Below are 55,511 nucleotides of genomic sequence, written 5' to 3' on the forward strand. Positions count from 1 at the left end.
AGGGCGTCCGCGTCATCGATGCCGCCGCCGGCGGCCTCGGCGGCTGCCCGTTCGCGCCGGGCGCCACCGGCAACGTCGCGACCGAGGACGTCGTCTACATGCTCGAAGGCATGGGTATCAGGACCGGCGTCGACATGACCAAGCTGCTGGCGGCCACCAACGAGATCAGCCGTCTGCTCGGCCGTCCGCCGGTCAGCCGCGTCGCGGCTGCCTTGAATGCAAAGAGAGCGAATAGCGAGTAGCGAATGGCGAGTAGGGAAGGTCATCGTCAATCCCTATTCGCTACTCCCTATTCGCCATTCGCGACCATCACCGGCTCTGATCCGGCCCCATCACGAGATCGGGCAGGGCCGTCGAGATCTGCGGCACGAAGCAGAGCAGCAGAACTGCGACCATCATCAAGAGCACGAAGGGCAGGGTGCCCCAGATCACCTCGCGCAACGGAATGTCCGGCGCGACGTTGCGGATGACGAAGATGTTGAGACCTACCGGCGGGTGGATCAGGCCCATCTCCATGACGATGGTCATGACCACGCCGAACCAGATGATGTCGAAATTCGCCGCCCGCAGCGGCGGCAGGATGATCGGCGCAGTCATCAGGATGATCGACACCGGCGGCAGGAAGAAGCCGAGTACGACCACCATCAGCAGGATGGCGGCAAGCAACTCCCAGCGCGGCAGATGCATCGCCACGATGGACTCCGCGACCGACTGCGAGATGTGCAGGTAGCTCATCACGTAGGAGTACAGCAGCGACATGCCGATGATGAGCATCAGCATGGTCGATTCCCGCAAGGTCGCCTTCATGATCGGCGCAAGATCGGCCGGACGCCAGACGCCGTAGATCATCGCGATGAGCGCGAGCGCGAGGATGCCGCCGAGGCCTGCAGTCTCCGACGGCGTCGCCAACCCGCCATAGAGCGCGACCATGACGCCGGTCAGCAGCAGCACGAACGGGATCACGCGGGGCAGCACGGAAAAGCGCTGCGCCATCGTGTATTCGTCCTTGGTCAGGATGTCCGACCAGGTGCCCGATTTCTCATAGACCGTTTTCGCGCGCGCATATTCCTGGCGGAAGCGCACGACGGCATAGACGCCGAACAGGGTGACCAGCAGCAGTCCCGGGCCGATGCCGGCCAGGAACAGCCGTCCCAGCGATTTCTCGGCTGCGATCGCGAACAGGATCATCGTGATCGAGGGCGGCAGCAGAATGCCGAGCGTGCCGCCGGCGGCGATGATGCCGGCCGCGAAGCCGCCGGAGTAGCCGCGCTTGCGCATCTCCGGGATGCCGGCCGAGCCGATCGCCGAGCAGGTGGCGGGCGATGATCCCGCCATGGCGGCAAACAGCGCGCAGGCGAACACGTTGGCGACGCCCAAGCCGCCGGGCACGCGATGCAGCCAGGCATGCAGTGCCGAGTAGAGATCCTGGCCGGCGCGGGAGCGGCCGATCGCGGCGCCCTTGAGGATGAACAGCGGGATCGACAGCAGCGTGATCGACGCCATTTCCTCGTAGACGTTCTGCGTCACCGTATCGAGCGACGCGGCCGGCATGTAGATCGCCATGAACACCACGGCGACGGCGCCGAGCGCGAACGCGATCGGCATGCCCGCGAACATCGCAAACAGCGTCGCCAGCCCATAGGAGAGCCCGATTCCGAACACGCTCATCGACGCGCTCCACTCAGCGGCGCCGCCACGATCTGCAGCAGCAGTTGGATGCAGAGCAGGGTCATGCCGGCGGCCATCAATCCGTAGGGAATGGCGAGCGGCGGTGACCACATCGAATTGGAGACCTGTCCGTCCTCCCAGGCTTCGTGCGTCAGCGTCCAGGATTTCCAGGTGAAGAAGGCACAGAACAGGAAGCTCGCGACATCGACCAGCCAGAGTCTGATCCTGTTGGCGAGAGGCGACATCAGGCCGACGAAGGCCTCGATGCTGACATGGCCGCGATGCTCCTGGACGTAGGCAGCAGTCATGAAGGTGGCGCCGACCAGCAGGAACACGGCAGCCTCGTCCTGCCAGTAGTTCGCCGCCTTGAACAGCGCGCGGCCGGCCACGCTGTAGCTCAGGATGATGCAGGCCGCGATGAGAGCGATCGCGGCCAGAACGACGATGATGCTGTTGAGGACGGAGATCACACGCTGAAGCGGCGCCAGCGGTCCGCTGGCGCCGCTGCTCGGCGTGGCCTCGCTATCGGAGACGGGCGCGTGCATCAATCAGGCCGCGACGTCGGAGGCGAGCTTGAGGAGCTTGGCGCAGTTCGCGGACTTGCCGCCATAGTCCTTCCAGGCGGTGTCGCGGGCGATGTCGCGCCATTTGCTGACGGTCTCGACGTCGAGCTCGGCAACCTTGGCGCCGGCCTTCTCATAGACCTTGGCGACTTCGATATCGTCCTCCTGCGCGCCCTTGCGCCCGAACGCCTCCATCTCCGCGCCGATCGCCAACAGGATGTCCTGCTGGTTCTTCGGCAGCTTGTCGAAAGCGGCCTTCGACATCATCAGCGGCTCGAGCATGAACCAGTACGAGGCCTTGGCGCCGGAGGTGAGGGCTTTGGCGACCTCCTCGAGCCGGAACGAGATCAGGCTGGTCGAGGAGGTGATGCCGGCATCGCAGGCTCCGGTCTGCATCGCGGTGTAGATCTCGTTCGATGGGACCGAGAGCACGGAGGCACCGGCGGTCTGCAGCACCATGTCCATCTCGCGCGAGCCGCCGCGCACCTTCAGGCCCTTGGCATCGTCGGGGCCGACCAGCGGACGCGACCGGCTGGCGACGCCGCCGGCCTGCCAGACCCAGGTCAGCAGGATGATGCCCTTGTCGGCGAGGAAGTCGCTCAACGCCTTGCCGACCGGTTCGTTCTTCCAGCGCATGCCCTGTTCGTAGGTGGTGACGAGACCCGGCATCAGCCCGATGTTGGTCTCGGGCACCTCGCCACCGGCATAGGGCATCGGGTAGAGGCTGATGTCGAGCGCCCCCTTCCGCATGGCGGAGAACTGCGCGACCGTCTTGATGAGCGACGAGTTGGGGTAGATTTCCGTGGCGATCTCGCCGCCGGAGCGCTTGGCGACCTCTTCGGAGAACACCCGGCAGAGCCGGTCGCGGAAGTCGCCCTTGTCGATGGTTCCACCCGGGAATTGATGAGAAATCTTCAGCGTCGTTGCTGCGTGGGCCGTGCCCGTTCCGAAGTGCAGGACGGCCGGCGCGGCGAGCGCGGAGGCGATGACGTGACGGCGTGAGAGCATGAGACTTCCCCTGGACAACTTCTGGTTGGGTTCCCGACCCCGGTTCGTTGGCATGCCGTGTGCGAGCCAAACTGCCGGATTTACCTCTAACCGAACTATTCAGTTCGTCGAGGTCAAATGCAGGGGAAGCGACATATTGCTGCGGCGCAAATGTCGGCCTCTGAGTCCCATGCAGCGGTTGCACTAACGTCGGCTTGCCGGGCAAAATTGTGTCGAGGTTACAAACACCGCAGAACTCGAATTAAAATTGATCGATGGAAATAATTCCGGCGGGCCGTAACAAGCGCCCTGCGCGCAACGTCGATATCGAGGAGCGGCGCATCGATCGCCGTCCAACCCCGCACCTCGAAGGAGCGATCATCATGACTTCTCGCAACCGCCTCATCCTCGCTTTGTCCGTCGCCGCTGTCGCGATCAGCGTCGCCGCTGCGCCGGCCGCCTTTGCGGAGGACAAGATGGGCAAGGACGATGCAATGAAGAAAGGCGCGATGTCTCACGACGGCATGAAGAAGGACACGATGGCCAAGGACGGCATGAAGAAGGACGATGCGATGTCCAAGGACGGGATGAAGAAGGACGACGGCATGATGAAGAAGAACTGAGCCGGGTCGTCGCGATCACATCCGAGTTTGGGCCGGTCGTCTCGCGACCGACCGAAGGCGCCATGGCGACGGCTCGCTTCGAACTCGTCGCCCTGGCGCCTCTGGTCTTACTTCTTCGGTCTTACTTCTTCTTTCCACGCGCCTTGCGCGCGGCGTAGCGCGCATCGCGCTTGGCCTTCTGCTCGGCCTCGATCTCGGCCTGTCGGGCGGCAAACTCTTCCGCCTCGCGGGCGAGGCGGATGGCCTCGGCGGCCTTCGCCTCTTCCTCGAGCCGCTTCTGCTCGGCCTTGGCGGCCTCGCGCTCGAGGCGCTGCTGCTCGCGTCGGGCGGCAGCGGCTTCACGCTCCTGCCGGCGCTTCACGACTTCGGGATCGTTCGGTCCCGGCTGCGATTTGAACTTCTGAACGATGCTCTGGCGGGCCTGCTGCGCGGCCTTCTGCCGATCGGCAAATCCAGGTTCCTTGAATCCTCTCATGGAGACGTCGTCACTTCGCTACTTGTGTGGTCGATCAGGGTGCGGGCGGTCAGAGTGTGGTCCGTCAGGGTGTAGCCCGTCGGGGTGTGGTCGTAGGGGGCTGCGTGCGCCGCCTGGCAGGTCGTCCACGATACCGTGAACAGGAGCGAGGGGATGACGCGAGGCAGTGTGTATAGGATCGCATACGTCGATGACAAATGCTTTATCGCCACTCCCCCACATCGGGCATGCTTGGTGCTTGCATGGCGCTCGCTCGGCGCTATGTAAGCAGCCCCCGCCACGCCGACCAAGGTCGGCCGGATGTGAATTGCCTCACACCTCGCGGGCACTGGCGCACCATTCGGGTGCGACGTCCAACGGAGTTTAACGGTATGACCTCTCTGTTTCGGGGGCGCGGGCGCATGACGCTCGTCCTCGCGCTGGTTGGTCTCGTGGTCAGCGTCTGCGTAGTGACCGCGGTCCTCGCCCGTCCTGCCCCGGTTCCGACCGGTGTGCTGGGGGCGGAATGGGAATGCGGACAGCTGTTCTGGGTGACGAGCTGTACGCGGGTCGCGCCGATCACGCCAGCGTCGCGCCACCACCAGGAGCCGCATGGCGCAGCGGCAGACCAGCGCCCCGTCTAGAGGCGCGAGACCGCATGAGCAGGCAGGACGACGAGGGCGGAAGCCGAGGCGGCGCGATCGCAGCGCTGGCCTTCGCGGCGATCATGGTCGGATTCGGCCTCTGGCTGGCCCACAGCCTGACGTCGGCGAGCAAGATGCAGGATTGCCTGATGTCCGGCCGGACCAACTGCAACGTCATTGCGCCCGAGCGCTGATGCCGGCGGTGGCGGCTGCTGGATGCCCCTGCGTCGGTTCGTAGCGGCGAATCAGCACCGTTTTCGCGTATCCTCAGTGCCGAGAATCGGCCCGGTCGCAAAATTGTCGCGTTTCTACCGGTTTGTCGCGCAGAGTGTGCAGCCGAGAGCGCCGCACGGTGTCCAGCCGATGACGGCGAGCCATGCCCTGGCCTGGACGGCAAGTTGACAGATGGCGGGGCGAGCAGGGGTAGGCAGGCATGACGTTGTTCGACCAGACCAGATCGTGGCTGCCGGCCTTGGCTCTCCTGACGGCCGTCGCATGGCCGGCGCCAGGACACGCTCAGGGACCCGGCCCGGACCACCAGGCGGGTCCGGGCCATCCGGTGCCTGGTCGCCCGCCGGCCGTCGTTCGTCAGGGGCCGGGTGGGCAACAGCCCGCAGCCCAGGCGCAACCGGCGCCGCGCCAACAGGGCCCCATTGCAGCACAGCCGGGCGGACCGCCGCCGCGGGCCGCAATGCCACCTCAGGGCCGTCCTCCGGTGCCGGTGGCGCAGCAGCAGGGACGTCCGCCGGGAGCAGGCTATGACCGCGGGCCCGGATCCGGACATGGGCCCGGTCATGGACCTGGACCCGCCGCAATGGGCCGGGGACCGGATGCGCGCTATGCCCGCGGTGCGATCGGTGTGCGCGACTATGGCGGGCAGCCCTATCGCGGCCGGCTCGGCTGGGAAGGCGGTCGCTGGCACCATGCGGTCCATCACGGCCGGCAGGGCTGGTGGTGGGACGTCGGCGGCGTCTGGTATTATTATCCTGAGCCGATGCAGGGGCCGCCGACCTATGTCTCGGACGACTATGCCGACGATATCATCTACGCGCCTGCCGCCGCCTATGAGGCCGCGCCGCCGCCGGTCGCGTATGAACCGGCACCGCCTCCGGCAGATCCGGATCCCGGCGCAAGCGCGCTGGGCGGGGCCATCATCGGCGGCGTCCTCGGCGGTATTCTGACCGGCAAGGCGGGCGGAGCGGCCGCGGGCGCCGTGCTTGGCGGGGCCACGGGGGCGATCGCCGGCGCGACCGCCGCAGCGCGGCCTGGCTATTACCTGTCGCAAGGCAATTGCTATTATCGGTACCCGTCGGGAGAGTATGTCGCGGTCGATCCGCGCTCCTGCTACTGAATCCAATCGGATCGCCGCGGCTCCGCAAGCCGGCGCGTGCGGCGGTGTGCGCCATATTTCGAATCACGACCGAAGCTCCGCAAAGGTGCGGAGCGGGACTTGGAACGAATCCTGATACGCTCCGCTTCATTGCACGTCTGAGGTGAAAGTTTCCGGAGCCATGACGAAGGCCTCCAAGCTGGTTGCCGCCAAGGGCGGAAAGGTCCTTTTGGTCCGGCGCCGTGTCGACGGACGCTGGATGTTCCCGGGCGGCCGCAAGCGGGCGCGGGAAACCGCGAAGGACTGCCTCAAGCGCGAGATCAAGGAGGAGCTTCCGAAGCTGAAGCTCGGCCGGCTGCGGCTGTGGAAGGAAGTCACCGCCAAGAACAAGCGGTCGGGGCGCAAGATGAGCGATGCCATCTTCATCGCCAAATATGCCAAGGGACGGCTCGAGATCGGCGACAAGAAGGAGATCGACCGGGCGGTATGGCAGAAGCCTTACGGCCTCAGCCTGACGCCCACGTCGCGCTACATCCGCGACCGTCTGTTTCCGCGCAAAGCCGAATAGATCAATGACCGCTGCCCGGGAACGTTTCCGGGGGCGGGGCGTTATGTTTCCATGACTTACGAAAGCACAGCCAGACCGCCACGCGTCCTCACGCCTGAAGAGCGTCGGGCGCGCGACGCCGTGCGCAGGGCCGATGCCGAGCAGGCCATGCGCGACCACGAGGAGGCCCAGCGGGCCTTCTATAAAAATCGTGAGCGCCTACGGGCCGAGCGATTGGCGCGCGAATCCACCGAGAAGAACGACTGAACCGCAGGTTCAGCCCACAGGTCTCGTCCGGAACGCGTTCGCCATGCGCAGGAACGCTCGATCGAGCAGGTCGTACATGTCGCCGGTGATGTCGCAATCGAACATCGCGCGGCGCATGCACGTCATCCATTCGTCGCGCTCGGCTTCGCCGATCGGATAGGGCCGGTGCGCAGACATGATGCAGCGATGCTCGGTCCGCTGGAAATAGAGCGGCGGACCGCCCAGCCACCCACTGAGAAATTCGAACAGCAATTGCTTGATCGGTCCGAGGTCGGCATCGTGCATGGCCCGGATACGGCTGGCATCCGGCTCCTCGTCCATGATCGTATAGAAGCGCTCAGCGAGGCGCCGGACGCCTGCTTCCCCACCGATGAGCTCGTAAGGCGTGGCCTCGACCACGGCTGCGTCGCTGGCTGAATTGGCTGCCGTCATTCCATCTCGTTTCCGTTCGCCCCTGCGCAGCCAATAGGCGGCGGGCGTCCGGCGCCTTGATTTGAATCAAGGGCCGAATGCCGATGGGCGCCGGCGAACCGGCCGCGGGCACGGCCGAACGATGGCTGCTTGCGCTAGCGGATGCTGGCCTTGACGATCCGTTGCCGATCGGTGTCGGCAGCGATCTGGCGCAGGGTCTGACGCAGCAGCGCGAGATCGACGGGCTTGGAAAACGGCGGGTAGACGTTGAGGCCGAGGATCTTGCCGGCACGGACCGTGACATCGCGGGTCTGGTCGTCAGAGCCGCTGATGATCAGGACGGGCGTACGCGACTTGATATCCGCCAGCAGCTGCAGCACCTCCGTGCCGGAACGCTCGCCGAGGTTCAGGTCGAGCGTGATGCACTCGAAGTTGCGCCGGCGCAGCACGTTCATGGCGCCTTCCACCGAGTTCACGCCGGTCGTCGCAAAGCCCGCCTGCACGGCGATCTTGCGCAGGATCGACAGATGGACGTCGGCATCTTCGATCACGAGAAGTTCGTTCAGCATGGTCCCCGCGCAGCTATGTGTCGGCTTCTGATGGACGGCCGGAGATTAAGAGTCGGTTTCTGAGTTCGGCGTAAATTTTCGCTTCCGTAGAATTACGGCAGTATCTGCACATCGGCGTGCACGCCTGTGGACAAACGGTGACGTGGAGCGCGCCTCGAGCGGCGTTGACAGCTTGCCAGTCCTCCCCCTACGGTAATGCCGACGGTTCCTTTAGGGGATTAAACGGGAACGTGGTGAGGGGAGACCCGAAGCCACGGCTGCCCCCGCAACTGTAAGCGGTGAGCCTTCGCCATCAGCCACTGGATCTCGGTCCGGGAAGGCGGCGACAAGGCGGTGACCCGTGAGCCAGGAGACCTGCCGTTAGTCGTGGTCACACGTGAGCACATCGGGCGGGGTGTCCTGGTGGAAGCATTCGACCGCTGTGCAGCGGGAGGAGTCTTTTGCTTGCGGTGACGTGCCACGTTATCGCGAGTCGTCCTGATGAGCTCCGCCGTCTTCCCTGCATCGAAGCGATGCAGCCTCGTGTTGTCGTCCCTCGTCCCGTTCTGCCTGTCGCTGCCGTCGGAGGCCTGGTCGCAAAGCGCCCGGCCTGCCTGGACGTTGGATCCCGTGGTGGTCCAACCGCCGCTCACCTCGCCCCGCGGACGGCGGGCCGCGCAGAGCGAGTCCGGGCGCGCGGCCCGAACGAACCCACAGCGTGATACGCAGCCGCGGACCGGCGCCGCTGTCGCGGCACGGGCCGGGACGGGATTCGCCGCCCCCACGCTGAACCTCCGCGGGACGACATCCACGGGAAGCCGCCTCGGCCTCACACGTCTGCAAACGCCCGCGAGCGTCGACGTGATCTCGGCCGAGACCATCGCCGAGCGCGGCCAGCAGAACGTGATCGATGCGGTGACCCAGAACGCGGCCGGCTTCACGGCGAGTCCGGCGCCCGGCAATGGCGGACTGTCCTTCAACACCCGCGGCTTCACTGGAAACGGGTCGGTGATGACGCTCTATGACGGCACGCGTCTTTACGTCGGCTCGGGCACGCTGACCTTTCCCTATGACACCTGGTCGGCCGAGCGCATCGAGGTGCTGCGCGGCCCGGCGTCGGTGATGTATGGCGAGGGCGCGATCGGCGGCGCCGTCAACGTCGTCTCGAAGCTGCCGCTATGGGTTCAGCGCAACCAGGCCGAGGTGTCGCTCGACAGCAACATGACGCGACGGATCGCCGTCGACAGCGGCGGCCCGGTCAGCAAGGACGTGGCCTATCGCATCACCGCCACCGGCAACCTGTCGGACGGCTGGGTCGATCGCGACAGGACCTCGAACGTCGCGCTGCATGCGGCGGTTCAGGTCAAGCAGAACGAGGACGTGACCTGGACGATTTCCACGGACTATGGCGACCGCAGCCCCTCGCGCTATTTCGGCACGCCGCTGGTCGACGGCCGGATCCTGGAGGCGCTGCGCTTCAAGAACTACAATGTCGGCGACAGCAGCATCCGCTATCAGGACAGCTGGAATCAGGTGAAGACGGAGTGGCAGGTCGCCGACGGCATCGTCGTTCGCAACACGCTCTATTACCTGAACAGCCGGCGGCACTGGAAGGACGTGGAGAGCTACGCCTACAATGCCAAAACGGGACGCATCGACCGCAGCAGCTACATCGAGATCTTCCACGACCAGCAGCAGGTCGGCGACCGCTTCGATGCGATCTTCCGCGGCCATGTCTTCGGCATGGCCAACGAATTCGTGGCCGGCTTCGACGTCAACAACATCAGCTTCACCCACACCAACAACTCGCCCTATGGCGGCACGTCGTCGGTCGCGCCGTACGACGTCGATCCCGACGTGTTCTCGAGCCCCAATCGCACCGTCCCTGGCTTCGGCAGCACGACCAACCAATACGGCCTGTTCGCCGAGAACCGCCTGTCGGTGACCGACCAGCTGTCGCTGATCGGCGGCATCCGGCAGGACGAGCCGACGATCGCGCGCACCGACTATGTCACGCCGGGCAACGGTTATGAGAAATCCTACCATGCCACCAGTTGGCGCGCCGGCGCCGTCTATACGCCGATCAAGGATCTGGCCTTCTACGGCCAGTATTCGGTCGCGGTCGACCCAGTGGGCAACCTGATCACGATGTCGGCAGCCAACCGGGATTTTGCGCTGTCGAGCGGCAGGCAGGTCGAACTCGGCGTCAAGCAGTCGTTCTGGGACGGCCGGGGCGAATGGACGCTCGCCGCCTACGAGATCGTCAAGAACAATTTGCTCGCGCGCGATCCCAACAACCCGGCCGTCACGGTTCAGGTCGGCCAGCAATCCTCGCGCGGCGTCGAAGCCTCGATCGGCCTTGCGCTCGACCATGGCTGGCGGATCGACGCCAACACCGCGTTGCTGCACGCGAAATATGACGACTTCGTTCAGTCGGTCGGCGGCGCCGCCGTCAACTATGCCGGCAATGTCCCGGTCAACGTGCCGCAGACGGTCTCCAACGTCTGGGCGACCTGGGCGTTTGCGCCGAACTGGTCGGCCAATGCCGGCGTCCAGATCGTCGGCAGAACCTACGCCGACAACGCCAACACGCTGGCGCGGCCGGCCTACACGGTCGTCAATGCCGGCGTGCAATGGAAGCCCGATCGCAACACCACGGTCTCGTTGCGCGTCTATAATCTGTTCGACGAGATCTATGCGACGTCGGGCGGGACGACGCAGTGGCTGCTCGGCCAGCCGCGGACGGCCCAGCTCGCCGTCAATTTGAAGTTCTGAGCGTGCGCCGCCGGTTCGTTCGAACGGCGCGGCGGTGGCTGTATCTCGGCCACCGCTGGGTCGGCATCGTCACCTGCCTGTTGTTCGCGATGTGGTTCGCCTCGGGCGTGGTGATGATGTATGTCGGCTTTCCCGGCCTCTCCGAGAAGGAGCGGCTGGCGGCGTTGCCCGACCTGCAATGGAGTGCGGTCGCGCTGACGCCCGATGCGGCGCTGCGCAGGGCAGGGGCGACGTCGTTTCCGCGCGATCTGCGGCTGTCGATGCTCGGCGACGAGCCGGTGTATCGGCTGGTCGGCTGGGATGGCAGCCGGCGCACGCTGTCTGCCGTCGATGGCCGCATGATCACGGATATTTCGGAGCAGCAGGCGCTCGCTGTGGCGCGCCGTCACGCGGCGAGCCGGGCTCTCCAGCTCGGTGGGATGGTCGAGCGCGACCAATGGAGCGTCACCGCCCGCTACGATCCGCTACGGCCGTTTTATCTCATCAAACTTGGCGATGACGCTGATACGGAGCTCTACGTCTCCTCGCGCACCGGCGAGATCGCGCTCGACACCAACCGCTCCGAGCGCCTCTGGAACTGGCTTGGTGCGATCCCGCATTGGATCTATCCGACCGTGATGCGCAAGGACGGGGCCTTATGGCGCAGCGTGGTGCTGTGGATCTCCGGCATCTGTCTCATCGTCGGCATCAGCGGAATCTGGATCGGCCTTCTGCGCGTGCGCCTGAGGAGCCGCTACGCGAGCGGTCGGGTCACGCCGTATCGCGGCTGGATGGCATGGCATCACGTCACCGGCCTGATCGCCGGATCGTTGGTGCTGACGTGGACGTTCTCGGGCTGGCTGTCGCTCAATCCCGGTGAGTCCTTTCCCAATCGCGGCACCGCGCGCGAGGCGATGCTGCGCTATGCCGGCCATGAGGCGCCCGACATTGCAGCGAGGCTGCCGGCCGGGACGCCGCGCGACGCCGTCGAGGCGCGCTTCACCTGGCTCGATGGAACGACGCTGATGATCGTCACCTCGCGCGACGGCGTGCAGACACCCGTCGATCCGGCAACGGGCGAGGTGGTCCGGCTCGAGCCGGAGCGGCTGCTGGTTGCTGCCCGGAAGCTCATGCCGAGCGCGCAGCTGGCAACCACGCAGATGCTCTCACAGTACGATTCCTACTGGTACGCGCATCATCAGCCGCGCGAGCTGCCGGTGCTACGCGCCGTGTTCGACGACGAGGCGGGGACATGGTTTCACATCAGCCCGGTCACCGGTGATGTGCTCGGCCGCACCGATGGCAGCCGGCGGACCTATCGCTGGCTGTTCAACGCGCTGCACAGTCTGGATTTCCGACTGCTACTGGCGCATCGGCCGGCCTGGGACGTCGTCGTCATCGTGCTGTCGCTGCTCGGCGGGATCGTCTCGGTCAGCGGCGTCGTGGCCGGCTGGCGCGTCCTGCGCCGCTGACCCGGCCGTCGGTCAGAACGGATGCCGGCTCGGCATGGCATTGGAGGAGGCCGGCAGCTCCGTGATCGAGGCCGCGTCGGAGGGGCGCGCGCGGCCGCCCGGGCGGCGCCAATGCTGGATGTGCATCAGGATCCCAGCCACCAGCAGCGGCGCGACGGCGGCCACCGCCAGCAACGGCGACAGCGGCTTGGGCGTGATCATCTCGAGCATCATTTCGCAGACCATCCAGATCGCCGCGGACACCAGTACGAAGTCGCGGGAGGGGATGCGCAGCCAGTACAGGAATCCGGTAATGATCACGGCCGGCGCGATGATCGGTCCGATCATGTAGAAGTTCAGCTCGGGCGGTGTCAGGGCGTCAAGGATCATGGATGCCAGCAGCCATAGGCTGAGGAACATCACAGTGCCGTCGACGTGTCTCATGATGGGATCACCTCCACCGCGACATTTTGGCGCAATGTTTGGCCGGTTTATGGCTGGTTCGTCAAGGGTGACGCTCGAGACGGCCGGTTTAGAGGTGTTTTACAGGTCGGCCGCCCGGTCGGGCCTCCGCGCCGGGGCCGGACCAGCGACAGGGCATGCCGCCATTGACCGCCACCATGGCTGGCAGGCGGGAGGCCCCTGTCGTGGTGGCCGGTGGTCGGCAGCGGCGTGCGCTTGGCCATGAGGAATTGGCCATGAGGAAATCGTCGAACGAGGGTGACGCGGCTTCATGCGCGCGCGGGACCGCAACTCAACTGATGGGCCGCGTTGGCGTTGGCCGTGGTGCTGCAACAGACGCGTCGAACACGCTCAGCCGGCTGTCGTCGAGCGCTCGTCGCCGGCAGCATCGGGCTGCGTCACGCCCGCTTTCAATGCTCGCTGCAGCCCGAGATCCAGATCGTGCCGCCGATCGCCAGATGGGGATGATCGGCACAATGCGACGGCCACGCGAAAATGACGACGAGGTTGCCGATCACGAGAACGGCGAGCATCGCAAGGGTGGCGCGGGTCCGTCTGGGCGTTGACTGCATAGGTAGACCTCATGATCGAAGCCGGTGACGCCGACGCAGGACGTGCGGCAACGCCGGCGAGGACACGCCGTGGATGGGGCGCTTTTGCGAAGCTTTGATTTCAGGATGTGAGATGTTGTTGCGATGGGTGAGCGCCGATGCCCAAGGAGTTATCGCATGCGATCATGGAACGTCGCGCGCGTGGCATGCGTTCGAACCTGCAGAAGCCGGCTCGCGCCGGACGCCCCCCTGGGAGAGATGCATGGAACGCACGATCATCGGTCATTTCGCCACGCGCCGTGCGGCCGAGCTCGCCGTCGAGCATCTGGGTACAGGACCATGGTATCGCCCGCACCGACGTCTTCGTTCATGCGTCCGGCACTGCCAACAGCGCGGGCTCGCAAGCCGCCGGCGCCGACGTCGAGAGCGGCCATCCTGGCGTCGACAAGCAGGGCGCGCCCGAGCTCGAGGGCGAGATCGAGGTGTCCGTCGATTGTCATGGCGAGCAATCGGCCGGCGTCGAAGGGATCATGAAGGAGGCGGGCGCGCGACGGGTCACCTCGCAATAAAGCGGATCAATGTCTGCACCGAGGGCTCTTGCAGCGCGCCGCAGGAGTCTTTGGCGCTTTGCACAGGCTCAAAGACTTCCGCTCGCTGCAGCACAGAGCGACAGGAGAAGCAGTCGAACAGCGGGCTTTTTAAGTTCGTCGTTGCGGTGTTGATCTGCAACAACGCACTGGTGTGGTGCATGCGTATCGTGATCCCAGGCAATATCACGGCAAATCGCGAGCGCGTTTCCATGAACCGACGGCAATTCCTGTTCGCAGGTGGCACGCTTGGGGGCGCCGTGTTGGGCGCCGGCGCATGGCGCACGGCCACGGGGACGATGTCCGCGTATGACGACTACACCGCACGGCTGCGCGCGCCGTTGTCGCCTGACATCGCCGATGTGATCCGTTACGCGACGCTCGCGGCCAACGGCCACAACACCCAGCCCTGGCGCTTTCGCCTCACCGGCGGCGCGATCGAGATCCTCCCCGATCTGTCGCGACGGACGCCGGTGGTCGATCCCGATGACCATCATCTGTTCGTCAGCCTCGGCTGCGCCGCCGCCAACCTCGCAATCGCGGCCGCTGCGAGCGGCCGTCCCGGCGAGGTGACGACCGACGGGCAGACGGTGCGATACAGCTTCAGCAGCGGACCATCGCATGATGATCCGCTGCTCAAGGCGATCGTGCGCAGGCAATCGACGCGGGCCGAGTACGACGGACGGCCCGTATCATCCGGCGACCTCGCGGCCCTGCGATCGGCAGCGGTCGTGCCCGGCGTCGATCTCGCTCTCGTCACGGAGCCTGCTGGCATTGCCGCGATCCGCGATCTCGTCATCGCCGGCAACGATGCTCAGATGCATGATGCAGCCTTCATGCGCGAGCTGAAGGACTGGATCCGGTTCAATCCGCGCAGCGCGATGGAGACGGGGGATGGCCTGCTTGCCGCCGCGAGCGGCAATCCATCCTTGCCGACGGCCATCGGCGGCATCGCGTTCGATCGCCTGTTCGATGCATCCGCCGAGAACGACAAATATGCCCGCCAGATCGTATCCTCGGCAGGGATTGCCGTGTTCGCGGCCGAGCAGGCCAATCCCGCGCATTGGATCAAGGCCGGGCAGGCGTGTCAGCGCTTTGCACTGGAAGCGACGCGGCTGGGGCTCAAGCTCGCCTTCATCAATCAGCCGGTCGAAGTGGCTGCCTTGCGTCCCGAGCTTGCGCGCTTGATTGGGACGAAGCGCCGGCCGGATCTCGTGCTACGCTTCGGCTATGGCCCTGCACTGCCCCATGCGCCACGGCGGCCGGTCGGTGCCGTGCTGAGTTCATGAGTCGTTCCTGTCAATCTTGACGGAATCCCGACTCGATGCATTGCTCATGACATGTTCGAGAACACCCGATTGGCACGCATGAGCGACGGGCATTATTGCCTGGTGCGCGACCTTGGCCTGGTCAAGGGCGGCAAAGGCATGCGTCATCATGAGGTGGTCGTCGACTTCAGCGCGCGCGGCATCAAGGTGTTCGCGAAGCAGGGCGCATCGGCGCTGATGAAACGTGTCGTCGCGAAGCTCGTGCAACATCAGGCCACGGCGAAACTGCCGGCTCTCCTGCGCGTGCGCCTGCGCGAGCCGCAGTAGCGTCAGCGCTTCCGCACGGGTCGGCTCCGGCGCCGTGTCGTGACCGTTCGTATCGGCTCATAGGGGCTGTCCGGATTGACGTCGTATTCGACCTCCGCGACGCAATATTGGGGCCGGCGATGGTGTCGTCCCGCATGCCAGCGACCCTCACGCAATTCGACCTCGCTCATTGCGGCAATGTCCAAGCACTTCCATTGCCCGCCCGGTGGCAGGCCGCTGCTTGCGCCGCCAGCGAACTGGAACGCCAGCACGCGCTCGCGATCCGCGGTATGACCGAGGATGATCGGACAGAACGCCCGGGCGAAGCCGCCATAGACGCAAAGGACCTGCCGGCGCGCGATCATCGCCTGCAGGACCAGCTGGTAGGTTGCGCTCGGCATGCAGGCTTTCTGCACGTGACGACCAGATAAGACCGGTTTGTCCGCCCGGTTCCTCATACACCTTGCGGCGCTGCCATCAGGCCTTAGATTGGATCGATCAACGCCAGCGCGAGCAGCCCAGGATGTCCGATCTTTCCGCCTTTCCCATCACCGCGCGCTGGCCGGCGCAGCATCCCGACCGGATCCAGCTTTATTCGTTGCCGACGCCGAACGGCGTCAAGGTTTCGATCATGCTGGAGGAGACGGGGCTCGCTTACGAGCCGCACGCGATCGACTTCGGCAAGGACGACCAGAAGACGCCGGAATTTCTCTCGCTCAATCCGAACGGCAAGATCCCGGCGATCGTCGATCCCGACGGTCCCGGCGGCAAGCCGCTCGGCCTGTTTGAATCGGGGGCGATCCTGCACTATCTCGCCGAGAAGACCGGACAATTCCTCCCCGCAGATCCGGCGCGGCGCTGGCAGACGCTGCAATGGCTGCATTTCCAGATGGGCGGCATCGGCCCGATGTTCGGGCAGCTCGGCTTCTTCCACAAATTCGCCGGCCGTGAGTACGAGGACAAGCGGCCGCTGCAGCGCTATGTCGTTGAGAGCAAGCGCTTGCTTGGCGTGCTCGACAGCAGGCTCGATGGCCGGCAGTGGATCATGGATGGCGACTACACCATCGCCGACATCGCCACGCTCGGTTGGATGCGCAACCTGATCGGCTTCTATGGCGCGCGTGAGCTGGTCGATTTCGATACGCTGAAGCACGTGCCGGCGTGGCTCGAACGTGGCCTGGCGCGGCCGGCGGTGCAGCGCGGGCTGGAGATCCCGAAGCGGCCGTGATCGTCGGCGAGGCCGATGTCGAGCGTTGTTTGGCGGAGGTGCTGTCGGCGCCTGCCGTGCCGGGCGACGGCGTGCTCAGCCCGGACAGCGTGATGTGGCGGGTGCATCGCGAGGCCGCGCTGTTTCTCGGCGCCGGACGCGCGCTGCTGCTGCAACTCGCCCATCCCTGGGTCGCGGCCGGCATTGCCGGACAGTCGAAGGTGTTCGCCGATCCGCTCGGCCGTTTCCATCGCACCTTCGGCATCGTCTATACCATGGTGTTCGGCACGCGCGCGCAAGCCGTCGCTGTGGCGCGCCGGCTGTACCGGCGCCATGCCGCCGTCGACGGCGTGATGCCCGAGACGGCCGGACCGTTCGCTGCTGGCTCGCGTTTCCTCGCCAACGACGTGGAAGCGCTGCGCTGGGTCCATGCCACGCTGGTCGAGACCGCGATGATGTCCTACGGCCTGTTGTGTCCGCCGCTGACAGCGGAGCAGCGCGAGCAATATTGGCGCGAGGCGATGCGCTTCGCACGCCTGTTCGGAATTCCGCACGAGGTGCTGCCGCCTGACTGGGAGTCGTTCAAGGCCTATACGGCCGCGATGATGGACTCCGAGACGCTGACGGTCAGCGCTTCCGCGCGCGACATCGCGCAGCGCATCTTTTCGGGTGAGGCGACCTCGATCGGACCGCCGCGCTGGTTCACCGCGCTGACCGCCGAGATGCTGCCGGAGCGGCTGCGCCTTGCTTTCGCGCTGCCGTACGGAGAGCGCGAGCGCCGCAGCGCCGCGCGGGCTCGCATCTGGCTGCCGCGTGCCTATGCGTTGCTGCCGGGGCGCGTGCGGACGGTCGGGCCATATCAGGAGGCACTGGCGCGCATCAAAGGCCGCGAATGCCCGCCATTCACGCGGCTGCTCAACCGCGCCTGGATCGGCCAGCCGCTGATGCCGGCCACAGGTGGAGCGCCGCACCGCACCGACGGCTGAAGGGCCTCATCACAGCTCGTGACCGCATCGATTCAGGCCCGACCATGTCGGTCGATCTACGGCTTGCGCGATCATGCGGAGCGGTCAGGACGAGGAGGTCTTCGTCTATCGGCCGGTGACTGCCCGACGATTGAGGAGGAACTCGGCGAACTCGAGCAGTGCAAGCAGACGCCGGCCGATTCTCCGTTCGATCGGGGCGGCAACATCGGCGAGGCACTCACCGGGGGCGTTATCACCGCTTTGCTGTCTCGTTGCCGTGCTGTCTCGTTGTCGTGATGGTCGCGACGCAACGCGCGCGGCATACGCTATTTCCGTGTGCGGTCAGGCGACCGCAATGCGTTCGCGCGTTTTCTCGACCCAGGCGTGAGCGGCGAACCATTCATGGTAGATGCGGCAGTGCGGGCAGTAGGCGCGCGAAAAGAATACGGGCATGCGCTGAAAGCGCTCGGCGTCCATTTCCATCCCTGTCTCGATGCTGCGGCCGGTCTGCGGACAACGTATCATGATCTTGCCCATCGCGGTCTCCTGTTCGTGCGCCAGATACGCCGGGGATGCGAAGAAAATGTAATGCTCAGCCGACAGTTTCGTGGCAAAGGTCGGAGTGAATTCCGACCGCGGAACGAAGGGCGTCCGCCGCATCAAAAGCGGGTGAAACGCACTGCAAAATACGGGGCCTGTTGTCGCAACCTGGCACAGCCGCAGCGGCCGGACACGGTAGTTTGAGGACGCGCGGCATGAGCATCACGATCTACGGAATCAAGAACTGCGATACGATGAAGAAGGCGCGCGCCTGGCTCGACGCGCATGGCGTGGATTACGACTTCCACGACTACAAGACGGCCGGCATCGACAAGGCCACTCTCAAAGCGTGGAGCGACGAGGTCGGCTGGGAGGTGCTGCTCAATCGCGCCGGCACCACGTTCAAGAAGCTGCCCGACGCCGACAAGGATGGACTGACCGAGAGCAAGGCGATCGCGCTGATGCTGGCGCAGCCTTCAATGATCAAGCGGCCGGTGCTCGATCTCGGTGGCCGGCGCGTGGTCGGCTTCAAACCCGACATCTACGCCAAGGAGGTCAAGGGCGCGAAGTAGCAGGCCAGAACTGGTAAAATCCAGGCATCGCACCGCCGCGGTCACGAAGGATCATTCTGGCCGCCATGCCGGTGCCAAACCCGCGGGCGGCGAGAACAACGATGGTGGCATGGTATTCTATGTCCACGGGCAAGCTGAAATAGTTTCAATGTCAGGTGCGCGGTGCGCCTTGCGACAGCGTTGCCCACCTTTCTGCCTTGCCTAACTCCCTCGATTGACGGCATATTCCGGCGCGAAGCGGTCTCGGGTGGCGACGAGGAATCGTCCAGCCATCCGGCAGAGCCGCCGTACAGGAAGAAGCGAGGGCCAGGCGCGGTACGCGCCGGCTCGGGGGGAAATCTGTTTGGCTGACGAGTTCATTCTCGAGACCCACGGATTGACGAAGGAATTCGCGGGATTTTTTGCCGTTCGCGATGTTTCGCTCAAGATCCGCCGGGGCACCATTCACGCGCTGATCGGCCCGAACGGGGCCGGCAAGACGACGTGCTTCAACCTGCTGACCAAGTTTCTGCGGCCCTCCGCCGGTAAGATCCTGTACAAGGGTCAGGACATTACGGCCGTGGCGCCGGCCGACGTGGCGCGTCTCGGCCTGGTCCGCTCGTTCCAGATCTCTGCGGTCTTCCCGCATATGACCGCGCTGGAGAACGTCCGCGTCGCGCTGCAGCGGCAGCATGGCGCATCGTTCGATTTCTGGCGCTCCAAGAGCGTGCTGAACCGCTTCAACGGCCGTGCGCTGGAGCTCTTGAACGACGTCGGCCTGAGCGAGTTCGCCAATATTCCGGCGGTCGAAATGCCCTATGGACGCAAGCGGGCGCTGGAGATCGCAACCACGCTGGCGCTCGATCCGGAGATGATGCTGCTGGACGAGCCGATGGCCGGCATGGGCCATGAGGACATCGACAAGATCGCAGGCCTGATCAAGCGCATCTCCGCCAAGTACACCATCCTGATGGTCGAGCATAATCTCAGCGTCGTCGCCAACCTCTCCGACACCATCACCGTGCTGACGCGCGGGCAGGTGCTGACCGAGGGACCGTATTCGGAGCTGTCGAAAGACGAGCGCGTCAAGGAAGCCTATCTGGGGGCCGGACATGGCTGAGGTGATGACGGCAACGAAGCCAGCGCCGGCCGCTGCGGCCGGGACCATTCTCGACGTCAAGAATCTCGAGAGCTGGTACGGCGAATCCCACATTCTGCACGGCATGAACTTCACCGTGAATGCCGGCGAGGTCGTGACCTTGCTCGGACGCAACGGCGCCGGCAAGACCACGACCCTGAAGTCGATCATGGGGATCATCGGCAAGCGCACCGGCTCGGTCGCGTTCAACGGCCGTGAGCTGATCCGCATGACCTCCGACAAGATCGCGCGGCTCGGCATCGCGCTGTGCCCGGAGGAACGCGGCATCTTCGCAAGCCTCGACGTGCGCGAGAACCTCTTGCTGCCGCCGGTGGTGCGGCCGGGCGGGCTCACCCTCGACCAGATCTTCGAGCTGTTTCCGAACCTGAAGGAGCGGCTCAGGAGCCAGGGCACCAAGCTGTCCGGCGGCGAGCAGCAGATGCTGGCGATCGCGCGCATCCTGCGCACCGGCGCCAGCTTCCTGATGCTGGACGAGCCGACCGAGGGGCTCGCGCCCGTCATCATCCAGCAGATCGGCCACACCATCGCGCGGCTGAAGAAGGAGGGCTTCACGATCCTTTTGGTCGAGCAGAACTTCCGTTTCGCCTCGACGGTCGCGGACCGCTACTACGTCGTCGAGCACGGCAAGGTCATCGACGGTTTTGCCAACGCCGATCTGTCCGCCAACATGGACAAGCTGCATACTTATCTCGGCGTCTGACCGGCGCCGGCGACGGTACTTGGAATGTTTTTGGAAAGTGAGACCATGAAGAACAAATTCATCGCGTCGTTGCTGCTGGGGTCGGCGCTCACACTCGCAGCCGGCACCATCGCTTCGGCCGGCGACAAGACGGTCAAGATCGGCGCGCTGTCCGATCAGTCCGGCTTGTATTCGGACCTCGGCGGTCCCGGCTCGACGCTCGCGGCGCAGATGGCGATCGAGGATTCTGGCCTCACGGCCAAGGGTTGGAAGATCGACGTGATCTCGGGCGACCACCAGAACAAGCCCGACATCGGCACCTCGATCGCGCGGCAATGGTTCGACGTCGACAAGGTCGACATCATCGTCGACGTGCCGAATTCAGGCGTGGCGCTGGCCGTCAACAACGTCGTCAAGGAGAAGAACGGCGTCTACATCAATTCAGGTGCTGCGACCTCCGACCTCACCAACGCGCAGTGCTCGCCGAACACGGTGCACTGGACCTACGACACCTACATGCTGGCGCACACCACCGGCCAGGCGCTGGTCAAGGCGGGCGGCTCGACCTGGTTCTTCCTGACCGCGGACTACGCGTTCGGCGCGGCGCTGGAGCGCGACACCACGGCCGTCGTGACCGCCAATGGTGGCAAGGTGATCGGCGGCGTCAAGCATCCGCTCAACACCTCCGACTTCTCCTCATTCCTGCTGCAGGCGCAGTCGTCGAACGCCAAGGTCATCGGGCTGGCCAATGCCGGCGGCGACACCACCAACTCGATCAAGCAGGCGGCCGAGTTCGGCATCACCAAGGGCGGCCAGAAGCTCGCCGCGCTGCTCTTGTTCCTCACCGACGTCAAGTCGATCGGGCTGGACATCGCGCAAGGCCTCAACTTCACCGAGACCTTCTACTGGGACATGAACGATCAGACCCGCGCCTTCTCCGAGCGCTTCGCCAAGCGGATGAAGAACGGCGCGCCGCCGACCATGGTGCAGGCCGGCGTCTATGCCGGTCTCGCGCACTACTTCAAGGCGCTGGATGCGCTTGGCGAGAACCCGCATGACGGCGTCAAGATCGTCGACAAGATGAAGTCGATCCCGACCGAGGATACGCTGTTCGGCAAGGGCGAGATCCAGCCCAACGGCCGCACCATCCACACCGCCTATCTGTTCGAGGTCAAGAAGCCGTCCGAATCGAAGTCGCCGTGGGATCTTTACAAGCTGGTCGGCTCGGTGCCGGGCGACCAGGCCTTCACGCCGCTCGACAAGAGCGCGTGCGCCTTGTTGAAGAAATAGCCGCTGCCGCCCTGGTGGCTGATGCCGCCGGGGCAGCTGTCCTTGCTTACGGAAACGCCGAGAGAAAACAGAACAAGACGATGCAGGCCCTCTACGCACAGCTCCTGGTCGGACTGATCAACGGCTCGTTCTACGCGCTGCTCAGTCTCGGGCTTGCCGTCATCTTCGGCATGCTCAACATCATCAATTTCGCCCATGGCGCGCTCTACATGATGGGTGCATTCTGCGCCTATTTCCTGCTGAACCTCGGCGGCATCAATTACTGGTGGGCGCTGCTGCTGGCGCCGATCATCGTCGGCATCTTCGGCATGACCCTGGAGCGGACCATGCTGCAATGGATCGCCGGCCTCGATCATCTTTACGGGCTGCTACTCACGTTTGGACTGGCGCTGATCATTCAGGGCGTGTTCCAGAACTTCTTCGGCTCGTCCGGCCTGCCTTATGCCATTCCCGATCAGCTCCGTGGCGGCATGAATCTCGGCTTCATGTATTTGCCGGTCTATCGCGGCTGGGTCGTCATCTTCTCTCTGGTCGTGTGTCTGGCGACCTGGTTCCTGATCGAGCGCACCCGGCTCGGGGCCTATCTGCGCGCCGCCACCGAAAATCCGACCCTGGTGCGGGCGTTCGGCATCAACGTGCCGCGCATGATCACGCTCACCTACGGGCTCGGGGTCGGGCTCGCGGCGCTGGCCGGCGTGCTGTCGGCGCCGATCAATCAGGTGCGGCCGCTGATGGGCGAGCACATCATCATCGTCGTGTTCGCGGTGGTCGTGATCGGCGGCATGGGCTCGATCATGGGCTCGATCATCACCGGCTTCGCGCTGGGCGTGATCGAGGGATTGACCAAATATTTCTATCCCGAGGCTTCCAACACCGTGGTCTTCGTTCTGATGGTCCTGGTGTTGCTGGTGAAGCCGACGGGTCTGACCGGACGGGCGGCCTGACATGACATCGATCACCGACGCGACCCTGCCGATCACCCCGCGCGCGATGCGCGACGAGATGATCGTGTTCGTCATCATGGCGGCGCTGCTCGCCATCGTGCCGTGGACCGGGCTGTATCCGTTCTTCGTCATGCAGGCGCTGTGCTTCGCGCTGCTCGCCTGCGCCTTCAATCTCCTGATCGGCTATGGCGGCCTGCTGTCGTTCGGCCACGCGATGTTCCTGGGGACGGCCGGCTATTGCAGCGCGCATGCGCTGAAAGTGTGGGGCCTGCCGCCGGAACTCGGTATCCTCACAGGCGTCGCCGGATCGTTCGTCCTCTCTGTCGTCACCGGCTATATCTCGATCCGCCGCCAGGGCATCTACTTCGCCATGATCACCCTGGCGTTGTCGCAGCTGTTGTATTTCATCTACCTGCAGGCGCCTTTCACCCATGGCGAGGACGGCATCCAGGGCATTCCCCAGGGCCGGATGTTCGGCATCCTCGATCTGTCCAAGCCGACGGTGCTCTATTACGTCGTGCTGGCGGGCTTCCTGGCCGGCTTCCTCTTGATCTTCCGCACCATCAACTCGCCGTTCGGCGAGGTGCTGAAATCGATCCGCGAGAACGAGCAGCGCGCGATCTCGCTGGGTTACAAGACCGACCACTACAAGCTGCTCGCCTTCATTCTGTCGGGGACGCTGGCCGGCTTGGCCGGCGCGTTGAAGGTGTTCGTGGCTCAGAATGCCTCATTGACCGACGTCGAGGTCTCGATGTCCGGGTTGATTGTGCTGATGACCCTGGTCGGCGGCCTTGGGACGGTGTTCGGCCCGGTCGTCGGCGCCTTCGTGATCGTCGGCATGCAGCAATATCTGTCCGGCTTCGGCCAGTGGGTGACGGTCATCCAGGGCGTGATCTTCGTCGCCTGCGTGCTCACCTTCCGCCGCGGCGTGGTCGGGGAACTCGCCCATCTGTTCAAGCGCTCCCTCTAAGTCATTGATTTAGAGAAGAATCATCCGAAAGGTAGAAAGCGGTGGATGATCGCGCCGCCGCTTCTGCTGGCGCGGGATCCGGGATATGACAGTTCTGTGACGGGCCGGCCCTGGCCCGTTTTCGGACCCGATGGATCTCGTCCCATGCTGAACTGGTTTCGCGCCGTCCTCCCGCGGGAGGAGCGGTTTTTCGATTTGTTCGCCCGCCACAACAAGGTGGTGATCCAAGGCGCGCATGCGCTCCAGGACATGTTGCAGGGTGGCGACGACATTCTGGTCCACTGCCAGCGCGTCAGCCAGTTCGAGAACGAGGCCGACAACATCACGCGCGAGGTGCTGACCGCCGTCCGCCGCACCTTCATCACGCCGTTCGACCGCGGCGACATCAAGAACCTGATCACCTCGATGGACGACGCCATCGACCAGATGCAGCAGACCTCCAAGGCCGTGGTGTTGTTCGAGGTCAAGGAATTCGAGCCGACCATGCGTGAGATGGGCACGCTGCTGGTCGAGTGCGCCAACCTGATCGGCAAGGCACTGCCGCTGTTACAGGCGATCGGCCAGAACGTGCCGATGATCACCGCGATCACCGAGGAGATGACCAAGCTGGAAGGCCGGGTCGACGACCTCCACGACATCGGCCTGAAGGAGCTGTACCTCAAGCACCGCAACGCCAATACCATGGACTTCATCGTCGGCGCCGAGATCTACGACCATCTGGAAAAGGTCGCCGACCGTTTCGACGACGTCGCCAACGAGATCAATTCGATCATGATCGAACAGGTCTAGGGCAGGGCCGCGCTGTGGATGCTCCCCTCGGTCTTCCGATCCTGATCGGCCTGATCGGCGTCGCGCTCGCGTTCGACTTCCTGAACGGCCTGCATGACGCCGCCAACTCGATCGCGACCATCGTCTCGACCCGCGTGCTCAAGCCGCAATATGCGGTGTTCTGGGCCGCGTTCTTCAATTTCGTCGCCTTCACGGTGTTCGGCCTTCACGTCGCCCAGACCATCGGCACCGGGATCATCGATCCTGCGATCGTAGATGCGCAGGTGATCTTCGCAGCCCTGGTCGGCGCCATCGTCTGGAACCTGGTGACCTGGGCGGCCGGCATTCCCTCGTCGAGTTCACATGCGCTGATCGGCGGCCTGGTCGGAGCGGGTTTCGCCAAGGCCGGCCTCTCGGCCACGGTCTGGAGCGGCCTGTCGAAGACCGTGCTGGCGATCGTGCTGTCGCCGGTGGTCGGCCTGGTGCTGGCAATGATCCTGGTCGCGATCGTGTCCTGGGCCTCGGTGCGCTCGACGCCGTTCGCGGTCGACCGCGCCTTCCGCATCCTGCAGTTCGCCTCCGCCTCGCTGTATTCGCTCGGCCATGGCGGCAACGATGCGCAGAAGACCATGGGCATCATCGCCGTGCTGCTGTACTCGCAGGGCCATCTCGGCAACGAGTTCACGGTGCCGTTCTGGGTCGTGCTGTCATGCCAGGCGGCGATGGCGCTCGGCACCCTGATGGGCGGCTGGCGGATCGTCCGCACCATGGGCCTGCGCATCACCAAGCTGAACCCGATGCAGGGCTTCTGCGCCGAGACCGGCGGCGCGATCACGCTGTTCCTGGCGACCTTCCTCGGTGTGCCCGTCTCCACCACTCACACCATCACCGGTGCCATCGTCGGCGTCGGTGCGGCCCGGCGCGCCTCGGCAGTGCGCTGGAACGTGGCCGGATCGATCGTCTATGCCTGGATCTTCACGATTCCGGCTTCCGCCATCGTCTCGGCGCTGACGTTCTGGCTGGTGTCGGTGCTCCGGCACTGACGAGCTCCGAGAGCGCCGTTCGGAGGTGTTTGGGGCCTCATGGTTCGAGACGCGCCGCAAGGGCGGCGCTCCTCACCATGAGGGGCAAAAGCCGAGGCACTGCACACCGGACCATGAACACGCCGAGAGGCGTGTTCATGGAGAGGGTTGGCGCCGAGGCCGGCCCCGCACGTAGACTGCTCATGGAGAGGGGCGGCGTCGAATCTCGCCGCAACCTCGCCACGCATTCCGACCTCGTCCTGAGGAGCGCGCCGCTTGGCGCGCGTCTCGAAGGACGGCCGCGGAGCAGGGCTTGGCCCGTACGGTGAACTCCCCGGTTGGAGTTGCGGTGCAAAACGCCTATATGGAGGGCGCGCGGCGGCCGTGAGCCCGCGCTTTTCCCAAGACATCGCCCGCTCTCTGGCCCTGAAACGACGTCCGCCGCCCCATGTCCGATACCGCCGTCACCACCGACCAGCCGTCCCGCTCGCCACTGTCCGACGAGGTGGCGCGCCGGCGCACCTTTGCCATCATCTCGCATCCGGACGCCGGCAAGACCACCTTGACCGAGAAGCTGCTGCTGTTCGGCGGCGCGATCAACCTCGCCGGGCAGGTCAAGGCCAAGGGCGAGCGCCGCAACACCCGCTCGGACTGGATGAAGATCGAGCGCGAGCGCGGCATCTCCGTCGTCACCTCGGTGATGACCTTCGAATTCGAGGGGCTGGTCTTCAACCTGCTGGACACGCCGGGCCACGAGGACTTTTCCGAAGACACCTACCGGACGCTGACTGCGGTCGACTCGGCCGTGATGGTGATCGACGCCGCCAAGGGCATCGAGGCGCGCACCCGAAAACTGTTCGAAGTCTGCCGCCTGCGCGACATTCCGATCATCACCTTCATCAACAAGATGGACCGCGAGAGCCGCGACACCTTCGATCTGCTCGACGAAATCGAGAAGACCCTGGCGCTCGACACCACGCCGATGACCTGGCCCGTGGGGCGCGGCCGCGACTTCATCGGCACCTATGACATCCGCGACGGCGGCGTGCGCCTGCTCGAAGGCGGCGGCGCCAAGACCGGCGCCGCGCAGCAGATCGAGATCTCCGAGCTCGGCAAGATCAACGCCAATCTCGACATGACCCAGATCACCGACGAGCTCGAGCTGGTCAAGGAAGCCTGCAAGCCGTTCGAGCTGGAGGCGTTTCGCGAGGGACATCTGACGCCGGTCTATTTCGGCAGCGCGCTGCGCAATTTCGGCGTCGGCGACCTGCTGGAAGGCCTCGGCCGCTACGCGCCGTCGCCGCGCGCGCAGGAGTCGAACCTGCGCAAGGTCGACGCCGCCGAGCCGCGCATGAGCGCCTTCGTGTTCAAGATCCAGGCGAACATGGATCCGAACCACCGCGACCGCATCGCGTTTGCGCGGCTGTGCTCGGGCCGGCTCAACCGCGGCATGAAGGCGAAGCTGGTGCGCACCGGCAAGGCCATGCCGCTGTCGAGCCCGCAATTCTTCTTCGCGCAGGACCGCTCGGTCGCCGACGAAGCCTTTGCCGGCGACGTCGTCGGCATTCCCAACCATGGGTCTTTGCGCATCGGCGATACGCTGACCGAGGGCGAGGACCTGACCTTCGTCGGCGTGCCGAGCTTCGCGCCGGAAATCGTCCGCCGCGTCCGCCTCACCGACGCGATGAAGGCGAAGAAGCTGAAGGAGGCGCTGCAGCAGATGTCTGAGGAGGGCGTCGTGCAGGTGTTCCGGCCGCGCGACGGCGCGCCGGCCCTGGTCGGCGTGGTCGGTCCGCTGCAGCTCGACGTGCTCAAGGCGCGGCTCGATGCCGAATACTCACTGCCCGTCGAGTTCGAGATCTCCGAGTTCTCGCTGGCGCGCTGGATCTCCTGCGACGACAAGAAGAAGCTCGAGGCGTTCATCGCCTCCAACAATTCCGGCGTCGCCGACGACGTCGATGGTGATCCGGTGTTCCTCGCCAAGAACGAGTTCTATCTCGGCTACACCAAGGAGCGCGCCGAAGGCATCGTGTTCTCCAACGTCAAGGACGTGAAGAAGAAGGCGTAGGGCTTCGCGCCTTCGTCATTCCGGGACATCGCGAAGCCATGAGCCCGGAATCCATTTCCGCCTCTTGCCCCGGCGCCCGATGGATTTCGGGCTCGCCCTGCGAGTGCCCTTGAATGACGCGTGCAGGGGTCGGACGGCTATCGAAAACTGACAGCGGCCCTGCTGCCCGGCGTTATGAGCGGGGTGCGTAAAGAGTCCGCCATCTGGCGTCGAGCTTGTCGCATTCGCGAATCCGTCGCGAATATTGGCATCTCGATCGTGTGATGCGACGAGCAACGACTGTCTTGAAAAGATAACACTCCGTGCTATAGTACTATGTATTAGGAGCTGGCCTCCGTTGCGGATATTCAAAGTCAGGGTCTTTGCTCGACTTGCCCGCCGCGCAGGGATTTCTGACGCAAGCCTCGTCCAGGCTGTCGCGGATGCCGAGCGCGGTCTCATCGAAGCAGACCTCGGTGGTGGTGTGATCAAGCAGCGGGTGGCACGTCCCGGGGCAGGCAAATCCGGCGGATATCGCGTGTTGCTTGCCTATCGCACGAAAACGATGTCGATATTCCTGCATGTCTTTGCCAAGAGCGACATCGGCAATATCGGGGTGGACGAACTAAGAACCTTGAGAGACATCGCACGCTATTGGTTGCAGGCCTCCTCCAAGACGATCGACGGAGCGGTGGCGGATGGCAATCTACTGGAGATGGAGCGCGAAGGTGGGAAAGAGAACAAAAACGAAAACTAGGACTGGCCCGCTTGGGGCAGCCGCGCACGACGTCCGCAGGCCTTCGAAGCTCAAGTCAACCGCGCGTCGGTCGAACATCGTCGATGAAAAACCGACGTTGCCGAAAACGGCCCGGAAAACGGCCGGCTCCCTGGCCGCGTCTCTGCTGGAGACCGCCAGAGACATGTATGAATCCGGCGTCATGGACAAAGCGGGTTACGAGAAGATCACCTTGCGCCACTTGGGAGCGGGGATCGAGACGTCTTTTGTCCAGCGGCTCTCGGCCGGTGAAATCCGCAAGTTGCGCGAGCGCGCAAACATGAGCCAGGGCGTCTTCGCCAAGGTCTTGAACATCACGCCTGGTTACGTTTCACAGTTGGAACGCGGCGACAAGGTGCCGACTGGCTCGACGCTTGCCATGCTCAATGTGATCAAGCGTAAAGGCATCGATGCGATCTTGTGATCGGATCAATCGAGGTCGCTCAGGCCCCAGCTTTCGATCCAAGCGCCTTTCAATTCAAGACGATTTTGATCGCGTGAGGGCTCGTCGTTGGAGGCTTGTACGCTCACAGCTCGATGATCCCCCGCCGCGCCGCATGGGCCACGGCATCCGTCCGGCCGGTGGCATCGAGTTTGTCGAGCAGTGAGCCGACGTGGAATTTCGCGGTGTGCACGGAGATGCCGAGGCTGCGCGCGATCTCCTTGTTGGAGCAGCCCTCGGCCATCAGCGCCAGCACGTCGCGCTCGCGCGCGGTGAGCTGGAACGTATCGCTCCTGCGATCGCCGATAGCGCTGCGCTCGGCGGTGTCACCGCTGTCGGGGCCCACGACCGCGACATCGGCGCTCTCGTCGGGCGCGACGAGCCGGAGGCCGGCGATGCCGCCGAGCAGCGCCGCCAGCCGGTCGGCGAGTTCGGCATCGTCGACGGCAATTGCGATCGTGATCGGCGCGCGCTCGTCCTCGCTCACGCCGGCCTCTCACCGATCGTCAGCGCAACGCGCATCGTCTCGCCGCCGCGCAGCGCCGCCACTTCGACCACCGCGCCGACGCTGTCGGGGCCGAGTTCGCGCATCAAGGCGCGCATGCCGCTGAATGGCTCATGGTTGAGCGCCGTGATGACGTCGCCCTGGCGCAGCCCGGCGGTGGCGGCCGGACCGTTCTTGTCGACACTCATGATCATCGCGCCGAGGCCGTCGTCGAGCTTCACCGGCTGCAGTCCGGCGCCGAGATAGCCGCGCGCGATGCGGCCGTGCGTCTCGAGCTTCGCGGCGACCCGTTCGATCGTGGCCGCTGGAATGAGGAGCGTGCGGCGCGGCCCGCGCACGGCCATGCCGATCGCGTGACCGTAAGCGTTGAGCACCAGGCCGCCTTCGGAGCTGTGCCGCAGCCTGATGTCGAGCTCGATCCGCGCATTGATGTCGCCGCCGCGCAAGCTGCGCCAGGGACCGGCGGATTTCGACACAATCGCGAGCGCGGCCGTTGGCATGCCGTGCTCAGCAGCGGCGATGACCGCGAGCGAGCCGAGCGCGGGCATCTCGCCGGAGAGCTGGGCCGGTCCCGCAGCGCCGCCATCGAAGCGGAGCAGGGCGATGTCGGTGGTATGGTCGCGGCCCGCCACCGTGGCCGGCCTTTGCGTGCCATCGGCAAAGACGAGCACGATTTCGCCTTCGTCCGCCAGCGCCTCGTCGGCGGTGACGACAAGGCCCGGCTTCCAGACGAAGCCCGTGGCGCGGCTGCGGTGCGAGGAGACGGTGAGGACCGCAGGCGCGGCTTGCGCGACGGCAGTCGTCAATGCCGACGATAGCGAGGCGAGGGTGGATGGATCGGGCATGGGACGCTCCAGAATGGGTCTGGTCCCAATTTGGCGTCTCCGAAGCGGTTTCGAAACTACCCGATCAGGTAGTCGACCAGCTTCAGAGCGTCGTCCGCGCCTTCGGCAGCGGGAACGCAAGGTCGCCATGCTTCGACGTCTTCAGCCCGAGCCCGACCAGCGCCTCCGCGAAGCGTACGGCGGCGGCGACGCCGTCGATCACGGGAATGCCGAGTTCGGTGGAGAGGTCATGTGCGAGATCCGCCATGCCCGCGCAGCCGAGCACGATGGCGCCGATGCCGTCCTGATCGCGCGCGGCGCGGCATTCGCCGAGCAGGGTGCCGCGCACATTGGCCTCGGGCTTGTCGAGATCGAGCACGGCGACGTCGACCGCGCGCACCTTTCGGCAATGCTGCTCCATGCCGTAATTGCGCACCAGGTGCTCGGCGATCACCTTGGTCCGCGACAAGGTCGTGACGATGCTGAAATGGGTGGCGACGAAGCTCGCCGCGTGCATCGCGGCTTCGGCAATGCCGAGCACGGGCACGGCCGACAATTCGCGCGCCGCGAGCAGGCCGGGATCGCCGAAGCAGGCGATCACATGGGCGTGGCAGCCGTCGGCGTCCCCGGCCTCGACCTGCTGGAGCATGCCGACCGCGGCGATCGCCTCGTCGTAGTGGCCCTCGATCGAGGCGGCGCCGAACCGCGCGGTGCGCCCGACGATCCGCGTCGTCGGGCTGGCGCTCGCCTGGGCCGCTCTTGCGATCAGTTCGGTCATCGTTGCCGTCATGTTGGGGTTGATGACGTTGATCACGGTCTCGCTGGGGCGGCTCATCGGTGCGTCCGTCTGTTGTCGTATCCTGCCGTGTTCTAGCCGAGTTCCGCTGTTACGGTCGAGGGCCGTGCGCGTCACCGGAACGCGCAGACGTGAACGGGATTGAGCTTGCGAATTCCGCCGTCGGAACCAACTCAGATTTATCAGATCCCGAGAGTCCCATGCTTCGTGTCGTCGTGCTCCTCCTGATGATGGCGGCCGCTTGCGCCCCCGCCGACGCGCGCCGGCGGCAGATCAACCCGGTGCCGTTCGCGCACACGCCGTGCAGCGTGCTCGACGAACAGCCGTGCACGCCCTCGTTCTGCAGCGTCTACGGGCCGTGGCCGTGCATTCCGGAGGTGAACTATCCGTACGGGCAGAACCTGCAGCTGACGATCGAGAGCAGGCCTCCCAAGGACCAGGCCGCCAAATACCAGAAGCCGGATCACGATCTCGACACGATCGGCGATCTGTTCGCACAATTGCGCTCCTGCTGGGCACCGCCGCCGGATGACAGCGCGCGCGCCGGCATGCAGATGACGGTGCGCTTCAGCTTCAAGCGGACGGGCGAGATGATCGCGCCGCCGCGCCTGACCTTCGCGACGTCAGGTGTCTCGGCGGACACCCGCTCGACTTATCTGAAGGCAATCAATGCCTCGCTCGACGCCTGCCTGCCGCTCAAGTTCACCGCAGGGCTCGGCGGCGCGCTCGCCGGGCGGCCGATCGCGATCCGCTACGTCGACAACCGCGACCTGAAGACGACGTCGCAGCAGCAATAGTCCGACGTTGCGGCACGATATTTCTTGCCGTGCGAACGATCCCATCGCGAGATGGGACGGATCGTGATCTCCGCGCCACGTTGCGGGAGCGCCCGGAGAAATGATACCGATGCCCACGCAACGGGTCGCGTGCATGCGAAGGGGGACGCCGTGGGACTTCCGGTGATGGTGGTGGGGCTGGTGCTGTTTCTCGGCGCCCATGTGTTCACGACCCGGCGCCAGGCGCGCGCCCAGGTCATCGCGCGGCTGGGCGAGGGCACCTACAAGCTCGTCTACACCATCGTCGCGCTCGCCGGCCTCGCTTTGATCGTCTGGGGCTTTGCCGAGTACCGCAATGGCGGCGGCTGGATCCAGGTCTGGACGCCCCCGAAGGCGCTCAAGCACATCAATCTCGCGCTGATGCTGCCGGCCGTGATCATGGTCGTCGCCGCCTATATCCGCGGCCGCATCTACACCGCGCTCAAGCACCCGATGCTGGCCGGCGTGAAGCTGTGGGCATTCGGCCACCTGCTGAGCAATGGCGATCTCGGCGGCATCATCCTGTTCGGCTCGATCCTCGCCTGGGCCGTGTTCGACCGCATCTCGCTGAAGCGGCGCACCGACGCCGGCGGGCCGCCGATCCCGGTCGGCGGCGTCGGCAACGACATCATTGCGGTGGTTGTCGGCATCGTCGTCTATCTCGCGCTGGCCTTCGCGTTCCATCCCGTCGTGCTCGGCATTCCCATCATGGGGGGGTAGCGGTGTCGGTGCAGTCGACCATCCGCCGCAAGACGGCGCCCGAGATCCGCGCCCGCAAGGGCGGGGAGCCGATCGTGATGCTGACCTCCTACCACGCCCATACCGCGGCCCTGGTGGACCGCCATTGCGATGTCATCCTGGTCGGCGATTCCCTCGGGAACGTGATGCACGGCTTCGAGACCACGGTGCCGGTGACCCTGGAGATGATGATCCTGCAGGGCTGCGCCGTCATGCGCGGCTCGCGCCAGGCGCTGGTCGTGGTCGACATGCCGTTCGGCTCCTACGAGGCGTCGAAGGAGCAGGCCTTTCATGCGGCGGTGCGGATCCTGAAGGAGACGCAATGCGGCGCGGTCAAGCTCGAGGGCGGCGAACGGATGGCCGAGACGGTCGCCTTCCTCAGCGCGCGCGGCATTCCAGTGATGGGCCATATCGGCCTGACGCCGCAATCGATCAACACACTCGGCTCGTTCCGTGCGCAGGGCCGCGACGAGGCGGATTGGGCCGCGATCGAGAACGACGCTGCGGCGATCGCCCAGGCCGGTGCGTTCTCGGTGGTGATCGAGGCCGTGGCCGAGCCGCTGGCACGCAGGATTACACAGCAGGTCGCGATCCCCACCATCGGTATCGGCGCCAGCGCCGCCTGCGACGGCCAGGTGCTGGTGCTGGAGGACATGCTCGGCCTGTCGCCGCGCGCACCGAAATTCGTCCGCCGCTACGGCAATCTCGGTCCGGCGATCGACGAGGCGGTCGAACGCTACGCAGCCGACGTGCGCGCTCGCGCCTTTCCGGCGGCGGAACATGTCTATGGCATGAAGGCCAGGACCTGACGGCTCGGTCGTCATGCGGACCGTCGTCGCGAACGCGGCGGCATGCCACGGGGCCCCTTGCGGCGACGCGAGATAGCCAAGCGCAACAGCTGTTGGTTATGTTGGTCGGATCCGCATCGCGGTGACCAACGACAAGAAGCCGAGCGCGAGGACATGCCATGGACTGGTCGACCTATGTAACGCCGCCGCTGCGCCTCGAGCAGCGGTTCGGCGACCGGGTGGTGCCGCTGTTCAAGACGCGGCCGGCGGGTATCTGGGCCATGGTCGAGGACGCGGCAGCGCGCAATGGCGACGGCGAGGCACTGGTCTGTGGACCTGTCCGACTGTCGTGGCGCGAGGCCCAGGCGATTGCGGCGCGGATCGCGGGCGGGCTGCAGGCGAGGGGACTGGGCAGGGGCGACCGGCTGGCGCTGCTGCTCGGCAACCGCGTCGAATTCGTGCTGACGCTGTTCGCGGCCGCCAGGCTCGGCCTGATCACGGTGCTGTTGTCGACGCGGCAGCAGACGCCGGAAATCGCCTATGTACTGAACGATTGCGGCGCCCGGCTGCTGCTGCACGAGGCCGTGCTGGCCGACCGGCTGCCGGCCGCAAGCGAGACGACTGGATTGTTGCAGCGCATCGCCGTCGACAACGATCCCGCACGATCCGGCTTTGCGGCGCTCGCCGATCATGCGCAGCAGATCGACGCGTCCGCCGTGGTCGAAGAGGACACCGCGATGATCCTCTACACCTCGGGCACCACCGGCCGGCCCAAGGGCGCGATGCTCGCCCATGGCAACATCGTACACGCCTCGATGATCTACGAGGCCTGCCTCGGACTGACGCAAGCCGACCGCTCGATCGCGGCGGTGCCGCTCGGCCATGTGACGGGCGTCGTCGCCAACATCACCAGCATGGCGCGCTGTGCCGGCACCTTGATCATCATGCCGGAGTTCAAGGCCGGCGAATATCTCAAGCTCGCCGCGCGCGAGCGTGTGACCTACACCGTCATTCCGGCGATGTACAATCTCTGCCTGCTGCAGTCCGACTTCGACAGCCACGACCTCTCGTCCTGGCGTATCGGCGGCTTCGGAGGCGCGCCGATGCCGGTGGCCACGATCGAGAAGCTGGCGGCGAAGATCCCCGGTCTGCGGCTGGTGAATGCCTACGGCTCGACCGAGACCACCTCGCCATCGACCCTGATGCCGCCGGATCTCACGGCCCGCCACATCGACAGCGTCGGGCTGCCGTGCCCCGGTGCGAGCATCCTGATCATGGACGCCGAGGGCCGCGAACTGCCGCGCGGCGAGATCGGCGAGATCTGGATCGGCGGCGGCCAGGTCATCAAGGGCTATTGGAACAAGCCCGAAGCCACCGCCGAGAGCTTCACCGCCGGCTATTGGCACTCCGGCGACCTCGGCTCCATCGATGCGGACAATTTCGTGCGGGTGTTCGACCGCCAGAAGGACATGATCAACCGCGGCGGGCTGAAGATCTATTCGGCGGAGGTCGAATCCGTGCTGGCCGCACATCCCGCCGTGATCGAGAGCGCGATCGTCGCCAGACCATGCCCGGTGCTCGGTGAGCGGGTCCATGCCGTGGTGGTCACGCGAGAGCCTGCGAGCGCCGAGGCCCTGCGCAGCTGGTGCCGCGAGCGGCTCTCGGACTATAAGGTCCCGGACACCCTGGTCGTGACGGCGGACCCTTTGCCGCGCAACGCCAACGGCAAGGTGATGAAACGGCAGTTGCGCGACGCCTTGACGGCATGATAGCGGCCTTCGTCCAGTGTGGCGGCTGCGGGACGGGGGTAACGCCTTGATTCGGCTGGACTCGCCTTGCCACCGCCATACCGATACGGTATCGGCGCCGACGTGCGGGTGATGGCGGCTCGCGCGGCACTTCAAATCGTTTCGCGCGCGCTCGCGGCGAATCTGACGGGATGTCATTAAGTGTCTGAATTTATTGATGAAGTAGATGAAGAGGTCCGCCGGGAACAGCTCAAGAAGCTGTGGGACCGCTATTCGCTCCTCATCATTGCGGTCGCGGTGCTGATCATCGCGGGCGTCGGCGGCTGGCGCGGCTATTCCTATCTCGAGGCCAAGAAGGCGGCCGAGGCCGGCACGGCGTTCAACAAGGCCATCGAACTCTCCGAACAGAACAAGCACGCCGAGGCCGAGAAGGCGTTCGCCGAGGTCGCCGCCACCGCCCCCTCCGGATACCGCATGCTGGCCCGCTTCCACCAGGCCGCCGAGGCCGCGGAGCGCGACAAGGCCGCCGCCGTGAAGCTGTATGACGAGCTCGCCGCCGATCGCAGCATCGGCGCCGAGCAGCAGTCGATGGCGCGCCTGCGTGCCGCGGGCCTCCTGGTCGACACCGCGACCTATGGCGACCTCAAGCCGCGCCTCGAAGGCGAGACCGCGCCGGGGGCGCCGTTCCGCCATGCCGCCCGCGAGCTGCTGGCGCTGTCGGCCTGGAAGGCCAATGACGCCGCCGCGGCCCGCCAGTGGCTGGACATGATTTCGCTGGACGGCGAGACCCCGCCTGGCCTGCGCTCGCGCGCCGAGGCCCTGCAGGCGCTGCTGCCTGCCGTTGCCAAGAGCTGATCGCAGCGACGCGACGGCGAAACTGAGTTTGATCGGAAGATGACGACCATGCGCCGCCCCCAACGCCTCATCGCCCTGACCGTCCTCGCCGCGCTCACGGGCGTGCTCGGCGGCTGCGCCAGCGGCGGCAGCTTTGACCCGTCGGACATGCTCGACTTCCTCGACACCAAGAAGAAGCTGCCGGGCGATCGCAAGCCGGTGTTCCCCGAAGGTGTGCCCGGTCTGGAGCAGGGCGTGCCGAAGGACCTCTACAAGGGCGCGCAGCAGCAGCAGATGACCGATCCAGGCGCGCCGCAGGCAGCGGCTCCGCCGCCGCCCCCTGCAGAGGAGCCGAAAGGTAAGAAGGGGGCCAAGAGCCAGCGGCAGGCTGCCGTGAGCAATCCGGCTCCCGCCGATCCGCAGGACGGCGAGGCCGCCGCGGTCGAGGGGGGCGCCGCGGGCGTTCCACCCGCTCCGAAGCCGAAGAAGATCGCCCGCCGCCGCACCACGGCGCCGCCGGCCGATGACCCGGCTCCCGCGCAGCAGCCAGCCCAGCAGTCCGGCAGCGCGTTCCCGGCGCCGATGCCGAGCGGCTCCTTCAGCCGTTGAGCCCGTCCGCCGGTCACGCGGATCGGCTGTTTCGGTTTTGCGGCCGAATGCGCTAAAGCTGCGCGCACACGCGCACGGATCAATCATGTCCTTCACCTTCGCCATCATCGGCCGGCCCAATGTCGGCAAATCGACCCTGTTCAACCGCCTGGTTGGGCAGAAGCTGGCGCTCGTCGACGACATGCCGGGCGTCACCCGCGACCGCCGCGAGGGCGAGGCGAAGCTGTTCGATCTCAATTTCACGATCATCGACACCGCTGGTCTCGACGAGGGCCCCAAGGGCTCGCTGACCGCGCGGATGCAGGAGCAGACCGAGACCGCGATCGCGCTTGCGGATGCGCTGTTCTTCGTCATCGATGCCCGCATCGGCCTGACGCCGGCCGACCGCGCCTTCGCCGATTTTGCCCGCCGCGCCGACAAGCCGGTGCTGCTGCTCGCCAACAAGAGCGAGGGCAAGCATGGCGAGCTTGGCGCGATGGAATCCTACGCGCTCGGCCTCGGCGACCCCATCCAGATTTCCGCCGAGCACGGTGAGGGCATGGGCGAGCTTTACGACGCCGTCAGTGTGTTGGTGCCGCCCACCGAGGACGAGGACGACGAGCACGAGGAGACCGACGAGGAGCGCGCCACACGCCCGATCCGCGTCGCCATCGTCGGCCGTCCCAATGCCGGCAAGTCGACCCTGATCAATCACCTGCTCGGCGAGGAGCGTCTGCTGACCAGCCCCGAGGCCGGCACCACGCGCGATTCGATCGCGGTCGAGATCGAATGGAAGGGCCGCGGCTTTCGTATCTTCGACACTGCGGGGCTGCGGCGGCGCTCGCGGATCGAGGAGAAGCTGGAGAAGCTCTCGGTCGCCGACGCGCTGCGGGCGGTGCGGTTCGCCGAGGTGGTGGTGCTGATGATGGATGCGCAGAACCGCTTCGAGGAGCAGGATCTGCGCATCGCCGACCTGATCGAGCGCGAGGGGCGGGCGCTGGTGATCGCGGTCAACAAATGGGACCTGATGGAGGCCCAGCCCGGCCAGATCGCAGGCCTGCGCCGGGATGCCGACCATTGGCTGCCGCAGGTCGCTGGCGCGCCGATCGTCGCGGTGTCGGGCCTGATGGGCGAGGGCATCGACCGGCTGATGCAGGCGATCGTCGAGTCCTACGCCATCTGGAACAAGCGGGTGTCGACCGCCGCGCTGAACCGCTGGTTCGAGGAGGCCATCGCCAACAATCCGCCGCCGGCGGTGTCCGGCCGCCGCCTCAAGCTCAACTACATCACCCAGACGAAGGCGCGGCCGCCGAGCTTCGTACTGTTCTGCTCGCGCGCCGACGCGATTCCGCAATCCTATCTGCGTTACCTCGTCAACTCGATGCGCGAGACCTTCGAACTGCCGGGCACGCCGGTGCGCATCACCCTGCGCGAGAAGGCGAACCCGTTCGCCCACAAGCGCAAGCGGCCGAACTGATCGGCAACCCGCGGGCTCAAGCCCGTCCCGGGCGACAGGCGCAGCGGCTTGTCGACCCAGTGATAGGCGAGCATCGCCGCACCGAGCGCGATGACGACATGGGTCACGCCCCAGTTCAAGTTTGGATAGACCCTGAACAATGAGCCGGCGACGGCGAACAGCACCGGATAGTGCAAGATGTAGAGCGGGAAGCTGATCTCGCCGAGATAGTCGAACACCGCGGCGGTCCGGCCGCCGACATCGCCGATCCGGTAGAACACCACGACCAGCGTGCCGATCCAGGCGACGCAGTTCACGGCCGCCGATCCGAAGTTCCTGACGTCGAAGAAGCGCGCCTGCGTCGCCACCGCGGCCAGCCCCGCGATGCCGAGCAGGACCAGATAGCGCCGGTCCCGCGGCTGCTTGTAGGCGACCCAGCCGGCGAGCCACGCCCACAGCATCACGATGGCGGTCAGCCAATAGGAGTTGCGGCCGGCGACGTATTCGTTGCGGAACAAGGGCCAGGCCACGAAGAACAGCCCGGAGGCGATCATGATCGCTGGAATGTGCGGGCGGCCCTCGAGCTTTTTGAACGGCGGCGCGAGCAGATAGTAGACCGCCTCGATCGACAGCGACCAGGCCGGGTAGAGGAAGGAGATCATGATCGGCAGGAACGCCTCGAGCAGCAGCATGCAGCCAATGAACTGCCAGGCGGTCGGCGGCTCGGACGGAACGAGGTAGCCGCCGGATGCGCCGAGCACGGACCAGGCGACCCAGCCGATCACGACTGCCAGCGCGTTGAGCGGAAAGATCCGCAGGAAGCGGCGGCGGAGATAGCCATCGGGGCGGGTCGCGATCGAGTGGTGGATGCTGAAGCCGGAAATGACGAAGAAGCACATCACCGCCATCAGGCCGCTCTTGGTCAGCACCGGGATCGCGCGCTCGGCCGGCCCGACATTGTAGGTGTGGTCAAACAGCACCCACATCGCCAGCAGAAACCGGATGCCGCCGAGCACCGGCCAGAATCCACGATGCGGCTCGTTCATGACGCGACCATCGCCGACGGCCGGGCGCAACGCGCGCCGGTTGAAGACCGTCAGCCCCATTCATGAACAGTAATGATCTGAAACAGATTGTAGCGGTATAATGATACGTCTTTACCTCCATCGACGGCCGATGTGCTCCTTTCGACCCCATGTGTGCCATGTCGGTCACATCATCCCCCTCAATCCGCCGAAAAGCCGAACGGGATCGACGACGTCCTGAAGTCGTCGGGCAGGATCTCGCGGCCGATCGGGGGCGCCGAGCGGGCGGCGCATTTCGGGCGGTGGCAGACGCGGCAGGCGGTGCCGATCGGGGTCGGCGCGTCGGCATCGGGGCCGTGGCCATCGCGGGTGTAGATCAATTGGGCCGCATGCTCGGCGGCGCAGCCGACCGCAATGGCGCGCTCGACGCGGACGGCGCCATAGGAGCCGCCGCCGGCGGTCACGGTGCGCGCAATCGAGAAGAAGCGGCGGCCATCCGGCAGCTCCAGCCATTGCGTGACGATCTGGCGCGGCGTCTTGAAGATGCCGTGCACCGACCATAGCGGGCAGGCACCGCCGTGCCGTGCGAACGGGAAGCCGGCGCCATCGAGCAGCTTCGAGATGTTGCCGGCGGGATCGACGCGGATCAGGAAGAACGGAATCTTCTCGGCGCCCGGCTTCTGCAGCGTCGTCACACGGTGTGCCGTCTGCTCGAAGCTGGTGCCGAACTGCCGCGCCAGCGCTTCGAGATCGTAGGCCCTGGCGTCGACGGCTTTGGCGAAGATCGAATAGGGCATGATGATCGCCGCCGCCGCATAGGCCGCGAGCGCGCGGCGCGCCAGCAGCTCGGCGGTCTTGCTGGCGAACTTACCGTCCTCCAGCGCCGCGCTGATCTCGTTGTCGAGCTCGAGGTAAGCGAGCTGCCGCGCCAGCTCGAACTTCAGGCTCGCGCTGTCGAGCGAATCCTCGATCAGCAATTGCCGCCGGTGCAAGTCGAGCCGCCGCAGCGAGCCGAGCATCACGTTCGGCGGCATGTAGCGGACCTGGAGTTTGTGCTTCTCGCGAAAGCGCTCGATGAAGCCGGCGGGGCTCGCCACGACCTGGGGCGAGCCGGTCGCAGCGCCTGTAAAGACCGCCTGCGCCAGCCGCTCCGCGGCATCGTCGAGCCCCGCAAAATTGTTGCGGCGGGCGGCGAGGAAGCGGCGGACGTCGGCGACGGGATCGTTGGCGTCGAATCCGTCGGGCAGCGGCGTGCCGCCGGAGATCGAAGGCGCCCGCTCGGCGAGTGCCAGCTGCTCCTCACGATAGGCGGTGTAGAGCCGCAGGAAGGCCTCGGCCATGCCGGGGTAGCTGACGGCGAGGTCGGAAATCTCCAGCGCGGGGATGTCGATGTCCGAGAACATCGGGTCCTTCAGCACCGACTGCATCCGCGCGGTATGATCGGCACCGCCGTCGCCGGCGAGATCGGCGAGGTCGATCTTGTAGGTCCGGGCCAGCCGCAGCAGCATGTCGGCCGTCACCGGCCTCTGGTTGCGCTCCAGGAGCGCCACGTAAGGCGCTGATATTTCGAGGTCTGCGGCCATGTCGGCCTGGGTCAGGCCGAGCTCGCGGCGCAGACGGCGCAGGCGCGGGCCCATGAAGATCGAGCGGGCAGTGGCGGTGGTCATGGCCAAATCCGGTTTTGTAATCTCCTTACAGCTATACACGAGAATATTGTAAAGTGTGACAAGTTTTCCGCGCTACGTCTGGTCCAGGGACAACGGCTGCTTACAACAGGTCCCAGGTTGTCCTTAACCGAGGGATCACGGACATGAATTTCCAACCGCGTGGATTGAGCGACCAGGCCATCCAGGGACCCGCGTCCTACCAGGCCGAGATCGAAGCGGCGCGTGCGCTGCTGGAGACCAACCCGACCTGGAACGGCGTGACCGCCGAGGCCGTGGCGCGGATGCGGCTGCAGAACCGCTTCAAGACCGGCCTCGACGTCGCGCGCTACACCGCCGCGGTGATGCGCGCCGACATGGCCGCCTATGACGAAGACAGCACCAAGTACACCCAGTCGCTGGGCTGCTGGCACGGCTTCATCGCGCAGCAGAAGCTGATCTCGATCAAGAAGCACTTCGGCCGCACCGACCGCCGCTACCTCTATCTCTCCGGCTGGATGATCGCGGCGCTGCGTTCCGAATTCGGCCCGCTGCCGGACCAGTCGATGCACGAGAAGACCTCGGTGCCCGCGCTGATCGAGGAGCTCTACACCTTCCTGCGCCAGGCGGACTCGCGCGAGCTCAACGACATCTTCCGCAGTCTCGATGCGGCCCGCAAGGCCGGCGAGACGACGAAGGAGAAGGAGCTGATCGCCAAGATCGACGGCTTCCAGACCCACGTCGTCCCTGTCATCGCCGACATCGACGCCGGCTTCGGCAATGCGGAGGCGACCTATCTGCTCGCCAAGAAGATGATCGAGGCGGGCGCCTGCGCGCTGCAGATCGAGAACCAGGTCTCGGACGAGAAGCAGTGCGGCCATCAGGACGGCAAGGTCACCGTGCCGCATGACGTCTTTCTGGCCAAGATCCGCGCCTGCCGCCACGCCTTCCTGGAGCTCGGCGTCGAGGACGGCATCATCGTCACCCGCACCGACTCGCTCGGCGCCGGTCTCACGCAGCAGATCGCGTTCTCCAGCCAGCCCGGCGATCTCGGCGATCAGTACAACAGCTTCCTCGATTGCGAGGAAGTCACGCCCGCGAACGCCCGCAACGGCGACGTCATCATCAACCGTGACGGCAAGATGCTGCGTCCGAAGCGGCTGCCCTCCAACCTCTACCAGTTCCGTCCCGGCACCGGCGAGGACCGCTGCGTGCTCGACTGCATCACCTCGCTGCAGAACGGCGCCGACCTGCTGTGGATCGAGACCGAGAAGCCGCATATCGAGCAGATCGCCAAGATGGTCGACCGCATCCGCAAGGTGATCCCGAACGCCAAGCTCGCCTACAACAACTCGCCGTCGTTCAACTGGACCCTCAACTTCCGTTGGCAGGTCTATGACGCGATGAAGGAGGCGGGCCAGGACGTCAGCAGGTACAACCGCGCCGAACTGATGAAGGCGGAGTACGACGACACCCCGCTGGCGAAGGAAGCCGACGAGCGCATCCGCACCTTCCAGGCGGATTCGGCCAAGCGCGCCGGCATCTTCCACCACCTCATCACCTTGCCGACCTACCACACCGCCGCGCTCTCGACCGACAACCTCGCCCGCGAATATTTTGGCGAGCAGGGCATGCTGGGCTACGTCAAGAACGTCCAGCGCGCCGAAATCCGCCAGGGCATCGCCTGCGTCAAGCACCAGAACATGGCCGGCTCCGACATCGGCGACGACCACAAGGAATATTTTGCGGGCGAGAAGGCGCTGAAGGCCGGCGGCGCGCACAACACGATGAATCAGTTCGGCTGAGCTCTGCCGGGTGAACTGCTGAACTGATGAGACCCGTCTGGAGCGGCAGCGCTCCAGACGGGTTTTTCTTTTGCTTAGACGCTTCGATCCGCAACTCGCTTTCCAATCGATGAGCGCGCTGCTCATGGCCAATCTGCAACTCCGGCTTCGGACCTCAACCCTCTCCATGAACACGCCTCTTGGCGTGTTCATGGTCCGGTGTGCAGTGCCGCCTTGGCTTTTGACCCTCATGGTGAGGAGCGCCGCCCTTGCGGCGCGTCTCGAACCATGAGGCCACAGTAGGGGGCCTCGCCCTTCGAGACGCCCGCCTGCGGCGGGCTCCTCAGGGTGAGGGGCAAAGGCCGTATTCCTGTCGCCATCAGCCTTCACCAGCCTGACTGGACTCTCTCACCGCTCACTCACCGCCAGCCGTGCACCCAGCAGCGCGAAGCCGCCGGCAAACGCTCGGCGCAGCCAGGCCATGACGCGGGGCCGGCTGACGACGCGATCGCGCACGGCTGCTGCAAACAGCCCGTAGACCACGAACACCGCGAACGTCATCGCCATGAACGTCGCCGACAGCTCCAGCATCATCGCGAGCGGATGCGACTCATCCGGTGCAATGAACTGCGGCAGGAAGGCGAGGAAGAAGATCGACAGTTTTGGATTGAGGATGTTGATCAGGAAGCCGGTCAGCACCACGCGCCCGGCCGAGCGCGCCTCGTTCTTCGTCTCCACCGAGAGCGCGCCGCGCTCCCCGAGCGTCTGCCAGGCCATGTACAGAAGATACGCGACGCCGCAATATTTCAGCGCGGCAAACGCCAGCGCGCTGGTGTGCAGCACCGCGGCAAGTCCCACGATTGCAGCCAGCATCGCCGGGATGATGCCGAGCGTACAGCCGAACGCCGCGGCGACGCTCATCCGCGCGCCCTTGGTCAGCGCCACGGCGAGTGTGTAGAGCACGCCGGTGCCGGGCGAGGCCACCACGATCAGCGAGGTCAGCAGAAAGGCAAACGACATCAGCGGGCTCCCAAATTCGTGGCCGCATAGCGGCCGGCGGGTCTCACATCGAACGCCAGCATTCCACACGGCGCCGGCGGACGATAGCCGTGAACAGGTTCACGCATCGGCGATCAGGACACGCGATGATGCTGGCACCGGCACAACCATGCGCTGACAACGGAGGGCAGGGGCGCGTTCAACCATCGTCGCGACGCATGGTGCGTCCGAGCTTTGCTGGTCGTCTCGCCCCCCATCAAACAGAGGGCGCGGGGAATGCCGGGCTGCAGGCCGCAACCCATGGCCCGCCTGCAGAAGAAAAGCAGGCGGCAGTCACCACAGGTTCAGCCGACATCCGGCATTCCCCGCGCGATGGTCTTCACGCTTATACGCGATCTCCCCGGTGTCCGGCTTGATAGCCACCGTCGCCCTCGGGGTCATCATCCCCAAAGGCTTGGCGCCAGCTTCGGGGCGCCAGGACCACGCGATTTCACGTCCGCATCAGGCCGTTCGTCCGCGCGCTTCACGCACGCTGCGACCCAGCTGCGGCCACCGCTCCCCGCGCCCAACGTCCGTGACGATCGCGATCCGCCCCTCTCGAGGAGCACGGGATGGCGGCAGTCAATCATGATTTTCGGAAAAAGGGAAGACGAAAATTTTTCAGAACAGGACTGGACAGGGGTGATCGCGTTGAGCGCGTTGGCGAAATAAAATCTTCGGCGCATACGGCGGTGCCGCCGCCGAGACCTTTGCCGGGCGCGCTCAGGGCCGCCACGTCGGAGGCTCCAGCTGGACTTGCCGCAAGCACTCGGCCTCGGGTCGTCCGCGCGATTGGCAATCCTCATATTTGGCTGACAGGAGCAGGACCATCAGGACAGCGATCAGCGCCATGCACGCGAGTGCAAGACGATTGTCCGCCTTCATCGATGATCCTTTCAGCAGTTCGGCCCGCGCCCAACTATCACACGGGTCCGAAGCGCCGCCAGAACAGCTTCGACGCTAAGGCGGGACGGTTGCGACTGTGTCCTGCCCGCAACGTCATCGGTTTTTGATAGTCGCTCCATTCCCCCCGAGGTTGCGGCTATTGTTCCCCCGGTCGGCCCCTGCTACCGCTGATTACCGACAGTAGGGGTACTGTGGGGGCTCAAATGAATAGTTTGCGTCGGGTGGCCAGCGGGCTGGCCATCGTGGGAGCGGCGTGTCTTGGCGGCTGTGCTGCGCCGTTGGCGGTCAACAACGTGACCGACATCAGGTCGACGACGGGCAGCCGAGGGATCGACGTCTACGAACAGAAGCGTCGGACCGACCCGAGCGCGCCCGACTTCGCGGGTGACCAGCTCGTGGAAGTGCGGACGTTCCACAATCCCGAACAGAGCGGCGAGGTCGAGATGGCCGGGGCCTCCTGCTCATTGGAAGCCTCCGGTTTCACCGCCACCATGACCAGCCCCGCCAAGGTGCGCGTGCCGCTCTATCGCGGACAATCGAGCACGCTGGCCGTGACCTGCCAGAAGCCTGGCTATCAGAAGCGGATGATCACGGTCGCGCCCTTCGATTCGACGCGCCAGGCGCGTCTGGCCAGCGGCGTCAATGGCGGCATCCTTGGTGCGGTCATCGTGGCAGGCATCGATGCCGCCGCCGACAACACGAAGAACGACTGGCGTTATCCGGTGGCGAAGGTCGTGTTGGAGGCCGATGCCCCGCGGTAGGTGAGGGACGGGTCTCTTGTTACTTGGGCCGCCCGGCCGGAGGCAGTCCTCGGGCCTGCCGCGACTACGGTGCACTAAAGTCGTCGACGGGGCTACGTTCAATTTAGTGCACTGGCACCGTAACCCACCGCCCAGGTTTGCGGCGAGCGGGTGCCACAGCACCCCTAGCCGCCGGAACATCACTCTTTTCTGAGAACAAGAACCAGCTCCCGTTTTGTAGCCGCTCCAGTCTTCCGAGATCGCCTAATGTCAGGTATTTCATCGCGAATTACACGCTCTACTCGTAAGCCAGGATATTCAGTAGTCAGTTGAGCAAGCATGCGTTCAGCGGGATGTGTCTTTATACGCTTGCGAAGTACAGTCTCACCGACGACAAGAACGCAATGGCCACCCTTGCGCAGATACTTCAAGGCGTTGCTTGCGAAAGCAGAAGTGATGGCGTCAGACTGCATCTGCCGATCAGTGGGCTCTGGTGAATAATCGACCGTCGATCGATCTAAGAACCACATTCGAAGCCGGTTATCTCGAACGTAGTCCAGCGCGTTCATATACGGCGGACTCGTGATTATAGCGTCTACCTCGTAGTCGAGTTTGAGATCAGCGACACCGATCCGCGCGACTCTTAGGACCTTGGAACGATTGATGCTCCCGCCATGCTTATAAGCGCGAGCAAGTTTAGCCACCAATCGAGGAGCTAGGTCGCGCTCGGCATACATTTCCGGAAATTCCTCCTTTGGGAACTTGCGGTCGCGAAGGTATGGTACAAGGTGACTGCTAGGATACGACAAGAAGCCAGGTCGCTGATGGTGCAAAATGCTCAGTAGGCACGCAAGCAAAAACTGGTCATCCTTCTCGATGCATTCATCCGCGAAGCGCAGCGCGCTCTGAAGGGTTTTGGGATGAAAGAACTTTCGGACCCATAGAGGTATCGTTCTTTGGTCGTACCGGGAGCGCCTTTGCGAAGCGAGCAGCCGTTGGGCGAGCTGCTCGTTAGCCGCCTCCAAGGATGGCGGCGCCTCCAACTTCGCGCGGGTTAATGTGATGGCATAAGGATTGGTGTCAAATGCCAGCGTTCGACGCCCGAGCATCACGGATTCGAGCGGAATTGTTCCTGAGCCTGAGAAGCAGTCGAGCACGACGTCTCCCGGCGAAGTGAACTGTCCGAGTAGCTCGCGTGCAATTAAAGGCTTCAGCTTGCCGATATAAGGCGCTAGTTGATGCAAGCAAGAATAGTCAATGCCCTGCGAGGATGCTTGCCACCGGCGAGGCGCGCGCTGCGCTACAGAAGAGAGGCGTCCGAGCATTCTCTACCATCCCGCAGTGGCCGCGAGGTGTTCGCGAGCCAGCTCAACCTTGCTGACGAGTCCCGCAACCGAGTCTGCGAGTTCCTTGTGATTGTGTGCCGGGTCGTACATCAAGGCCTTAAGATTCATCGTCTCCTCCAAGACGCGCAGAATTCCTTTTCGGGCGGAGTTTTCGGGCATAGCTATGTAATGAGGGCGAGCGCCTTCAAAGCGATAGGCGTGATCCTCAAGCAGAAGTTGCATGTCGGGGTCGCGCATAGAAGCGCCAAGAAACACAAATGTGTGGGTCACAAACAGGCCGCGAAGAAGTTGATAGAAATGCCCACAATCTCTGCGTGCGACGGCGTATTGACTTCGCGTAAAGATGGTGTCGTCCGGCGCATCTATAGTTCCGTGCACCTTTATAACTACACGATCAAGTCGTCGAAACACATCGGCCACGTCTTTATCGTAGTAGTTCTTTACGATGATCGTGTTGTTTTGGAGCTGATTGGCCCGGTTTTCATATAGCTTATCGAAGTTCGATGTCATCACGAGTCGAGAGTCGACGCGACTCAAGTCATCGTGGATTTTTGCGTGTCGATACCCATTTCCGGAGAACTCCTGCAGCATCTCCGTCTTAAACGTAGATGGCGATAGATATTTCCGAGCGAGCTCGCACGCGGTTAGCAGATCCGAGTCTTCGATGCATTGCACAACCTCTGCGGCTTCCCCCGCATCGGGTATGCGAGACGCAAGGTGCTTCAAGAAGTCCATCCATTCTCTTGGATGAACTCCGTGCTCATTTTGAGCGTTGCGAGAAACGCCTGCGCCCAGGAATAGGACAGACCGGCGCGCGGCAATATCTCTAACTAAGTCTTCCGGCCAGTCAATCATGCTCGCATTTCCGCAGTGCGCCGGAGATTGCGCATTAAGGACGTAGTAAGATTGCCAATGAATTCTTGATATTGACGCTGCTGTTGGTACTGCCCTCCTGAGAGGCCCTCACGGCTTGTCAGCTTGTGGATGGGTGTGTGCGCTGTCTGGGCAAGTGGGACTAGACTAAACATGTGCGGCACGTCACCAAGGCGGGTTTCGTCAATTGTTAGGCGAGGAGCAACAAATGGGCCTAAGCTCGATGCAATCTGACTAGGAATCTTTGTGAGTATTGCCTCGTACGCGCCAGTTGCCCGTTTTTCCTCACGAATAGTTTTTGTGATGTACTGCTGCACGGTGTAACCGACGAAGCGAGCCATAAGGCCAGAAGATGCTCGTACTTCACGAGAGTATTCCGTGAGAGTGGTTTCGTGCCTGGATATTACTTGGGCGTAGGCCTGATCGTAATAGTTACGCCATTGGGCTATCCAGTCAGCAATGTTTTCGATGCCGATCAGACTAAAGATGTCACAGCCCATTGGAGCGAGAAAATAGTCAACGCCGATGAGGATAGATCGATTCAAGGCTCCCAGGCTCGGGCCCACGTCAAAGACAATGAGGTCGTATTCGGATTTTAGATGACTCAAAAGCTGGGTATTCCAGTTGGAAACACGAGCGCCACCGAGGTCGGCGCCCATAAACTGTGTCCAAGCAGTGCTGAGCCGATCCTCGAGCAAAGCGACGTGGGGATGACCGGGTATTACGGAAATGCCGAATTTATTGGTGTCCGATCCCGCTATGCGGTGCGTGGCCTTCAGGGAAGCGTCACCCTTGAGTAGGGGGCCCAGCACCTGTTTGAGCGTGTCCATTTCAGGCAGCCCGGCAGGAGCGTCGTAGAGTCGCTCTGTTGTCTCGTCGGGCAATACCAATTGAGTAGCGTTGCACTGGGGATCCCCATCAATGAGCAGTACATTGAGGTTCTCCGTCTCAGCGATGTAGGAGGCTACATTGCATGCCAGGGTGGTTTTGCCGACACCTCCCTTGTTGTTGAAGAAGCAGAGGCTGCCAAGAGTAGGCATTGACTGAGGCTCCGAGGGCCCGATGCGATTCGTCGATCTTGTCGCTTCGACTATGGTATACAAGTGGTTGTGCCGTGACTGTAGCGTATTCTGTGATCTGTGGGATCTCAATCCACTAATCGTTTGCTGTGCGGCACGTCGTTCTCCCCCCCCCTGTAGGTGTCTCACACGTCGGCTTGGAGCGTATTCGTGGTGGCGGGGCGCAGAATTGGGAGTCTAAGAAGCTGGCAAGGTGCCGTGGGCCGCATCAGGATTGATGCTCAGGCTCCCTGCGTCTCGGCAGCATCGCCAGCCGGGCCTTGATCTCTTCGATCGGCACCGGCGTGAAATCCCAGCAATCGACGCCGACGTCGCAGCACTGGCTGTCGCCGGGCAGGCGGCCGTGGCTGTGGCCGTAGAGGTGGAGCGCGCCGTGGTGCGACTTCGACCAGACGCGCAGGCCGTAGTGGCAAAGCGTCAGGTGGGTCCCGTCGGGGAGCGTGATGTTGCGCAGGCTCTCGATGCTGGCCCAGAGATGCCGGGCGGCCTGGACGCGTCTGGAGTGATCGTGATTTCCGAGCGTCAGGTGCATCTGGCCGTTGAGGCGACGCAGGTAAGGCGCGTGATCGGCGAAGGCGAAATCGCCGAGGTCTTGGACGATGTCGCCGGGCCTGACAACCTTGTTGTGGCGCTCGATCATGATCTCGTCCATCTCGGCGACGGAGGAGAACGGGCGTTTCGCCAGCTCGATGATGCGGGCGTGGCCGAAATGGCGGTCGGCCGTGAAGAAGATGTTGATGGTTGGTCGTCTCCGTGGTCCTCCGCCTCGAGCGGGGAAACATGGTTGGTCGGGGGGATGGGTGGTGAGCGCGCCGGGACTCGAACCCGGGACCCCATGATTAAAAGTCACGTGCTCTACCGGCTGAGCTACGCGCTCGCTTCCAGGGAAGCGGTGTGACGGCTGACCGTCACTGTCCGGATCGTCGGCAGGTGACCATCAGAACGCTTGCGGCGGGGCTGTGGTTCACTGCGGGTCGCGGGAACGGGGCGGTGAAACCCCGGCCTTGGGCCGCATGCTGACGTGGCGCTGTGTAGGGGGTGGGTGCGGTCCGGTCAATAGGGGGCGGGGGTGAAACCACAGGGGCGGTCGGGCGGATGCCGCATCAGCAAGGCCTCGGGGTCGAGACGCGCCGCCTTCAGGCAGCGCTCTTCACGACGTGGGATCATGGCGGACGCGTCAGCGGCCCGACGAAACGCAATTTGAGGCACGTCATGCCCGGGCTTGTCCCGGGCATCCACGTCTGGCGCCTGGCGCTACCATTCCGACGTGGATGGCCGGGACAAGCCCGGCCATGACGGTGTGTGGGGGAGCAGCCGGGCAAAAAGCGACTTCCGCGCGCCCGCCGGTCTCGGGCCTACACCTTCTCCACCACCTTCGTCGCCGCCGCGCTGAGCGGGGCCGGTTGCATCCCTAGAGCCGCCGGCTGCATGCCCGGCGCCGCAAGTTCCGGCACCCAGACCGGGCGCAGGCCGATCAGTTCGGCGGTGCGGACGGTGGCGTGGCGCCAGAATTCGAAGGAGTTGATGCTCGACATCTCCAGGACGGCGATCGCGACCGCCGAGAGGAACGGCAGGCTCTCCAGGATCAGCACCGCGGCGAAGATGTAGAGCTCGGTGATCGCGAGCGTGTTGGTGACGATCAGGATGGTGGCGCCGATCAGGAGCAGGGCGCCGATCACGGCCTCCCAGAACGCCTGGAACTCGATCGACATCCGCGACAGGCCGCCCTTGGACGTGCGGGCGAAGGCGAGGTGCTCGGTGATCAGGCCCTGCGCCACGGCGCGGCTGACCGTCCACTGCACGCTCATCGCCGCGATCATCGCGCCCAGCATCTGCCACGGTCTCACCGCGACGCGCAGACGGTAGAGGATCAGGAAGTGCGCCAGCGACACCACGAAGGCGGCGATGATCGGGATGGTCAGGATCTTGTCGGGGATGGCGATGCCGGCGAAGGCGACGATCGGCACCCAGATCAGATTGAGGATCGCGACCACGACGCCGAGGCTCTCGGCGCCGAGCCAGTTGAGCCAGCCGAGCGAGAATTCGCGCTTCTGGTCGGCCGTGAGCCGGCTGCGGCCGGGCAGGAAGCGGCGCCAGTGCTTCTTGACGATCTGGAAGCCGCCATAGGCCCAGCGATGGCGCTGCTTCTTGAACGCCTCGTAGGTGTCGGGCAGCAGGCCCTGGCCGTAGCGGGTGTTGGTGTAGTGGGTCTGCCAGCCGAGCTCCTGGATGGCGAGGCCGAGGTCGGTGTCCTCGCAGATCGTGTCGCTCGACCAGCCGCCGGCCATGTCCATCGCCGCGCGCCGGATCAGGCACATCGTGCCGTGCACGATGATCGCGTTCTCCTCGTTGCGCTGGACCATGCCGATGTCGAAGAAGCCGGCATATTCGCCGTTCATGATGTAGTGCATCAGCGACAGATGCTCGTCGCGATGCTCCTGCGGCGCCTGCACCAGGCCGACGGCCGGGTCGGCAAAGGCCGGCACCAGATCCTTCAGCCAGTCCGGCGTCACCACATAGTCGGCGTCGATGATGCCGATGATCTCGGCATCGACGGCGGTGCGCTCCATCGCGATGCGCAAGGCGCCGGCCTTGAAGCCCTTGACCTTCTCCGCATTGATGAACTTGAAGCGCTCGCCGAGCATGCGGCAGTGATCCTGGATCGGCTGCCAGAACGCCGGGTCGGGCGTGTTGTTGATGATGCAGACGACCTCGTAGTTCGAGTAGTCGAGCCGGGCCAGCGCATCCAGCGTCTGCTTCATCATCTCGACCGGCTCGAAATAGGCCGGGACGTGGATCGAGACCTTCGGGCAGTAGCCTTGCGGCATCGCGGCGCGCTCGCGCGCGGCCTTGTCGCGGGTCAGGAGCCGTCGCGGCTCGCGGCCGAAGGCGATCGCGGCGATCTCCTCGATGCGCGCCATCGCGATCAGGATCAGCGGCACCAGCAGGATCAGGCCGAGCGTCAGCGCGAAGGTCGAGCCCCAGACAAAATAATGCGTGTTCCAATAGGCGAAGACGTTGGAGACCCAGGCGCCGACGCCATGCGCGGTGATCGCGAGCACCATCGCCTGCAGCACGGTCGGCCGGCGCAGCCGGATGATCGGCAGCGACAGCAGGATTCCGACCAGCAGCGCGATGCTCGCGAGCTTCCAATAGTCGGGGTTCACGATCGGCCCGGTCCAGGCGAACTTGTCCTCGCGCGAGGCGTTGAGCACGCCCCAATACGGACCGACGCCGCCTTCGAAGAACTTCCAGGGCTGATCGATGCCCTCGACGATGTTGTACTCCATGCCGATGGCTTCGGCGCGGGTGACGAAATTGCGCAGCACCCAGGCCTGCTGGAACGGGCCGGGATCGGCGATGCCGCGGTTGTAGCCCTCGCTCGGCCAGCCGAACTCGGCGATCACGATGCGCTTGCCGGGAAATTTTTCGCGCAGCACCTGGTAGCGGTCGACGGCCTGGTCGACGGCCTGGGTGTGGTTGAAGAACTCCCAATACGGCAGCACGTGCGCGGCGATGAAGTCGACGTTGGAGGCGAGCTGCGGATAGTCGCGCCACATGTTCCAGATTTCGCCGGTCGTGACGGGGACGCTGACCGCCTTCTTGACCATCTTGATGTAGGCGATCAGCTCGTCGGGCTTGAGCTCGCCGCGGAACAGCGTCTCGTTGCCGACGACGATGCCAATGACGTTGCTGTTGCGGCGGGCGAGCTGCACGGCGGCGGCGATTTCGCGCTTGTTGCGGTCCTCGTTCTTGTCGATCCAGACGCCGAGCGTGACCTTCAGCCCGACCTCGGCCGCGATCGGCGGCACCAGCTCGACGCCGCCGGTCGACGAATACAGGCGGATCGCCCGGGTGATGGTGGCGAGCTTCTTGAGGTCGCTGCGGATGCGCTCGGCGTTGGGGACGTTGTCGACGTCGGGATGGTCGGTGCCCTCGAACGGCGCGTAGGAGACGCTCGGCAGCATGCCGGTGAAATCCGGTGCGCTCTGCTTCTGCTGCAGGACACCCCACAGCGCGGCGTGCGCGGCGGCGACGAACAGGATGACGGCTGCGATCACGCGCATCGGTCAGGACACCATGGCGGGCTGGAGAGGAGAGAGCAGCGGCAACGATGGCGACCTGCCATCGGCGCAGCGCCACGGCGCCTCGCATCGTGCTGCCCAGGCACGACGACGACGCGCGGCTTCGAACGGAGACCGGTCATGCTGCCGCGCTGGCATCACGCCGGTCGTGACATTAAGGCCCATTCATCGCTGAACGAGGGCTGAACCGGCATCGGTTCAGCACAAAGCCGCCTGCGTCACGATAACGCTGCAGCGCCGTGAGACAACTGCAGCGGTGATGCGGCCTTTGCGTGGCTGCCCTGTGCCCGCGCCGCGGCCGATCGTGGCGCAGGCCGGCGCGCTCACGGCTTGGCGGGCTGCTGCGGGGGCGGCGCCGCGGCCGGGGGAGCAGCGGGCTGGGCGGCGGCCGGAGCCGACCCGGTCGGGGCCGGCGGAGCAGCAGCCGGCGCCGGCGCCGCGGCCACCTGCGGCTTGGCGTCCGGGTTGATCCAGCAGGTGTGAACGTGGTTGCTCAACGAATTCGGGATCTTGTCGTCGATTTGGGCGATGAACCGGGTCAGGCAGCGGAACGAGGCCTGGACGTGGCCGCCGGGGCAGCCGAAGCGGTCGTAGAGATCGAGGTGGCGGAACGCGGTATCGAGGTCGTCCCGGTACAGCAGCTGCACCAGGCGGCGGCCGAGCCAGACGCATTCGGGGTTGCCGGCCGGACCGCCGCTCAGCGCCTGGGCCGCTTCCGTGAACTCGTCGGCCTTGCGCTGGTTCTCCTTGGAGACGTCGGCCGGATTGGCCGCCTGCGGCTTTTGGTCCTGGGGATGATCGTTGCCGCTCTGGGCGAAGGCGCCGGGAGCGCCGACGATCACCATGAGGCCGAGAGACGCGACAAGGCGCAAAACCGAAAACTTGGACTGGAGCACGCGTCGACCCATAAATTCCCCGATTGTTGCCTTCATGCCGTCCCCTGACGGACGCACTGTTGATGCCGATCAAATCGGCCCCGATTGCGGCGGGAGATTGATTCCGGTCGTCGCATCGCGTTCCTGTCGGATGCTCGTGCGGGGCCCAGAAACCTGGGGTGCGACAGCCGGGGCCAACCGGAATTCCCAATGACCGGAATCGCGGATTTTGTCCAGCAACGGCCCAACTTTCTCGCGTCATCGTAAAAAACCGATTCGGAAGCCGCCGAATGCCCGGCGGCGTGCCCACGGATCGCCTACTTGGCAGATCGCCGCCGACCGGGTAATCGACACCACCCTGCCTGGAGAACGGAACTGAAATCCCTTCCTACGCCGCTGGCGCTTCTGCTCGTATCCTTGGGTGTCATCGCCGCCGCGTGGTGGTGGCTGGCCAAGCCCATCACGCTCGCACGCGCGCCGATCGAGCCCGATTCGAAGGTGCAATGCGTCTCCTACGCGCCGTTCCGGGGGCAGCAGAGCCCGCTCGATCCGACCACCCATATCGACGCGGAGCAGATCGAGCAGGACCTGGTGCAGCTCGCCAGGATCTCGGAATGCGTGCGCACCTATTCGATCGAGAACGGGCTCGATCAGGTTCCGGCGATCGCAGCTCGCGCCGGCATCAAGGTGATCCAGGGCATCTGGCTCGGCTCCAACAAGCTCAAGAACCAGCAGCAGATCGGCATCGCGGTCGACCTGATCAAGCGCTATCCGGGCGTCATCACCGCGGTCGTGGTCGGCAACGAGGTGCTGCTGCGCGGCGAGATGACGACCGCCGATCTCGCCGCGACCATCCGCAGCGTCAAGGCGCAGGTTCAGGTTCCCGTCACCTATGCCGACGTCTGGGAGTTCTGGCTGCGCAACCGCGAGCTCTACGACATCGTCGATTTCGTCACCGTGCACATCCTGCCTTATTGGGAAGACATCCCGGTGCGCGCGAAATTCGCCGCCTCGCATGTCGATACCATCCGCCAGCAGGTCGGCGTGGCGTTTCCCGGCAAGGAAATCCTGATCGGCGAAACCGGCTGGCCGAGCGAGGGCCGGATGCGCGAGGGCGCGCTGCCGTCGCGCGCCAACCAGGCGCGGGTGGTGTCGGAGATCCTGAGCCTCGCCAAGCGCGAGAATTTCCGCGTCAACCTGATCGAGGCCTATGACCAGCCGTGGAAGCGCAAGCTCGAGGGCACGGTCGGCGGCTATTGGGGCCTGATCAGCGACGACCAGCGCGCGCTGAAATATCCGCCGGGCGAGCCGGTCAGCAACTATCCGCAGTGGAAGCTGCAGATGGGCGCCGGCATGGTGCTGTCCTTCGTGGTGTTCCTGGTGGGCTGGCTGACCGTGCGGCGGCGGCCATGGACGCCGCATTGGTCGACCTGGATCGGGGTCAGCATCTCCGCGACCACGGCCGGCGTGCTGTTCGGCATGGCCGCCGACAAAATGTTCTATGAGAGCCTCGGCTTCGGCGGCTGGCTGCAATGGGGCGCGCTGCTCGCGGCCGGCATGCTGGCGCCGGTCCTGGCCGCCAATGCGGCGATGGCGGGACGGCCGCTGCCGACCTTTCTCGATCTGCTGGGACCGAATGACGGCCGCAAGCAGCTCAAGGTCAGCTATGCGCTCGGTCTGGTCCTGATCGTCACCGTGCTGATCGCAGCCGAGACCGCGCTCGGCTTCGTGTTCGACCCGCGCTACCGCGATTTCCCGTTCGCCAGCCTGACCATGGCGGTGGTGCCGTTCGCGATGCTGCTGGGCAACCGTCCCGCGCAGGGGGCGCGGCCGATCGCGGAGGCGAGCTTCGCCGGGCTGCTTGCGATCTCCTCGGTCTACGTCATCTACAACGAGGGCCGCGACAATTGGCAGGCGCTGTGGACCTGCGCGATGTATCTGACGCTCGCCTTCACGCTGTGGCGGGCGCGGGCCGCGCAAATCCGAGGATGAGCAGGCCGATCGCCAGCCCCGACAGCACGATGTTGTAGAGCACGATGCCGAGGCCGGCGGCGATCAGCCCACCGGTCAGCAGCACGATCGACGGCCGCATCACGTGCAGCACCGCGATCACCAGTGCCGTGGCGCCGAACACCGAATTCTTGAACAGCGTGGTCGCGACCGCCCGGCTCTTGCAGGCCAGCGTCTGCAGGCCGGCGTCACAGGCGAGCGCCACGCTCGACAGCTCGATCGCCAGATAGCGCAG

General features: G+C 64.9%; 58 protein-coding genes, 1 tRNA gene and 1 riboswitch (2 of these 60 only partly in view). Of the genes, 35 read left to right on the plus strand and 24 right to left on the minus strand.

From position 1 onward, the window contains the following. On the plus strand, positions 1–242 hold the 3' end of the coding sequence (locus tag ACQR1B_RS23755) for a hydroxymethylglutaryl-CoA lyase (RefSeq protein ID WP_434833986.1). 664 nt of this gene lie to the left of the window's left edge; only the last 242 of its 906 coding nucleotides appear in the window; its start codon lies beyond the left edge, outside the window; it ends in the stop codon at positions 240–242. Positions 243–309: 67 nt separating this feature from the next. Here ACQR1B_RS23755 and ACQR1B_RS23760 read toward each other — a convergent pair whose 3' ends face one another. Genes ACQR1B_RS23760 through ACQR1B_RS23770 form a run of 3 tightly spaced genes read right to left on the minus strand, consistent with a single transcriptional unit; the run spans position 310 to position 3,239 of the window. Next, complete coding sequence (locus ACQR1B_RS23760) at positions 310–1,668, minus strand: TRAP transporter large permease (RefSeq protein ID WP_434833987.1); 1,359 nt, start codon at positions 1,666–1,668, stop codon at positions 310–312. Next, a complete protein-coding gene (locus ACQR1B_RS23765) occupies positions 1,665–2,213 on the minus strand; it encodes a TRAP transporter small permease (protein ID WP_434833988.1) in 549 nt (182 codons plus the stop codon). The genes ACQR1B_RS23760 and ACQR1B_RS23765 overlap by 4 nt, the downstream gene beginning before the upstream one ends. Positions 2,214–2,216: 3 nt before the next feature. Next, positions 2,217–3,239, minus strand: coding sequence for a TRAP transporter substrate-binding protein (locus tag ACQR1B_RS23770; protein WP_434833989.1), 1,023 nt, complete (start codon positions 3,237–3,239; stop codon positions 2,217–2,219). 362 nt (positions 3,240–3,601) lie between these two features. Here ACQR1B_RS23770 and ACQR1B_RS23775 point away from each other — a divergent pair, with 362 nt between their 5' ends. Further along, positions 3,602–3,841, plus strand: coding sequence for a pentapeptide MXKDX repeat protein (locus ACQR1B_RS23775; protein WP_434833990.1), 240 nt, complete (start codon positions 3,602–3,604; stop codon positions 3,839–3,841). Positions 3,842–3,962: 121 nt separating this feature from the next. On the opposite strand, the gene ACQR1B_RS23780 is transcribed toward ACQR1B_RS23775, so the two are convergent. Next, positions 3,963–4,316 carry a DUF6481 family protein gene (locus tag ACQR1B_RS23780; RefSeq protein WP_434833991.1) on the minus strand — a complete coding sequence of 118 codons (354 nt, stop codon included), beginning with the start codon at positions 4,314–4,316 and terminating at the stop codon, positions 3,963–3,965. A gap of 371 nt (positions 4,317–4,687) precedes the next feature. Here ACQR1B_RS23780 and ACQR1B_RS23785 point away from each other — a divergent pair, with 371 nt between their 5' ends. From ACQR1B_RS23785 to ACQR1B_RS23805, 5 genes are all read left to right on the plus strand, one after another. Beyond that, positions 4,688–4,939 carry a hypothetical protein gene (locus ACQR1B_RS23785; protein WP_434833992.1) on the plus strand — a complete coding sequence of 84 codons (252 nt, stop codon included), beginning with the start codon at positions 4,688–4,690 and terminating at the stop codon, positions 4,937–4,939. A 14-nt stretch (positions 4,940–4,953) separates the two neighbouring features. Further along, positions 4,954–5,133, plus strand: coding sequence for a hypothetical protein (locus ACQR1B_RS23790; RefSeq protein WP_434833993.1), 180 nt, complete (start codon positions 4,954–4,956; stop codon positions 5,131–5,133). Positions 5,134–5,753: 620 nt separating this feature from the next. Further along, positions 5,754–6,290, plus strand: a complete 537-nt coding sequence (locus tag ACQR1B_RS23795) for a hypothetical protein (protein ID WP_434833994.1) — start codon at positions 5,754–5,756, stop codon at positions 6,288–6,290. Between the two features lie 160 nt (positions 6,291–6,450). After that, positions 6,451–6,837: an NUDIX hydrolase gene (locus tag ACQR1B_RS23800; RefSeq protein WP_434833995.1), complete on the plus strand. Its 387-nt coding sequence runs from the start codon at positions 6,451–6,453 to the stop codon at positions 6,835–6,837. 51 nt (positions 6,838–6,888) lie between these two features. Continuing rightward, complete coding sequence (locus ACQR1B_RS23805; protein ID WP_434833996.1) at positions 6,889–7,083, plus strand: hypothetical protein; 195 nt, start codon at positions 6,889–6,891, stop codon at positions 7,081–7,083. 9 nt (positions 7,084–7,092) lie between these two features. On the opposite strand, the gene ACQR1B_RS23810 is transcribed toward ACQR1B_RS23805, so the two are convergent. Together ACQR1B_RS23810 and ACQR1B_RS23815 are read right to left on the minus strand one after the other, a co-directional pair. Next, on the minus strand, positions 7,093–7,515 hold the full coding sequence (locus tag ACQR1B_RS23810; RefSeq protein WP_434833997.1) for a group II truncated hemoglobin: 423 nt from the start codon (positions 7,513–7,515) through the stop codon (positions 7,093–7,095). A 134-nt stretch (positions 7,516–7,649) separates the two neighbouring features. Next, positions 7,650–8,063 carry a response regulator gene (locus ACQR1B_RS23815; RefSeq protein WP_434833998.1) on the minus strand — a complete coding sequence of 138 codons (414 nt, stop codon included), beginning with the start codon at positions 8,061–8,063 and terminating at the stop codon, positions 7,650–7,652. Positions 8,064–8,248: 185 nt separating this feature from the next. Then, positions 8,249–8,439: riboswitch (cobalamin riboswitch) on the plus strand. A gap of 464 nt (positions 8,440–8,903) precedes the next feature. Here ACQR1B_RS23815 and ACQR1B_RS23820 point away from each other — a divergent pair. Both ACQR1B_RS23820 and ACQR1B_RS23825 read left to right on the plus strand, forming a co-directional pair. Next, a complete protein-coding gene (locus ACQR1B_RS23820) occupies positions 8,904–10,817 on the plus strand; it encodes a TonB-dependent receptor (protein WP_434833999.1) in 1,914 nt (637 codons plus the stop codon). 2 nt (positions 10,818–10,819) lie between these two features. Then, positions 10,820–12,268 carry a PepSY domain-containing protein gene (locus ACQR1B_RS23825; RefSeq protein ID WP_434834000.1) on the plus strand — a complete coding sequence of 483 codons (1,449 nt, stop codon included), beginning with the start codon at positions 10,820–10,822 and terminating at the stop codon, positions 12,266–12,268. Positions 12,269–12,280: 12 nt separating this feature from the next. Here ACQR1B_RS23825 and ACQR1B_RS23830 read toward each other — a convergent pair whose 3' ends face one another. After that, positions 12,281–12,667, minus strand: a complete 387-nt coding sequence (locus ACQR1B_RS23830; RefSeq protein ID WP_434834059.1) for a hypothetical protein — start codon at positions 12,665–12,667, stop codon at positions 12,281–12,283. Positions 12,668–13,119: 452 nt separating this feature from the next. Continuing rightward, complete coding sequence (locus ACQR1B_RS23835; RefSeq protein WP_434834001.1) at positions 13,120–13,281, minus strand: hypothetical protein; 162 nt, start codon at positions 13,279–13,281, stop codon at positions 13,120–13,122. A gap of 278 nt (positions 13,282–13,559) precedes the next feature. Here ACQR1B_RS23835 and ACQR1B_RS23840 point away from each other — a divergent pair, with 278 nt between their 5' ends. From ACQR1B_RS23840 to ACQR1B_RS23850, 3 genes are all read left to right on the plus strand, one after another. After that, positions 13,560–13,829, plus strand: coding sequence for a hypothetical protein (locus tag ACQR1B_RS23840; protein WP_434834002.1), 270 nt, complete (start codon positions 13,560–13,562; stop codon positions 13,827–13,829). A gap of 230 nt (positions 13,830–14,059) precedes the next feature. After that, complete coding sequence (locus ACQR1B_RS23845; RefSeq protein WP_434834060.1) at positions 14,060–15,136, plus strand: Acg family FMN-binding oxidoreductase; 1,077 nt, start codon at positions 14,060–14,062, stop codon at positions 15,134–15,136. A 78-nt stretch (positions 15,137–15,214) separates the two neighbouring features. Next, complete coding sequence (locus tag ACQR1B_RS23850) at positions 15,215–15,442, plus strand: hypothetical protein (protein WP_434834061.1); 228 nt, start codon at positions 15,215–15,217, stop codon at positions 15,440–15,442. 2 nt (positions 15,443–15,444) lie between these two features. On the opposite strand, the gene ACQR1B_RS23855 is transcribed toward ACQR1B_RS23850, so the two are convergent. Further along, the gene (locus tag ACQR1B_RS23855) at positions 15,445–15,822 is read right to left on the minus strand and encodes a hypothetical protein (RefSeq protein ID WP_434834003.1); all 378 of its coding nucleotides are present in this window, start codon (positions 15,820–15,822) and stop codon (positions 15,445–15,447) included. 122 nt (positions 15,823–15,944) lie between these two features. Between ACQR1B_RS23855 and ACQR1B_RS23860 the strand changes: the two genes are divergently transcribed. Both ACQR1B_RS23860 and ACQR1B_RS23865 read left to right on the plus strand, forming a co-directional pair. Next, positions 15,945–16,649 (plus strand): glutathione S-transferase N-terminal domain-containing protein, encoded by a 705-nt coding sequence (locus tag ACQR1B_RS23860; RefSeq protein ID WP_434834004.1) that lies wholly within the window; start codon positions 15,945–15,947, stop codon positions 16,647–16,649. Further along, entirely contained in the window at positions 16,646–17,614 is a 969-nt protein-coding gene (locus ACQR1B_RS23865; RefSeq protein ID WP_434834005.1) for an oxygenase MpaB family protein, read from the plus strand. The genes ACQR1B_RS23860 and ACQR1B_RS23865 overlap by 4 nt, the downstream gene beginning before the upstream one ends. 321 nt (positions 17,615–17,935) lie before the next feature. Here ACQR1B_RS23865 and ACQR1B_RS23870 read toward each other — a convergent pair whose 3' ends face one another. After that, complete coding sequence (locus ACQR1B_RS23870) at positions 17,936–18,130, minus strand: hypothetical protein (RefSeq protein ID WP_434834006.1); 195 nt, start codon at positions 18,128–18,130, stop codon at positions 17,936–17,938. A gap of 218 nt (positions 18,131–18,348) precedes the next feature. Here ACQR1B_RS23870 and ACQR1B_RS23875 point away from each other — a divergent pair, with 218 nt between their 5' ends. The 11 genes from ACQR1B_RS23875 (at position 18,349) to ACQR1B_RS23925 (ending at position 28,762) form a co-directional block, all read left to right on the plus strand. Then, positions 18,349–18,705: an ArsC family reductase gene (locus tag ACQR1B_RS23875; protein ID WP_434834007.1), complete on the plus strand. Its 357-nt coding sequence runs from the start codon at positions 18,349–18,351 to the stop codon at positions 18,703–18,705. 343 nt (positions 18,706–19,048) lie between these two features. Beyond that, positions 19,049–19,804, plus strand: a complete 756-nt coding sequence (locus tag ACQR1B_RS23880) for an ABC transporter ATP-binding protein (protein ID WP_434834008.1) — start codon at positions 19,049–19,051, stop codon at positions 19,802–19,804. After that, positions 19,797–20,543, plus strand: a complete 747-nt coding sequence (locus ACQR1B_RS23885) for an ABC transporter ATP-binding protein (RefSeq protein WP_434834009.1) — start codon at positions 19,797–19,799, stop codon at positions 20,541–20,543. Before ACQR1B_RS23880 ends, ACQR1B_RS23885 begins: the two co-directional genes overlap by 8 nt. A gap of 45 nt (positions 20,544–20,588) precedes the next feature. Further along, entirely contained in the window at positions 20,589–21,812 is a 1,224-nt protein-coding gene (locus tag ACQR1B_RS23890; RefSeq protein WP_434834010.1) for an ABC transporter substrate-binding protein, read from the plus strand. 80 nt (positions 21,813–21,892) lie between these two features. Continuing rightward, the gene (locus ACQR1B_RS23895) at positions 21,893–22,756 is read left to right on the plus strand and encodes a branched-chain amino acid ABC transporter permease (RefSeq protein ID WP_434834011.1); all 864 of its coding nucleotides are present in this window, start codon (positions 21,893–21,895) and stop codon (positions 22,754–22,756) included. A gap of 1 nt (position 22,757) precedes the next feature. Further along, a complete protein-coding gene (locus ACQR1B_RS23900; protein WP_434834012.1) occupies positions 22,758–23,726 on the plus strand; it encodes a branched-chain amino acid ABC transporter permease in 969 nt (322 codons plus the stop codon). A 144-nt stretch (positions 23,727–23,870) separates the two neighbouring features. Then, complete coding sequence (locus ACQR1B_RS23905; RefSeq protein ID WP_434834013.1) at positions 23,871–24,515, plus strand: DUF47 domain-containing protein; 645 nt, start codon at positions 23,871–23,873, stop codon at positions 24,513–24,515. 14 nt (positions 24,516–24,529) lie between these two features. Continuing rightward, positions 24,530–25,537, plus strand: a complete 1,008-nt coding sequence (locus ACQR1B_RS23910; protein ID WP_434834014.1) for an anion permease — start codon at positions 24,530–24,532, stop codon at positions 25,535–25,537. 427 nt (positions 25,538–25,964) lie between these two features. Next, complete coding sequence (locus ACQR1B_RS23915) at positions 25,965–27,584, plus strand: peptide chain release factor 3 (protein ID WP_434834015.1); 1,620 nt, start codon at positions 25,965–25,967, stop codon at positions 27,582–27,584. 337 nt (positions 27,585–27,921) lie between these two features. Beyond that, positions 27,922–28,320 carry a type II toxin-antitoxin system RelE/ParE family toxin gene (locus ACQR1B_RS23920; protein ID WP_434834016.1) on the plus strand — a complete coding sequence of 133 codons (399 nt, stop codon included), beginning with the start codon at positions 27,922–27,924 and terminating at the stop codon, positions 28,318–28,320. Then, on the plus strand, positions 28,262–28,762 hold the full coding sequence (locus tag ACQR1B_RS23925; protein ID WP_434834017.1) for a helix-turn-helix domain-containing protein: 501 nt from the start codon (positions 28,262–28,264) through the stop codon (positions 28,760–28,762). The genes ACQR1B_RS23920 and ACQR1B_RS23925 overlap by 59 nt, the downstream gene beginning before the upstream one ends. A gap of 103 nt (positions 28,763–28,865) precedes the next feature. On the opposite strand, the gene ACQR1B_RS23930 is transcribed toward ACQR1B_RS23925, so the two are convergent. From ACQR1B_RS23930 to ACQR1B_RS23940, 3 genes are all read right to left on the minus strand, one after another. Next, entirely contained in the window at positions 28,866–29,267 is a 402-nt protein-coding gene (locus ACQR1B_RS23930; RefSeq protein ID WP_434834018.1) for a response regulator transcription factor, read from the minus strand. Beyond that, positions 29,264–30,130 (minus strand): S1C family serine protease, encoded by an 867-nt coding sequence (locus ACQR1B_RS23935; RefSeq protein ID WP_434834019.1) that lies wholly within the window; start codon positions 30,128–30,130, stop codon positions 29,264–29,266. The genes ACQR1B_RS23930 and ACQR1B_RS23935 overlap by 4 nt, the downstream gene beginning before the upstream one ends. Before the next feature lie 82 nt (positions 30,131–30,212). Continuing rightward, entirely contained in the window at positions 30,213–30,944 is a 732-nt protein-coding gene (locus ACQR1B_RS23940; protein WP_434834020.1) for an aspartate/glutamate racemase family protein, read from the minus strand. Between the two features lie 161 nt (positions 30,945–31,105). Between ACQR1B_RS23940 and ACQR1B_RS23945 the strand changes: the two genes are divergently transcribed. The 7 genes from ACQR1B_RS23945 (at position 31,106) to der (ending at position 37,893) form a co-directional block, all read left to right on the plus strand. After that, positions 31,106–31,702: a hypothetical protein gene (locus tag ACQR1B_RS23945; protein ID WP_434834021.1), complete on the plus strand. Its 597-nt coding sequence runs from the start codon at positions 31,106–31,108 to the stop codon at positions 31,700–31,702. Between the two features lie 150 nt (positions 31,703–31,852). Beyond that, positions 31,853–32,440 carry an NnrU family protein gene (locus ACQR1B_RS23950; protein WP_434834022.1) on the plus strand — a complete coding sequence of 196 codons (588 nt, stop codon included), beginning with the start codon at positions 31,853–31,855 and terminating at the stop codon, positions 32,438–32,440. Between the two features lie 2 nt (positions 32,441–32,442). Beyond that, positions 32,443–33,267 (plus strand): 3-methyl-2-oxobutanoate hydroxymethyltransferase, encoded by an 825-nt coding sequence (gene panB / locus ACQR1B_RS23955; protein ID WP_434834023.1) that lies wholly within the window; start codon positions 32,443–32,445, stop codon positions 33,265–33,267. 158 nt (positions 33,268–33,425) lie between these two features. Next, the gene (locus tag ACQR1B_RS23960; RefSeq protein WP_434834024.1) at positions 33,426–35,015 is read left to right on the plus strand and encodes a class I adenylate-forming enzyme family protein; all 1,590 of its coding nucleotides are present in this window, start codon (positions 33,426–33,428) and stop codon (positions 35,013–35,015) included. A 180-nt stretch (positions 35,016–35,195) separates the two neighbouring features. Then, positions 35,196–35,849: a tetratricopeptide repeat protein gene (locus tag ACQR1B_RS23965; RefSeq protein ID WP_434834025.1), complete on the plus strand. Its 654-nt coding sequence runs from the start codon at positions 35,196–35,198 to the stop codon at positions 35,847–35,849. Between the two features lie 48 nt (positions 35,850–35,897). Then, entirely contained in the window at positions 35,898–36,437 is a 540-nt protein-coding gene (locus ACQR1B_RS23970) for a hypothetical protein (RefSeq protein WP_434834026.1), read from the plus strand. Between the two features lie 85 nt (positions 36,438–36,522). After that, on the plus strand, positions 36,523–37,893 hold the full coding sequence (der, locus tag ACQR1B_RS23975) for a ribosome biogenesis GTPase Der (RefSeq protein ID WP_434834027.1): 1,371 nt from the start codon (positions 36,523–36,525) through the stop codon (positions 37,891–37,893). On the opposite strand, the gene ACQR1B_RS23980 is transcribed toward der, so the two are convergent. Together ACQR1B_RS23980 and ACQR1B_RS23985 are read right to left on the minus strand one after the other, a co-directional pair. Further along, positions 37,782–38,918, minus strand: coding sequence for an acyltransferase family protein (locus ACQR1B_RS23980; RefSeq protein WP_434871371.1), 1,137 nt, complete (start codon positions 38,916–38,918; stop codon positions 37,782–37,784). The genes der and ACQR1B_RS23980 overlap by 112 nt on opposite strands. A 179-nt stretch (positions 38,919–39,097) precedes the next feature. Next, the gene (locus tag ACQR1B_RS23985; protein ID WP_434834029.1) at positions 39,098–40,564 is read right to left on the minus strand and encodes a helix-turn-helix domain-containing protein; all 1,467 of its coding nucleotides are present in this window, start codon (positions 40,562–40,564) and stop codon (positions 39,098–39,100) included. A gap of 143 nt (positions 40,565–40,707) precedes the next feature. Between ACQR1B_RS23985 and ACQR1B_RS23990 the strand changes: the two genes are divergently transcribed. Continuing rightward, positions 40,708–42,345, plus strand: coding sequence for an isocitrate lyase (locus ACQR1B_RS23990; protein ID WP_434834030.1), 1,638 nt, complete (start codon positions 40,708–40,710; stop codon positions 42,343–42,345). A gap of 387 nt (positions 42,346–42,732) precedes the next feature. Here ACQR1B_RS23990 and ACQR1B_RS23995 read toward each other — a convergent pair whose 3' ends face one another. Beyond that, on the minus strand, positions 42,733–43,344 hold the full coding sequence (locus ACQR1B_RS23995) for a LysE family translocator (protein WP_434834031.1): 612 nt from the start codon (positions 43,342–43,344) through the stop codon (positions 42,733–42,735). Between the two features lie 1,127 nt (positions 43,345–44,471). Here ACQR1B_RS23995 and ACQR1B_RS24000 point away from each other — a divergent pair. After that, positions 44,472–45,029, plus strand: coding sequence for a hypothetical protein (locus ACQR1B_RS24000; protein ID WP_434834032.1), 558 nt, complete (start codon positions 44,472–44,474; stop codon positions 45,027–45,029). Positions 45,030–45,208: 179 nt separating this feature from the next. Here ACQR1B_RS24000 and ACQR1B_RS24005 read toward each other — a convergent pair whose 3' ends face one another. From ACQR1B_RS24005 to ACQR1B_RS24035, 7 genes are all read right to left on the minus strand, one after another. Beyond that, complete coding sequence (locus ACQR1B_RS24005; RefSeq protein WP_434834033.1) at positions 45,209–46,333, minus strand: DNA methyltransferase; 1,125 nt, start codon at positions 46,331–46,333, stop codon at positions 45,209–45,211. Positions 46,334–46,336: 3 nt separating this feature from the next. After that, on the minus strand, positions 46,337–47,209 hold the full coding sequence (locus ACQR1B_RS24010) for an SIR2 family protein (protein ID WP_434834034.1): 873 nt from the start codon (positions 47,207–47,209) through the stop codon (positions 46,337–46,339). Beyond that, positions 47,206–48,267, minus strand: a complete 1,062-nt coding sequence (locus ACQR1B_RS24015; RefSeq protein WP_434834035.1) for a ParA family protein — start codon at positions 48,265–48,267, stop codon at positions 47,206–47,208. Before ACQR1B_RS24015 ends, ACQR1B_RS24010 begins: the two co-directional genes overlap by 4 nt. Positions 48,268–48,514: 247 nt before the next feature. Then, positions 48,515–48,946 (minus strand): metallophosphoesterase, encoded by a 432-nt coding sequence (locus ACQR1B_RS24020; protein ID WP_434834036.1) that lies wholly within the window; start codon positions 48,944–48,946, stop codon positions 48,515–48,517. A gap of 161 nt (positions 48,947–49,107) precedes the next feature. Next, positions 49,108–49,183: transfer RNA gene (locus ACQR1B_RS24025), tRNA-Lys, on the minus strand. Between the two features lie 478 nt (positions 49,184–49,661). Next, on the minus strand, positions 49,662–52,373 hold the full coding sequence (locus tag ACQR1B_RS24030; protein ID WP_434834037.1) for a glycosyltransferase: 2,712 nt from the start codon (positions 52,371–52,373) through the stop codon (positions 49,662–49,664). A 341-nt stretch (positions 52,374–52,714) separates the two neighbouring features. Beyond that, the gene (locus ACQR1B_RS24035; RefSeq protein ID WP_434834038.1) at positions 52,715–53,299 is read right to left on the minus strand and encodes a beta-1-3, beta-1-6-glucan biosynthesis protein; all 585 of its coding nucleotides are present in this window, start codon (positions 53,297–53,299) and stop codon (positions 52,715–52,717) included. 384 nt (positions 53,300–53,683) lie between these two features. On the opposite strand from ACQR1B_RS24035, the gene ACQR1B_RS24040 reads away from it, so the two are divergent. Beyond that, complete coding sequence (locus ACQR1B_RS24040) at positions 53,684–55,258, plus strand: beta-(1-6) glucans synthase (protein WP_434834039.1); 1,575 nt, start codon at positions 53,684–53,686, stop codon at positions 55,256–55,258. Here ACQR1B_RS24040 and ACQR1B_RS24045 read toward each other — a convergent pair. Next, on the minus strand, positions 55,218–55,511 hold the 3' portion of the coding sequence (locus ACQR1B_RS24045; protein ID WP_434834040.1) for a hypothetical protein. 87 nt of this gene lie beyond the right edge of the window; only the last 294 of its 381 coding nucleotides appear in the window; the start codon falls outside the window, past its right edge; its stop codon occupies positions 55,218–55,220. The genes ACQR1B_RS24040 and ACQR1B_RS24045 overlap by 41 nt on opposite strands.

Origin of the sequence: Bradyrhizobium oligotrophicum, assembly GCF_051168495.1 — a bacterium.
GTDB classification, from domain to species: domain Bacteria; phylum Pseudomonadota; class Alphaproteobacteria; order Rhizobiales; family Xanthobacteraceae; genus Bradyrhizobium; species Bradyrhizobium oligotrophicum_A.

Bases quoted from the DNA above. Each gene is read 5' to 3' on its own strand.
- der (WP_434834027.1), top strand. From the start codon at position 36,523: ATGTCCTTCACCTTCGCCATCATCGGCCGGCCCAATGTCGGCAAATCG.
- ACQR1B_RS23870 (WP_434834006.1), bottom strand. From the start codon at position 18,130: ATGGGCAAGATCATGATACGTTGTCCGCAGACCGGCCGCAGCATCGAG.
- ACQR1B_RS24000 (WP_434834032.1), top strand. From the start codon at position 44,472: ATGAATAGTTTGCGTCGGGTGGCCAGCGGGCTGGCCATCGTGGGAGCG.
- ACQR1B_RS24035 (WP_434834038.1), bottom strand. From the start codon at position 53,299: ATGGGTCGACGCGTGCTCCAGTCCAAGTTTTCGGTTTTGCGCCTTGTC.
- ACQR1B_RS23940 (WP_434834020.1), bottom strand. From the start codon at position 30,944: ATGAGCCGCCCCAGCGAGACCGTGATCAACGTCATCAACCCCAACATG.
- ACQR1B_RS23835 (WP_434834001.1), bottom strand. From the start codon at position 13,281: ATGCAGTCAACGCCCAGACGGACCCGCGCCACCCTTGCGATGCTCGCC.
- ACQR1B_RS23845 (WP_434834060.1), top strand. From the start codon at position 14,060: ATGAACCGACGGCAATTCCTGTTCGCAGGTGGCACGCTTGGGGGCGCC.
- ACQR1B_RS23970 (WP_434834026.1), top strand. From the start codon at position 35,898: ATGCGCCGCCCCCAACGCCTCATCGCCCTGACCGTCCTCGCCGCGCTC.
- ACQR1B_RS23770 (WP_434833989.1), bottom strand. From the start codon at position 3,239: ATGCTCTCACGCCGTCACGTCATCGCCTCCGCGCTCGCCGCGCCGGCC.
- ACQR1B_RS23775 (WP_434833990.1), top strand. From the start codon at position 3,602: ATGACTTCTCGCAACCGCCTCATCCTCGCTTTGTCCGTCGCCGCTGTC.
- ACQR1B_RS23855 (WP_434834003.1), bottom strand. From the start codon at position 15,822: ATGCCGAGCGCAACCTACCAGCTGGTCCTGCAGGCGATGATCGCGCGC.
- ACQR1B_RS23850 (WP_434834061.1), top strand. From the start codon at position 15,215: ATGAGCGACGGGCATTATTGCCTGGTGCGCGACCTTGGCCTGGTCAAG.
- ACQR1B_RS24020 (WP_434834036.1), bottom strand. From the start codon at position 48,946: ATGATCGAGCGCCACAACAAGGTTGTCAGGCCCGGCGACATCGTCCAA.
- ACQR1B_RS23765 (WP_434833988.1), bottom strand. From the start codon at position 2,213: ATGCACGCGCCCGTCTCCGATAGCGAGGCCACGCCGAGCAGCGGCGCC.
- ACQR1B_RS23760 (WP_434833987.1), bottom strand. From the start codon at position 1,668: ATGAGCGTGTTCGGAATCGGGCTCTCCTATGGGCTGGCGACGCTGTTT.
- ACQR1B_RS23800 (WP_434833995.1), top strand. From the start codon at position 6,451: ATGACGAAGGCCTCCAAGCTGGTTGCCGCCAAGGGCGGAAAGGTCCTT.
- ACQR1B_RS23810 (WP_434833997.1), bottom strand. From the start codon at position 7,515: ATGACGGCAGCCAATTCAGCCAGCGACGCAGCCGTGGTCGAGGCCACG.
- ACQR1B_RS24030 (WP_434834037.1), bottom strand. From the start codon at position 52,373: ATGCGCGTGATCGCAGCCGTCATCCTGTTCGTCGCCGCCGCGCACGCC.
- ACQR1B_RS23875 (WP_434834007.1), top strand. From the start codon at position 18,349: ATGAGCATCACGATCTACGGAATCAAGAACTGCGATACGATGAAGAAG.
- ACQR1B_RS23780 (WP_434833991.1), bottom strand. From the start codon at position 4,316: ATGAGAGGATTCAAGGAACCTGGATTTGCCGATCGGCAGAAGGCCGCG.
- ACQR1B_RS23925 (WP_434834017.1), top strand. From the start codon at position 28,262: ATGGCAATCTACTGGAGATGGAGCGCGAAGGTGGGAAAGAGAACAAAA.
- ACQR1B_RS24010 (WP_434834034.1), bottom strand. From the start codon at position 47,209: ATGATTGACTGGCCGGAAGACTTAGTTAGAGATATTGCCGCGCGCCGG.
- ACQR1B_RS23805 (WP_434833996.1), top strand. From the start codon at position 6,889: ATGACTTACGAAAGCACAGCCAGACCGCCACGCGTCCTCACGCCTGAA.
- ACQR1B_RS23895 (WP_434834011.1), top strand. From the start codon at position 21,893: ATGCAGGCCCTCTACGCACAGCTCCTGGTCGGACTGATCAACGGCTCG.
- ACQR1B_RS23980 (WP_434871371.1), bottom strand. From the start codon at position 38,918: ATGAACGAGCCGCATCGTGGATTCTGGCCGGTGCTCGGCGGCATCCGG.
- ACQR1B_RS23790 (WP_434833993.1), top strand. From the start codon at position 4,954: ATGAGCAGGCAGGACGACGAGGGCGGAAGCCGAGGCGGCGCGATCGCA.
- ACQR1B_RS23935 (WP_434834019.1), bottom strand. From the start codon at position 30,130: ATGCCCGATCCATCCACCCTCGCCTCGCTATCGTCGGCATTGACGACT.
- ACQR1B_RS23915 (WP_434834015.1), top strand. From the start codon at position 25,965: ATGTCCGATACCGCCGTCACCACCGACCAGCCGTCCCGCTCGCCACTG.
- ACQR1B_RS23960 (WP_434834024.1), top strand. From the start codon at position 33,426: ATGGACTGGTCGACCTATGTAACGCCGCCGCTGCGCCTCGAGCAGCGG.
- ACQR1B_RS23945 (WP_434834021.1), top strand. From the start codon at position 31,106: ATGCTTCGTGTCGTCGTGCTCCTCCTGATGATGGCGGCCGCTTGCGCC.
- ACQR1B_RS23985 (WP_434834029.1), bottom strand. From the start codon at position 40,564: ATGACCACCGCCACTGCCCGCTCGATCTTCATGGGCCCGCGCCTGCGC.
- ACQR1B_RS23885 (WP_434834009.1), top strand. From the start codon at position 19,797: ATGGCTGAGGTGATGACGGCAACGAAGCCAGCGCCGGCCGCTGCGGCC.
- ACQR1B_RS23830 (WP_434834059.1), bottom strand. From the start codon at position 12,667: ATGTTCCTCAGCCTATGGCTGCTGGCATCCATGATCCTTGACGCCCTG.
- ACQR1B_RS23785 (WP_434833992.1), top strand. From the start codon at position 4,688: ATGACCTCTCTGTTTCGGGGGCGCGGGCGCATGACGCTCGTCCTCGCG.
- ACQR1B_RS24015 (WP_434834035.1), bottom strand. From the start codon at position 48,267: ATGCCTACTCTTGGCAGCCTCTGCTTCTTCAACAACAAGGGAGGTGTC.
- ACQR1B_RS23905 (WP_434834013.1), top strand. From the start codon at position 23,871: ATGCTGAACTGGTTTCGCGCCGTCCTCCCGCGGGAGGAGCGGTTTTTC.
- ACQR1B_RS23815 (WP_434833998.1), bottom strand. From the start codon at position 8,063: ATGCTGAACGAACTTCTCGTGATCGAAGATGCCGACGTCCATCTGTCG.
- ACQR1B_RS23995 (WP_434834031.1), bottom strand. From the start codon at position 43,344: ATGTCGTTTGCCTTTCTGCTGACCTCGCTGATCGTGGTGGCCTCGCCC.
- ACQR1B_RS23900 (WP_434834012.1), top strand. From the start codon at position 22,758: ATGACATCGATCACCGACGCGACCCTGCCGATCACCCCGCGCGCGATG.
- ACQR1B_RS23990 (WP_434834030.1), top strand. From the start codon at position 40,708: ATGAATTTCCAACCGCGTGGATTGAGCGACCAGGCCATCCAGGGACCC.
- ACQR1B_RS23795 (WP_434833994.1), top strand. From the start codon at position 5,754: ATGGGCCGGGGACCGGATGCGCGCTATGCCCGCGGTGCGATCGGTGTG.
- ACQR1B_RS23860 (WP_434834004.1), top strand. From the start codon at position 15,945: ATGTCCGATCTTTCCGCCTTTCCCATCACCGCGCGCTGGCCGGCGCAG.
- ACQR1B_RS23890 (WP_434834010.1), top strand. From the start codon at position 20,589: ATGAAGAACAAATTCATCGCGTCGTTGCTGCTGGGGTCGGCGCTCACA.
- ACQR1B_RS24005 (WP_434834033.1), bottom strand. From the start codon at position 46,333: ATGCTCGGACGCCTCTCTTCTGTAGCGCAGCGCGCGCCTCGCCGGTGG.